We start from the raw sequence: 51,826 nt of genomic DNA, 5'->3' as shown, positions 1-51,826 counted from the left end.
ACCAGGCCCTCGATCACCAGCCGGGACAGCCCCGTCATCCGACGATTCATCATGATCGCAGCACCAACCATGACAGGAACAACGATCATCGATACCTAAAGATCCGCAACCGTGCACGAGGTCGTTAGACCCCACCGGGTGGCGGGTCATCCTGGACGAGGCGGTGGCGCGTGTCGCTGACCGGTTCGTGCGGCCGGAACCGCGTGCGACGGCGGCGCAGTTCGTGGAAGGGCTGCTGTCGGGCGTGGAACGTAAGACCTGCTGGTCCCTCGCGGAGCGGGCTGGTCATGCTGATCCGCAGGCGATGCAGCGGCTGCTGCGTACAGCGGTGTGGGACGCCGACGCCATCCGCGATGACGTGCGTTCCTGGTTGGTCGAGCAGCTCGGCCACCCCGACGCCGTGCTGGTCATTGACGAGACCGGCTTCCTGAAAAGGGCGTGTGCTCGGTCGGGGTGCAGCGGCAGTACACCGGCACCGCCGGTCGTGTCGAGAACAGCCAGGTCGGGGTGTTCCTGGCCTACGTGTCACCTGCGGGGCGGGCGATGATCGACAGGCGGCTCTACCTGCCCGAGACGTCCTGGTGCGACCAGCCCGACCGTCTCGCTGCCGCCGGTGTCCCGGAGCAGGTCGGGTTCGCCACGAAACCGGCCCTGGCCCGGCAGATGATCGCCGCCGCGTTGAACGCCGCCGTCCCCGCCGCATTCGTGACCGGCGACGAGGTCTACGGCGCCGACCCCGGCCTACGCGCTGACCTGGAACACCGCGGCATCGGCTACGTCCTCGCGGTCGGCTGTGACCGACGCGTATACGTCAACGACGGCCGCACCCTGATCCGCGTTGACGACCTCGCCGACCGGATCCCCACCCGTGAGTGGCAGCTGCACAGTTGCGGTCCGGGCGCGAAAGGACCCCGCGACTACCTGTGGGCGTGGATCACCATCGCCACCCGGCAGGATGAGCATCGGTGGCTGCTCATCCGCCGCAACCGCACCACCGGCGAGCTGGCCCCACCGACAGAAGACCGTCAACCGGCACCACGCCAAGATCCGCGCCGTCGGCGAGCGTGCCGTCGCCACCCTCAAGGGCTGGAGGATCCTGGCCAAGCTCCGCTGCTGCCCCCGACGGGCCACCGCGATCATCAAGGCCATCCTCGCCCTACATCACGGCCCGACCAGCCAAAACCCACGATGAAAAGCGCTCGTTGAATGAGCCTTTTCCAACCTGATCTTGCAGCAGGAGCGGTGTGCGTAGCCCCGAGATCGATGAGGGCGAGGCTCCAGGTAAGACAGCAAATCGACCGAAACCCGATGCCTTAACACGGGAGCCTCGCCTGTGCTGTCCTACCCCTCCACGATCTCGTTGTCCAGCCGGACCCTGAACCACCTCGCTGACCGTATCCGCAGCCACCGCAACCAGCGTCGATCCAGGTGGCGGCGCCTCGACGCGGGACAGCAGGCACTGCTCGCCCTGGCTCACCTGCGCAACGGCGATACCTACACCCGGCTGGCCGCCGGGTTCGCCGTCGGCGTGAGCACCGCATGGCGGTACGTGCAGGAAGCGATAGCCCTGCTCGCGACAGCCGCCGACGACCTGGCACCGCCATGAACCGGATCCGCCAGCTGGCGTACGCAATCCTGGACGGCACCCTGATCCCGATCGACCGGGTCGCCGATCAGAAGCCGTACTACTCCGGAAAACATAACCGCCACGGCGTGAACGTGCAGGTCATCGCCGACGCGGCTGGCGCGCCTCGTCTGGGCTTCGCCGGCACTGCCCGGCTCGATCCACGACCTGACCGCAGCCCGGAACCACGGCATCATCGAGGCGCTGACCAGCGTCGACGTGATGACCTTCGCTGATAAGAGTTCCTAACAAAATGATCTCCGGGTCTGACATCCCTTGTAGAGGATGATTACGATGTCGGGCCGTGAGGCGTGGCGAGCAGCCGCCGTGGATCGTGCCGGACGGGCTGTGGCAGCGCATCGAGCCGCTGCTGCCCAAACCTGAGCGCAACCCGCGGCACCCGGGACGCAAGCGGATCCCGGACCGGCAGGTGTTGTGCGGGATCCTGTTCGTGCTGCACACCGGCATCCAGTGGGAGTTCCTGCCCCAGCAGCTGGGGTTCGGCTCGGGGATGACCTGCTGGCGGCGGCTGGAGGAGTGGAACCGGGCCGGGGTGTGGCAGCGGCTGCACGAGCTGCTGCTGGCCGAACTCCAGGCCGCCGGCAAGCTGGACTGGTCCCGCGCCGTGATCGACTCCTCGCATGTGCGGGCCGCCCGACGTGGCCCAAAAGCGGCCCGAGCCCGGTCGACCGCGCCCGCCCGGGCTCGAAGCACCACGTCCTGACCGAGGGCGCCGGCATCCCCCTCGCCGTGTCGCTGACCGGCGGCAACCGCAACGACGTCACCGAACTACTCCCGCTGATCGACAAGATCCCGCCGATACGCGGGCGGCGCGGACGGCCACGACGGCGCCCCGATCAGCTGTTCGCCGACCGCGCCTACGACCACGACAAGTACCGCAAGGCCGTCCGCGCCAAGGGCATCCGCCCGCGGATCGCTCGCCGAGGTCAGCCTCACGGCTCCGGCCTGGGCGTGTTCCGGTGGGTCGTCGAGCGCACGATCGCCTGGTACCACGGCATGAGACGGCTACGCATCCGGTGGGAACGCCGCGACGACATCCACGAAGCCTTCCTCGGCCTGGCCACCTGCATCATCACGTACCGACACGTCGTACGACTTTGTTAGGACCTATAAGGGCTATCAAGGTGCCCGCGGCAGCGTGCGCACTCCGTTCAAGCGGCGCGGCTTCCGGCCGAAGCTGTCACGCCGGCAGAAGGCCGTGAACCGGGCCCACGCGAAGATCCGCGCCCGCGGTGAACGCGCGATCACCACTCTCAAGACCTGGAAGATCCTGGTCAAGCTGCGCTGCTGCCCACGCCGCGCGACCACGATCGTGCAGGCCATCCTCGTCCTGCACCACGTCGAAGCCAACCACTACGCAGGATGAAAAAGGCTGTGAAGGTGGGTGTTGGCTGGCCTGGGGCTGGCTGGCAGGGTCAGCGTCATGATCGCGGCTGGGTGTGGCTCATGAAAATGGTGGCCCACGAGGTGCTCTCAGTGAGATCTGCCCATCCGGTCCGTGGTCGGGCGCCGGCCCTGCCCCTCTCGGTGGCTTGATCAGAAGCTTGCCCGGTCCGTTGCAGCGGATCGTGGCTCATCACAGTCCTGCCTCGAGAGCACACATCTCCCGGGCCGACGCCGTCACGACGTCTCCCCGGGAAGGCAGTACGCCGCAATGGCCATCGTCGCAGACCAGTACGACTTCGTCATCGGCGTGGACACCCACGCCGCCTCCCACACGCTCGCCCTGATCACCGCTGGCACTGGCGCACTCGGGCAGCAGGCTCAGTTCCCGACCAGCCCGTCAGGGCTGCGCCGTGCCGTCGACTGGATTCAACGCCACACCCACCAGGCGCCGACGCTGATCGTCATCGACGGCGCCGGTTCCTACGGCGCCACCTTCACCGAGCAGCTTTCTGCAGCCGGCTTGACCGTCGCCGAGGCCCCCGACGTTGCGGCCACCACCCGGCGTCGCCGTGGCAAGAGCGACGTCGTGGACGCCGTCGCGATGGCCCAAGCAGCTCGCAGCCTCGACATCAACGAACTGTGCTGGCCACGGGCCGGCGGCGATCGCACAGCCCTGCGCGTCCTGACAGCGGCTCGCGAACAGATGAGCGGCGAACGCACCCGCGCGGTCAACGCGCTGACCGCGCTGCTGCGCACTGTCGACCTCGGCATCGACGCCCGCCGCGCCCTGACCACCACGACGATCGCCGCCGTCGCGGCCTGGCGCACCCGCAGCGACAACGCCACCCTGGCCGTCTGCCGCGCCGAGGCGATCCGGTTGGCGCGTCGCATCCGTGCCCTCGACGCAGAACTCGCCGCCAACCACACCGCGCTGCACGAAGCTGTCACCGCGCAAGCGCCACAACTGCTCGCCCTGCCAGGTGTCGGCGCCGTCGTCGCCGCCACCGTTCTGCTGGCCTGGTCCCACCCTGGCCGCGTCCGCTCCGAAGCCGCGTTCGCTGCCCTGGCCGGCGCGTCACCGCTACCGGCCTCATCAGGCAATACCACCCGCTACCGGCTCAACCGCGGCGGCGACCGACGCCTCAACCGAGCGCTCTACACCGTCGCGCTGGTCCGCATGGGCCACGACCCTCGCACCCGCGACTACGTGACCCGCCGCACCCGCGAAGGACGCACCAAACGCGAGATCATGCGCAGCCTCAAGCGCTACATCAGCCGGCAACTCTTCCGGACCCTGAACGGCGCCCACTCAGCCACCAGCACCACTTGACAGCTATAGAAGCATCTCAATGACATGAGTCGAGACGGTGATGAACGGCGCCATGCTGTAGTGCTGGGCCCGCGAACGTTCTACGCGAGCCACCAGAGTCCAAAATATATGGATTGCAGGGAAATATGCATGGAAGGCCACCGATCATTTGTGCATATCGTGAACATTGCAGAATTCGTCTTTGACCGAGCTCATCACGCATGGTTACTGTCCCGTGACGCGAGAGCCTCGGGCGGGCGGCGGTGGCTCTCGGATAGCCGAGCATCGCAGTCGCCCTGCGAAGGAGTGCGATTATGCGCAAACTCACGGCTGGCCTATTAATTTCCTCTGCCATTGCCGCAGGGGGCCTGACACTTGCTTCTCCAGCATGGGCGGCGTGCGGCCTCGGCGCGAACGAACCTACCGGCAATATTAGCGGAACCGGCTCGCGAACTGATTGCAGCGGCACGGTCACGCTCACGGTTCGAGTCAGGAAGGATGTCTTCGGGCCGGACATCACGGTGGCTGAGGCCTCGCAGACGGGCTTCGGCAACGGCAGTCTCACGGCCAACGGCTCGTGCGCCGGTGGCGGCACCTATTTCACCGAGACGATCAGTTCCAGCGGCAACAGCATCATGTCGGGTCGCGTCGACATGTGCTGAGATAGGCGATCATCCTGAGTGCTCGGCTGCGAGGTCTCGGCTCCTTGCGGCCGAGCACTCGGTCGAATGCCCTCGCCGGTAACCGGTTTGATCCGCGCGAGATGGCGTGGGCTCTGATAAGGTGCAGTTCGCACAAGGTAGACGTTGGTTGGGGGAGTCGTCCATGCCGATCATCCTCAAGAGTGTCGAGTTCGCGTATGGGCGGACCGTCGTCCTCAAAGACGTGAACTGGGCGGTGGATCTCGGCGTCAGTGGGCTTCTCGGCCCGAATGGTTCGGGTAAGACCACCCTGTTGAATCTGCTTGTTGGTCTGACCCGACCCCGCTCTGGCGAAATTATCTATGGATCAGCTTCGCCACCTGACGGGCCGCCGAACGGACGCGCCAGGATCGGGTACGTGCCGCAGCGATTCTCGGTCGCCGGGGAAATGACTGTCCTAGATACAATCTCCTACGCGGCTTGGACGAACGGCGTGCCAGCCAAGGGTTGTGCGACCGCAGCGAGTAAGGCGCTGGCGACGGTACAGTTGGATGATCATGGTCGGCGGCGAGTACGCCAGTTGTCCGGCGGTCAGCGGCAGCGGATGGGTATCGCGGCGGCTCTGGCACATGAGCCGGACGTCGTGGTTCTTGACGAGCCGACGGTCGGACTTGATCCGGGCCAGCGCTTACGGGTCAGAGAAGTCATCGCTGACATCGGGCGCACGAAGACGGTAGTGCTCTCAACGCACCTCATCGAGGATATCGCTCATCTGTGCAATCACGTCGGTGTCCTTGCCCAAGGACGGATGGCCTTTGACGGCACCGAGGACGAGCTGTCGGCACTGATCGATGACGCCCAGCACGAGGGTGTCCTCGGATCAGACTTCGAGCGCTCGTACTACGCGCTGATCGAGCGCCTGGGTGCGGCCAATGAGTGAGGCGCACATGCGGCGATTGTGGCCGCTCGGACCCATCCCCCTTCTTATTCCTGGGGTGCTCATCTTCGGCGTTGTCCTGAGCGGCACGTACGATATGTTCTCGTGGCCGTATCAGGAATGGACACGCACATCGTCAGAATTCATGTGGCAGTTAGCCATCACCGGCCCGATAGCCGCCGCAGCCGCCACCTATTACGCCGGACGGCTGACACCACCCTCGCGCATCTTCGCGCAACGTTCGAGCGCCCGGCCGGTCTCCGCCATCCTGAACCGGCATCTCTGTCTGCTGCTGTCCAGTCACCTCATCGGCTACGTACTCGCCTTCGTCCCACTACTCGTGCTGACCGCCGGCAAAGCGCAACATGGCGGCCCCGACATCCTGGTCATCCTTACCGGTCTGGTGGGGCTCGCGACCGCCACGGTCCTGGGCTACCTGACCGGAATCTGGTCGCGGACCGCGGTGATGAGTTCGCTGTCTTTCGTGCTGCTCCTCGGCGTGACCGTTATCGGCACCACGGGAATGAGTGCGCTATCACCTGTTCCCACCCATGTGCTCACGTTGGGGGAACAAGCCTCTCGGCCCCTGCTGATCTACCGGCTGATATTTCTCGCCATCGTCAGCCTCGCGGCAGCGCAAATCAGCCTCGCACTGCTGCGGTCGACCTCGCGTAAGCCGCCGCTCGCTGCCCTCGTAGCAGTGCCCATGGTGATGCTGTTCGCTCTCGGCCCGAGCCTGCGACAACCCACCGTGTCGGTCTACCGAGCCGACGCCCCGCGCGCCTGCACCGCGAAGGCGGGTGTCGAGTACTGCGTTCACGAGGGGCACCGCCGTCAACTGGTGGCCTTCGTGACCGGGGGCAGCGAGGTCGTCGCCGCGTACGGATTTGCTCCCGAGCGTGCGCGTCGCATCTACGACCGGGCGCTGCTCGGTACGGCAGCGCCCAACGAGCTGGTGATCTGGCCGAGCCTGAGCCCCGCAAACCGGGTCGAAGGAGCGGTTGCGTCAGAGGTCGCCCACAGCCTGGCGGGCACCGACGCATGCATAAAGCGCTACGGCTTCCGGTTCCCGCCTGACATCGCCAACTTCAACGCGTACTTCTTCAATTGGCTGCGAGGCGCAGGCACAGCACCGCTGCACTCCGACTACAACCCCTTCAAGGACGTGCCATTGGCAGCCGTTCAGAGGTGGATCGAGACGCATGATCGACAAGTCGAGACGTGCACCGTCGATTTGAATACGCTGCCGACGTGATCCTTCGTGTCATACTTACCAGTCGCCGCGTAGTCATCTATCTCGCGACGATCGTTCTCCTGTCGGCAGTCAGTTGGCTACTCGGTAAGACCGGCATTTTGATTAACCTCGCGTTCCCGCGGCCACAGATAAGACTGCCGTATCCGGAGATATGCGCCGTGCTGGGGGGAGCTCTCGGCGCGGTGATTCTTCGCCCACGGTTCTGGGAATGGGATCGAGTCGCAAGTGGGCGTGCCTCGATAGTCGCCGCCGCCTTCGCTCTATTCGGAAGCGTCGCCCCGGCAGTAATCGTGACGGCGGGCGCATTGGCGTTGCCAGCAGGCTCTCCGGTTGCATGGCGCATCTGCAACGCCGTGGTCATGTGTGCGGTCATCTTCTTGTGTTCGCCGTACCTCGGCGGCGCGGTCACAGGCGCCGCAGCCATCGTGCTCTACTTCGCGCACGGACTCGTCAACAATCTCTGGCATAACCTGAGTTTCGTGCCTATCACCAGACTGCCTAACCACAACACGCATTGGATCACGGCATCCGCGCTCATCGCTCTGGCCGGTATTGCCCACTATCGCACCCGCGGAGCGACCGCCTGGTCCCAGCGGATGTTTGCCCGCGACGAGTGAGACGAGATCACCAAACCGTGGTGTCGAAGCCGAAAGATCATCCGAGGACCGCGCCCGTTGGGAACATCATCGCTGATCGGTGTGCTGCGCGGATCATGTTGGAGTGTCGCTGCCTGCCTCGTGCCGGCCGAGTCTGGTCGAGGCGTTGATGGCCGTGCCGGACCGGCGGGACCCGCGGGGCGTGGTGCATCCCCTCGCGGGAGTCCTGGCTACCGCGGTCGCGGCGGTGCTGGCCGGGGCCAGGTCGGCGGCGGCGGTCGCCGAGTGGGCGAACGACGCCCCGCAGCAGGTCCTCGCCGGGCTCGGCGCATGGCGGGACCCGTTCACCGGGGTGCACCGGGCGCCGGACGAGTCCACCTTCCGCAGAATCCTGGCCGGTGTCGACGCCGACGCCCTGGACGACACGGTCGGCCGGTGGATCCTCGCCTCCCGGCCGGCGATGACCACGGGCCGGCGGGTGTACAGCGTGGACGGCAAAACGCTGCGGGGCAGCGGCCCGGCCGGTGAACAGGTACATCTGCTCGCAGTGCTGGACCAACACAACGGGACCGTCCTGCGCCAGATCGACGTCGACGGCAAGACCAATGAGCTGACCCGCTTCCAGCCGCTGCTGGACCCCCTCGATCTGACCGCGGTGGTCGTCACCGCCGACGCGTTACACACCCAGCGCGAGCACGCCCGCTGGCTGACCGAGGACAAGCAGGCCGGTTACGTGCTCACCGTCAAGAAGAACCAGCCGCGTCTGTATCGACAGCTCAAGACCCTGCCCTGGGCAAAGATCCCGATCCAGGACGAGACCAGCAGTCGCGGGCACGGCCGCTACGACATCCGCCGCCTGCAAGCAGTCACCTGCACCGGAGCACTCGCCTTGGACTTCCCGCACGCCGTGCAAGCGCTACGGATCCGGCGTCGCCGGCTGAATCTGGCCACCGGCCGCTGGTCCACCGTCACCGTCCACGCGATCACCAACCTGAGCGCCACCCAGGCCAGCCCGGCCGACCTGGCCGACGCTCTCCGCGGGCACTGGGCCATCGAAATCCTGCACCACATCCGCGACACCACCTACGCCGAAGACGCCAGTCGCCTGCGCACCGGCAACGCACCCCGCGTCATGGCCACCCTGCGCAACACCGCGATCAGCCTGCTACGCCTGGCCGGCATCTGCCCGCACCACAAACGGACCTGCGGACACTGCGTACGCGGGCTGCTCTGCGCCGGCTGCAATGGGTGGCTCGGCCGGGCTGAGCTGTGCGATATCTGGCCGGACGAGCGGTGGAAAGCGGCAGCACTGGCGTACCTGGCCGGGTACGGCTGTGACCCCGCACAGCCGCGTCGCCTATCGGCACTGCACATCGAACACGAGCGACGCCGTCGGTCATGGCACCCGGAACATGCCTGTCCTCGGCCGGCGGCCGGATCGCCGCACGCATCGTTGCCACTGCCGGCCCGCACGGCCGGAGTGCGCTAAGCGCTGCAATGATCAATAGGCGGCCACTCGACTCGCCCCAACGCCGTTATTGTTACGGCAGGGGAAGTCCTTAAGGTATGGGCCATGCCTGCCCGACGCGCATCCGTGAGACGTGCCCCCTCCGTACGTAGGCTCAGGGAGCCTCGCAGCCCAGTGCCGCCTGCTGAGGTGCGGCTGTTCGAGTTCTCTGAACTTGAATCCGAGACCGAGTTGGAGAGCTTGGCTTTCTACAACTCGAATCTGGCTGGCCAGGATGCCTTGTCGGTCACGTTCGCACAATGCCGGTTCCGTGCGGCTGACCTGTCTGACTGCCGGTTGGATCAGCTGACAATGACCGATTGCTTGGTGACGGACTCCAGCTGGGCCAACCTGCGCGCCGATGGTGGCATGATGACTCGGCTTCGGCTAACGCAGTGCAGGATGACGGGGGTGGCCTGGGCTGATGGTCTGGTCCGGGACGTCATCGTTGAGGCGTGCCGCGCGGACCTGTCGGCGTGGCGGATGACGACGTTCGACGCGGTAACCTTCGTGGACTGCAATCTTACGAGTGCTGACTTCACGAATGCGGATCTGCGCGGAGTGACGTTCCGGAATTGCGACCTGACTGGCGCGGTGTTTCACCACGCTTCGATGGACGGGACGCGGTTTCGTGGCTGCACCCTGGCTGGTGTCGGCGACCTCTCTAGTTGGAAGGGCGCTGTCGTTCACCACACGGATCTGATCAGCCTATCCTACGGTCTCGCGCAGGCAGCCGGCATCCGTATCGATGACGTGGATTGATATGTGGCGTGACCGGCGGGCAACTGCGGCGCAGCAGGTGGTCACCACTGCCGACTGGCCGTCACCGGACGCGGATTCGAACGAGCCGGCGCCGTTTCTGGGCGTTCGGTACGAGCGAGCCGCAATCCAGGAGATCGACCTGTGCGAGGCGACGTTGGAGGGATGCGTCTTCGAGGCGTGCACCTTCACCGCAGTCCGCTTCAACTGCGCGACGCTCACGGGCTCCACCTTCAAGGACTGCCGGTTCGCGGGCTGCAACTGGTGGGACGCGGTGGTGACGAACTGCACGATGACCGGGTCTGCCTTTGAGCGATGCGACTTGTCCGGGTTGCAGGTCGAGGCTGGGGACTGGTCGGATGTCGAGCTGTTGGGCGCGGACCTCGGCACCGCCGAGTTCACTCGGGTGCGGATGCGCGGAGTGAACCTCAGCGGTGCGCGGTGTCAGGGGGTGGTACTGCGTGACGCCGACCTGTCCGGTGCGACGCTACGGGAGGCGGACTTCGCTCGGGCCGACCTACGGGGCAGTGTCCTGACTGCGTTCGACCCTCGCGAGGTGGAGCTGCGCGACGCGATTATCACGGCCGATCAAGCCGTCGACATCGCTCTGAGCCTCAACTTGTCCGTGCGTGCTTCGTGACCAGGTACGGGCCGAGCTGGAGGTAGACCAGGTCGGAGTGCAGGAGCACGTTGACAGCGTCGGCGTCGGCGTCGGTGCGGGCGATGGGAACTCCTGCGGACCACCCTCGCCGCTGGACTGACTGCTACCCCGCTCAACCACCTTGCTGACGTGCTGGCCAAAGCCGATCACGCCCTGGCCGTCGCTGGCCGGCCGACCTCGGCCGCCCGGAAGCGGCGACCGAACAGCACAGCTACGGATACGGAGGCCGAGCACCCACCGATGTCCTGGCCGACCCTGATTGCCGACTTCGCCGATGTGGTCTTCCTGCTACAACGTCCGCAGCCGGCCGCGACCCGGATTGCCCTGACCCGGATCATGGGGCAGCTCGGCGGCATGGCCGCTGTCGTGCTCCAGGACCTCGGCAACCGGCGCGAAGCTGACAGCTGGTTCGCCACGGCGGCACGCTCCGCCGAGGGGGCCGGTGACCGTCGCTGCAAACCTGGATTCTTGCGCGCAAGGCGATGGTGCCTCTCAACTTCGGCGCTCCCCAAGCAGCCGCTGACCTCAGCGCGTCCGACATGCAACTGGCCACCACTCCCGCGCGTAGCGTGAGCATGCTGGAGGCCTCTTGGCAGGATCGGCCCTTCCCTGATCGGTACGAACTGCTGTCCGGTCGGTGGCCGACCCGACCAGGCGAGGTAGTGGTCACCGAGCCGCAGGACGCCCCGGCGACTGCCGGCGGCACCCTACCCCTGCTGGGCGGCAAGGTGACGTTCACCGTCGTCGGCACCGCTGAGGACCAGTTTGCGCGTACAACGAACCTGCTGGTCGCCCCGGGCACCTGGGCATCGCTGGATCCCCGCCCCAACCACCGCCCCAGTCGCTGTGCCAACCTAACTCCGGCGTCACCCGTCGGACGCCCCGCTGCCCTGCCGGAAATCTGCCCCCTCGCGATTCGGCGCGCAGAGCAGATGGCCGAGAGAGCAGTCACCTGCCGAAGCCGCGCGTGATGCACGCAAGGGGCCGACGCGCCGGCACTCGTCGATATACAAGCCAGCTGTATATAGAGGCGGTCTACAGTGTTGGCCATGACGATGCAGGAACCGACGTTCTTCATCTTGACCGCGCTGGTGCGCGCCACCCCGCTGCACGGCTACGGGATCATCCAGGCCGTCGAGCAACTGTCAGGCGGGCGGGTCAAGCTCAAGGCCGGGACGCTGTACGCGGCGCTGGAGCGGCTCAGCACGGAGGGTCTGATCGTCGTCGACCGGGAAGAGGCCGTGGGGGGCCGGCTTCGCCGCTACTACGTGCTGTCCGACGACGGCCGGGCGGCGCTCGAAGCCGCGGTAGAGCGGCTCCAGTCGAACGCCCAGGTGGCCGGCTCCCGGCTGCGCGAGGCGTTCGGATTCATCGGGGGAGTTCAGCATGCCTGACCTGGAGCGCTCCTACCGCCGTCTGCTCTGGGCGTACCCCGGTTTCTACCGGCGGGAACGCGGGCTGGAAATCCTCACCACCCTGCTCGACGCGGCCGAGCCGGGGCAAGTCCGGCCGTCGCGTGGCGAGGCGGCCCACCTGCTGGTGAACGGTCTCCGGTACCGGTTCGTGCCACCCACCTGGACCGGCAGGATCGCGGCCGGCCTCGTGGCAATCTGGGCGGCCGTGGTGCTCAGCGGGGCCGGCGCCCTGGCCGTCTGGGGGTTCGCCAGCCCCGAAGAACCCGATCTTGCGGCCTTCAGCGACGAGTTGGTCGGCCGGCCGGCCTCGTCCGTCGATGAACTTCCGGGCGACAACCTTCTCGACATGGCCTACGCCTACCGGACCTACGGCGAGTTCCAGGATTTCGCTGAGGAGGGCTGGGACGGCGGGCGGCCGGCGCCGATGGGCCAGAGCCGGGTCTACGAGCAGGTCGCCGACACACCGACCGTCCTGGCCGATGCCCACCAGCACGTGACGAGTGCGGGCTGGCGCACCGGCGCCCTCAGCCAGGGCGGTGCCAACAGTCGCGCCGGCGTGAACAGCGCGCACGGGGTGTTCTGGGCCTACCGGGACGGGGTGCTGTTGCGCGTGTCCGGTTACGACAACCAGACCGGCGTCACGGTCGGCGCCTATCCGATCGAGCCGAGCGGCGTGCTCGCCGGCGCGGTCGCCGGGTTCGTCATCGGGCTGTTCGTGGTGTGGCAGGGGATGACCTGGATGGCTCATCGGGTCGCCCGGACCCCACTGCCGACCCGGCGGCTGATCCTGCTGCTCGGCCTACCGGCTCTCATCGCCTGCGGGGTGAGCACCCTGGACAACGTGCTGAGCATGGTCCCGGACCCGAACACCGCCAGCGTGCTGTTCGCCGCCGACTACATGTATCCGCTGGCCAACCAGATCGCCAACCCGCTGGCGGTCAGCGTCATCGCGCTCGCGCTGATCGGCAGCCTGAGCCTGATCGCCGGGGCAGCCAGGATGGGTCGGCTTCGACCCGTGAAGCTGGCAGCGTCGACCGGTGAAGTCGCCGAAAGCTGAGCCGGAATTCCCGCTGCCCAGCTGCCGGGAACCTGGTTTGGGTTTGGCCAGGATCTGGCGGGCGACGAGTCGTCTGAGCTTGGCGCGTAGCCCTCCGGTGTCCTTGGCGGTGATGCCGGCGCCGAGGGCGTGGCAGATGCCCTTGGCGCGCATCCCGTCGGTGGTGGCGTGGAAGACGGCGAGATTCTGCTGGTAGGCGGGGCTGGCGACCTTCGCGTCAGCGGGTGTCGCCGGATCGGTGTGGCCGGCCAGGCTGAGCAACGTCTTGCGGCCGTCTCGCGTTCGGCGATCAGCGCGAGGATCGACGGCTTGGTCACGCCTGATGTCCTGGGTCTAGCCAGGACACGGTGGTAGCGCCGGTCAGCCGGCAGAGCCGCGGCCACCGCCGTGCCCGCATAGGATCCTCACGCGGTCACTTCTCGCAGCAGCTCCCGGGTGAACCGTACGTACTCCGGGCTGCACGCCCCGTCGATGCCGGCGGCATCGGCACGCCGACTCAGTTCGGCGAGGAAGTCATCGACCGAGGCGAACCCGGGCGGTGGCTTCAGCAGCCACAGCCGCCCCCGAGGCCGACCGGTGACGCCCGCGTCGGCCAGCAGGGCATCGTTGTCGTTCTCGACCTCGTTGCGGGACTCCCAGCTTGACCGCACGGTCTGCTCCCGCAGCACCTCGTACGTCTTCGGGTCCAGCTCGGACCAGGTCTCGTAGCGGGTTGCCCGGTCCGGCACCCAGGTACGAAGCTGCGGAGGCCACACCGCGGGCAGGAAGAGCAGCATGGGAGCGTCCGGGGCCAACTGCCAGCCCCGCGCGGCTAGCTCGCGGACCTCCGGCAGTTGCTCCGGTGTCAGGCCATCCGCGTCCGTGTCGGCGGCCCTGGCCGCAGCCGGATCGGGCGGCTGGTCGGTGCCCCAGGCATACCCGGTGTCCATCTTGGCAGCGTACGGCCCGCGCCTGCGCCGTTACCGTCGACACCCGATCTGACCAGGCCCGCAACGGCGACGGGCTGCGTCCGTGCGGCGGCGAGAACCTTGGCGGTCAACTCCTGGCGGCCCAGACGCCGTGGTGGCGCAGGTGGGCCACACAGTCAGCGTCTCGGACGGTAGCGGCGGCCAGCCGAGGCGCGGGATCCGCGGTGCAGGTACGAGGCGGCACCGAGGGCGAAGATCGTGACGGCGGTGAGCCAGGATGCTGAGGTGGTGGAGGGCTGGGTCGGCCAGGCCCATGCCGCCACGATGGCGCCGGTGTGGCGCGGAGCGGCGGCGTAGACGGCGCACACGTAGAGGAAGGCTGGCAGCCACGCCAGCCGCACGCCGAGCAGCACTGCGCCGCCAGCGACCAGTCCGATACAACCGAGAGCATTGCGAACCAGTGCATGGGCACCGTACGTGTCGGGCTCCCGCAGCCCGGCCAGGCTGAGCGCCATGGCGGTGACGAGGGCGGCGACGAGAAGGTGACTGGCTCGCCAGGTCCGCCACGGTAGTGGTGTGCTGCGTTCGAGGTTTTCGTCGGCGGCGGCGAGGGTTGGTCCGAGTAGTAGTGCGGCCAGCAGCGGTGCGAGTGCGACCACGGGGATGCGGGCGGCGGCTCCGCTGAAGTAGGGCCTGCTGGCGAGCCAGGTTCCGCTGGCCCAGGCCAGCAGCGTGGTGACGCTGACGGCGGCCACGAAGGTCGACGCGCCTCGGGCGGACAGGTGCAGCGCGAGAAGCCGCCGGTTCACGGTTGCTGGCCGAGCCGGATCAGTGACTGGATGTCGCACCGATCGGCGGCGTCGAGGTAGGCGGCGAACCAGTCACGCTGCGCCGGTTCTGGTAATGCGCGGAGCCTGGTGAGGGGCTCGTCGTCGGGGGTCGCCGCCTCGTCGAGCATCCAGTCGGTGGCCAGGGTGTCGGTGCGGTAGACCCGCTGGTCGACTCCGCGTGCCCCAGAAGCGTCCTCGCATTTGACGCGGGTCACCTGCCGAAAGTCCGCACGCAGGTGCTCGGGGCTGGCCAAGCCGCCGAGCGCAGTCGACTGGTAGTCGAGGTTGAGCCAGACCGTGTCGCCGTCCTGCTCGATGGACTGGCCGGCCGGCCGCGCGGCGTGGTCGACCGCCTGTCGTGGCGCTCCGGGTATCCCGTCGAGACGTCCGAGGATCGGCTGTACGACCGTGGTGACATCGTCAATCAGGAAGGCGTTGATCCTGGACAGGCAGACCTGCGGGCCGCTGCTCGTACAGACCGGCTCCACCGCGGCCGGGTCGGCTGGGAGGCGTCGTGTGTTCGGCCCGATAGTGATGGGCACCGCGACGGCAATTGCGATTCCGCCGGCCATCAAGGCGGCCCGCCGCTGCCGTGCGGCGGCGGCGAGCAGCAGGGCCGTCAGGGCCACCAGCCAGGCAGCCTGCAATACGGTGACCCGGCCGGGGACGAGTGAATACACCGCCCAGCCGCCAAATACGGGCGACAGCCACGCGGCGGCCGTGCCGTCCCAGTAGACGACGATGCCCAAGCCCAGGTAGGTGGCCAGACCAGCGATCGGCGCCGCCACCCGCAGCGGCACGAGCCGCCCGACGAGGACGCCGACCGCGCCGGCGGCGCCCAGGGCGAGGACACCGACGGTCAGCGTCCACCACCAGCCTCCGCCGGTGTAGGTCGCGACCCGGGCGACCAGCACCGCCGCCCCGGCGAACGCGACCAACAGCCCGGCGGCCCCGGCCAGTGTCACGGCGAGCCAGGCAACCACCAGCGGCTGCCAGCCTGGGCGCGGGGTGGAGGCCATCAGCTCGTCGATGTCGCGCCGCCGTTCCCGGCCGGACTGCCATGCCCCAGCGGCGATCATGAGGGCGCACAGGATCAGCATCGACACCCGCAGGTAGTTGGCCAGGCCCGCCCACCGGCCGCCCCAGTCGTCCGGGTGCACGGCCAGCAGCCACACTCCAGCTCCGAACATCGCCACAGCGGCGAAGGGCGCCGTACCCCGGCGTAGCTCCACCGCCAGCGCGCGCCTCACCGCGGTGCCGTCCGCGCGCCGCGCAGGACCGCCGTGTAGCCCCGTTCGATCGGGGAGTCGCCGCTGTCAGCGTCCCCGCCGGCTGCGATCAGCTCGTCGGGGAAGCCGGTGAAGACCAGCCGCCCGCCGTCGACCAGGTTCACCCGTGTGCACGCCGCCACAACGTCCTCCACCAGGTGAGTGCTGACCAGCACGACAGCATCCAGGCCCACCTCCCGCAGCAACGCCCGGAACTGCACCCGCTGCTCCGGGTCCAGACCCGCGGTCGGCTCGTCCAACAACAGCAGCCGAGGGTCGTTCACGATGGCCTGGGCGATGCCGGCGCGGCGCAGCATCCCGCCAGAGAGGTGCTTCATCCGGTCATCGGCGCGGTCGAGCAGGCCGACCCGCTCGATCGCCCGATCCACCGCGAGCGGAATCCGCGCCGCTGGCATCTCCTTCAGCCAGGCGAAGTACTCGACGAACTCCCGAACCGTGAAGCGCGGGTAGAACCCGAACGCCTGCGGCAGGTAGCCCAACCGGCGGCGCGCCTGCCGCAACGCCGAGGGGTCACCGATGCGATGGCCCAGCAACTGGACGTCACCCCGGTCGGGGCGCAGCACCGTGGCCAGCACCCGCATCAGGGTGGTCTTGCCCGCGCCGTTCGGGCCGAGCAACCCGTGCACGCCCACCCCCAGCTCGAGGTCCAGGTCATCGAAGACGACTCGCTTGCCGTAGCTGACCCGCAGGCCGTCCACGCTCACCGTCGTCATGCCGGTTGCCTCCCCACCCGTTCCCGACGCACATACACCACAACAGCGGCCACCGCGGTAACTCCCAACCACACCGGGCCGCTGGACACCACGACCGACAGACCGCCGACCGGCGGCGCCAGCACCACCACCGCCCACGCCCCCGCCACCACCGCCGCGGCGTACGCGGGCTCGATCAGCGAGCCGAGCGCCAACGTCAGCACGGTCAACGCGACACAGGGAAGCAGCCACAACACCGGCGTACCGATACCCGCCACCGCGCCGGCCAGGACCGCGACGGGCGCGGCGACCGCGAGCACCGCCAGCGTGCGCCACAGAACGATCCGCAGGCCACCCTGCGGTGCCCCCGCGATCAGGTCGTGCAACGGATCGGTCCGCGGTCCGTATGACAGGGCTGTACCCGCAATGGGCAGCGCTGGCGCGATCAGCAGGAGCAGCCACGGCGGGAGCACCGTCGGGCTGACCGCCAACCCCGCGGTGAGCAACCCGGTGACGGCCACCGACAGCAACCACGCCCCCCGCGCCGCAGGTCCCGCACCCACCAACACCCTGACCCGCCGCCACCCCGTTGCCCGCCGCACCCGCCCCTGCGCCGGCAACCGGTTGCCCAGCGTTACCGCGACCGCCTCGACCATCAAGGCCGTGGACGCGTCGGGCGCGCTGCTGGTCCGGCAGGCCCCACAACGGTCGAGGTGCGCCTCCACCGACCACGCGTCAACGTCAGCGAGGCGGCCTTCGATGTACGCCGCCAGCACCCCGGCGTCTACGTGGAACCCGGTCACGACAGCGCCTCCTTCAACTCGCGGCGCGCTCGCATCGCCCGGGTCTTCACCGTGCCCTCCGGCACTCCCAGCAACACTGCCGCCTCGCGTACGGTCAGGCCGTCCAGCACTGTCGCCTGCAGCACCGCCCGCAACTCGGGCGACAACCGATGCAGCGCACGTTCCAAATCGGCGTCGTAGGCGCCGGCCAGGACCTCGTCCTCCGCCGACGGCGACCACGCCAGCACGTGCTCGTCAGGCGACCCCGCACTCTGCGGACGGACCAACGCGCGACGCCGCGCGTCGATCAACCGACCGGCGGCGACCGCCCACAGCCAGCCCACCGCCGCACCGTCGCCGCGGTAGCTGGCCGCAGCCCGCCACACCGTCAGGAACGTCTCCTGCAACACCTCCCGGACCAACTCCGGATCCCGGCACCGGCGGCGCAGACGCAGCACCAGCCACGGCGCGTTGCGCGCATACAGCACGTCGAACGCCCCGCGGTCACCCTCACCGACGAGGCGCAACAACTCCTCATCGTCGACGTCCATCACGCAAGGTTAGGACGCATCACTCCACGAAACGGTTCTCCACCGCGCCACGCGCATCACGGACACCAATGACGGCCTCAGCTCATTACGCTGCCCCCATGGCAGCGTGTCCCGAGCTGACCAGGCCGCTCCCCCACGCGGGGTCCGGTCACGGTCTCTCCAGGGCAACCCCGGGGACGCCACACTCACCTCGGCACCACACCACAGGTGCGTCGGCACGCTCCGCGAGCCTGTGCACCCACACGACCGGGCATCGTCGGGACACGCTGCCACCACTCCCGGCCCGCCCGTGACCACCCTCCACGCCCTGGCCACCGCGCTCGCCGACGACGGCTGGCACCGCACCGATCTCGTCGAGCAGGGTGGACTCGTCCTCGGGGTCCGGCGCCGATGGCTGTGGCCAGTCGCCGACGCCGTGCTGGTCGCCTACCCGCACCCACCCACCGACCGGCCACGCGAGCTGGCTACGTTCCTGACCACCCTCGATCCGCTACGCGCAGCAGTCGTCGCCGCCCGCCAGCACAACCAGCCGATCATCATCCGCACCCGGCCCGTGGCACCGACCCGGACCGTCGGCCGCCCCTGGCACACCCCGGTCATCGACGACGTCGGCGCCCTGGCCGCGATGCTCGACCTGGGCATCGAGCACCTCGACTGGCACGCCGACCGACGCGCCATGAACCCGCCGGCTGCACCACTACCGCTACCGGTGGCCCGACCGGGGACGGCTGATCGAGGCGCCCAAGTCCCGGCTCCGCCCCCTGCAACGCCGGCTTCTCGCCGAGGTCCTGGGATATTCGAAGGTGCTTACTGAGGAAGTAGTTACTTGGTAAGTTCCACGTTGTGCAGAGAAACGCGGTGCGTTGGGGGCTGTTGGCGTTGTTCGCTGACGGCCCGAAGTACGGCTATCAGCTGAGGACCGAGTTCGACGTGCGGACCGGGGGGACGTGGGCGCTCAACGTGGGGCAGGTCTACACCACGTTGGAGCGGCTTGTCCGGGACGGTTACGTGGCGTCGGTCGGCAGTAACGACGTCGGGCGTGAGGTCTACGCGATCACGTCTGAGGGGCGGGAGGCGCTGGCGGGCTGGTTCGCCGCTCCGGTCACGGACACGGACCGTCCACGCAGCGAGTTGGCGATCAAACTCGCGATGGCAGCGGCGGATCCTGATGTGGATGTCGCCTCCGTTGTGCAGGCGCAGCGGACGGAGTCGATGCGGCAGCTGCGTGACTACACACAGTTGCGACGCCGGGCCGATCCGGACGGCGATGTCGGTTGGCTGCTTCTTCTCGACCATCTGATCTTCGGTTTGGAGGGTGAGATGCGCTGGCTGGACCACGTGGAGGCGACGGTCCTACGGCGACGCACCCGGCAATCCGGGGGGTCGTTCTCCGGGTCGGCTGGTCTGGACAGTGAGCAGGCCGGGACGGTGGCCCAGTGAGCCGGGCGGTGTTGTGCTTTACCGGGGTCAGCCGGGTCTACCCGGCTGGGGAGGGCGTGGTCCGTGCCCTCGACGGGGTCAGTTTCGAGGTGAGCCGGGGTGAGCTCGTCGCGGTGATGGGCCCGTCGGGTTCTGGTAAGTCGACTCTGCTGGCACTTGCCGGCGGGCTCGACGCGCCGACCTCCGGGTCGGTGCAGGTCGAGGGGGTCGAGCTTGGCGGCCTCGACGCGACCGCGTTGGCGCGGTTGCGGCGGGACCGGATCGGCTACGTCTTTCAGGACTACAACCTGGTCACGGACCTCACCGCGGCGGAGAACGTGGCGCTGCCGCGGGAGTTGGCGGGCATCGGCGCCGGCACGGCGCGGCGGGAGGCTGTCGCGGCGCTGGCGGAGGTGGGCCTGAGCGACGTGGCGGACCGTTTCCCTGACCAGTTGTCCGGCGGGCAGCAGCAGCGGATCGCGATTGCCCGGGCGTTGGTGGGACAACGGCAACTGGTGCTGGCCGATGAGCCGACCGGGGCGTTGGACTCGCGGACCAGTCTGGCGGTGCTCGAGGTGCTGCGGGCCAGGATCGACGCGGGAGCGGCCGGGGTTCTGGTCACGCACGAGCCGCGGTACGCCGGCTGGGCCGACCGGACGACTTTTCTGCGTGACGGCCGGCTGGTCGACGCCACGACTCGGGAAACCCCGGAGCAGTTGCTGGGACGTTCCTCGTGAACCCGGCCGTCGGCGAGTTCGTGGGTTCCTGGCGTACCGCGCTGCGGATCGCCCGCCGGTCGGCGTGGCGCCACCGTGGGCGTAGTGCACTGATCCTGCTCATGCTCTTCCTGCCCGCCTTCGCCGCCACCGTCCTGGTGGTGAGCTGGGCCAATCTGAGCGGCAACTCCGCTCAGGAGATCACCTTCGGAATGGGGCGGGCGGACCTGATCGTCAAGGCCGACGACCGGGAGGCGGTGCGAGCCACGCTGCCTGCGGGCAGCCGGATCGCGCCCCTGGTCCAGGGCCGCACCGTGGTCCGCAGCCCTGCCGGGTTGCGGGCGCGCGAGTACGAGGCGACCGACCTCACCGACCCGCTCAACCAGGGCCGGTACGTGCTGCGGGCTGGACGCCCGCCACGCGGGACGGCGGAGGTGGCGGTGACCCGGTCACTGGCCGAGGAACTCGGCGTCGGTCTGGGGAGCCGGATCGAGGCGGGGATGCCGCAGCGCCGGCTCACCGTGGTCGGATTGGTGGACTGGAGCCGGTCACTGCGGCAGGCCGGGCTGCTCGTGCCGGCTGAGGCGCCGTTGTCGCCGGCTGCGCGGCCCGCGCTGATGGTGGAGCTTCCCCCCGGGCAGAGCTGGTCACCGCCGAACCCGGGCACCGGCTTGGGTTGGCGGGATCGTCGGGGGATGGAACCGACTGCCGCCGAACGGGCGGTCGAGGCCGCCGCCGTCCTGCTGGTGGCCAGCTTCGCCGGAACGCAGGTGGTGCTCCTGGCCGGGGCGGCGTTCATGGTGGGTGCCCGCCGGCAGCGGCGGGAACTGGCTCTGGCCGCCGCGGCGGGTGCCACCGCCCGGCAGGTGGGCCGGATCGTCCTCGCCGCAGGGCTGCTTCTCGGTGGGGGCGCGGCGGCTGCGGGAGCGGGCCTGGGACTGGTGACCTTCGCGTCAGCCAGGCCGGCGATCGAGCGGGTCGCCGACCATCCGCTGATTGACGTGTCGGTACCGGTGTGGTCGGTGGTGGGGGTTGCGGCATTGACGGTAGCGGTCGGCGTGCTGGCAGCATGGTTGCCGGCTCGTACGGCCGGACGTCGGCCCGTCCGCGCTGATCTCGGCGGCCAGCGGGCCCGTTCCCGGACCGACCTTCTCGGCCTGGGCGGTGGCGTGGTTCTCCTGGCCGTCGGCACCGGTTTACTCCTGTGGTCTGGGAACCCGGAGGGCCGAGCGGAGATGCTGGCCCTGGGCGCGGTCGCCCAACTGCTCGGTGTGGTGGCCTGCACGCCAGCGCTCGTCCGGGCCGTCGGGAAGCTCGCCGCCGCGCTGCCACTGTCGGGCCGGCTGGCGTTGCGGCACGCCGCGCGGCACCGCCTGCGCACTGCGGCGGCGATGGCCGCCGTCACCGCGGCGATCGCCGGCAGCGTCGCCCTGGCCCTGGTCGGAGCAGCCCGCGGCGACACCACCCCTACGCGGCTCGAGGCCCGTCCCGGCCAAGTGCTGCTACCCGCCGAAACGGCCGACCTGCTCGGCCAGGACGGCCTCCACCGCTTCGCCGCAGCCCTCCCGTCGCGGGACATCGTCGTGCTGGGCATCGCTACCAACGTCGGTGTGCCGGTCGGGAACCTGTCCGGCGGAGGCAGGGATGCCGCCGCGCTCGCCGGCCTTGAGCAGCGGGACGTCGCGGTCGGCGGGGCTGAGACAATCCGACTGGTCACCGGACGGGCCGCCACCAGCGCGGAACTGGCAACTCTGGCCAACGGCGGCGCGGTCGTCTTCAACGACACCCTGATAGCCGGCGACCACGTCACGCTGGCGGTCAACACCCAACCTGCGGCACCGCTGCCCGCCGTGCTGGCAGCCCACGGGGAGTACTTCGTCAACCTACCCGGACTGGTCGTCACAGCGGCAACGGCGCAGCGGCTCGGGCTGACCGTCGCGCCCCGGGCGGTGGTCGTCGACACCCACCGCACCCCGAACGCAGCAGAACTCGCCGCCGCCAACGACGTCCTACTCCGCGCCCAACTGACCGCCACTCACCCGCCAGCTGAACCGATCACCGCCACCACAGCGGCAGTCAAGGCAGACACCGGTAAGACCACCACCATGTTTTACCTGCTCGCCGGGGTCAGCGCGATGGTGGCCCTCGTCGCCAGCACCGCCGCAGCCGGGCTGGCCGCCACCGAACTACACGGCGACCTCGCCACCATCGCTGCGGTCGGCGCCACCCCCCGGATCCGCCGCAGGATCACCACGGCCCAAGCCCTGCTCATCGTCGGAGCAGGAGCGCTCCTCGGCCTGCTCGCCGGCATCGGCCCCGCGGCCAGCTTCATCGGCTACAGCACCGAAACCCACTGGCAAACCCCATGGCCCGCCCTACTACTCATCACAACCGCTCCACCGGCACTCGCCACACTCAGCGCCGGGATCCTCGCCCGCAGCGGACTTCCACTCACCCGGCGCACCACCTGACCGCCACGGGGAAGGTGCCAGCCGACGTGGCCGCCACTCGCGCGGCGGCATCGGCGAACACCGGCGAAATCAACGAACGCCCGACCTGGCCGGCCGTGCGGTCCTGGCACCTCGAACGACCAACTCCAGCGAGGTTGTTTGGACGAGGCCCCGAAGATAAGTACGGGTGGGCGGCGGGCGACATCTGGAGCAGAGTCGTGGCCGCTCCGCCCATCGGCATGATCCAACCAGAACCCGTGCCGACCATTCAGCCGGCGCCAGGTCGACCGGAGGGCGAAACCAGAACTGCGGGGTAGCCCGGAGGGAATCGATGTAGTTAGCATCGACCGCATCGCTTGTTCCAGGTCGAGTACGCCGCGTTACCTACGCTCGGATGTCGCTCTCGTCGTCCGACGGACTGGGGGTTCGATCGGGTGACTGAGACGAAGCGACAGCAGGTAGAGCCTGCTTTCGAGTTGCTGACGAAGGTCGCCGAGGTCGAGAGTGACCCAACCGGGCTGGACACCTTCGCTCGTTACGTGTGGCAGGCGAAGCAGGTTGTTCGGCAGTGGTTGACGTGCCTGTCGGAGCAGGACGGTCCTCTGTTCGCGGTGTGCGAGCAGGTCGAGGATCTCGCGCTGGTCTACCCCGACAAGGTTCGGTTTTGCCAGCTGAAGACCCGAGACAAGGGCTCTTGGAGCGTCGCGGCGATGTGCGATCGCGGTCTCGACGCGCTGGTTCGCTCGTACAAGGCGGCAAGAAAAGCACGGATACACGAAGTTTGCAAGTTTGAGTTGTGGGTCGAGGGTGCGATTGCCGATAAGGCGGACACCATCGGCTTCGTCGAGGATCCCCGTTCCGCTGAAAAGGACATTCGTGCCAAGCTCATCGCGAGTGGGCTCATCCGATCGTGGGTTGACGACTTCCTCCAGCGCCTGGTGGTTCGGTCCGATCAGCCAACGCGGGCGCATATCGACGCGAAGGCGATGTGGGAACTCTGGGCGTTGTGGCCGGCCCTCTCTCGGCCGGAGGTGGAGCACCTCTACGAGCGGTTGCTGATCGCTGCGACGGCAGCGCAGACCGGTGGGTCCGGGCAGCCGGGATTGATTCAGGCGCACCTGGCGGCGGCGTTGCCGCACGTAGGGCGCGACCTGCCGGGCCCGGATGAGCTGGGCGGCGCGGCGATCGACGCGATCCGCGACCAAGTACTCAGCCGAGGAATGCTCACTGCCCTGACCCCGCCGCTGCCCGGCGAGTCCGTAGCGCAGTTGCTGGCACGTATCTCGGCTGGCTCCACGGCATCGCTGATGGAACTGAAGATGATGACAGCGGGCGCAGGCCGTCAGCTCATCGAGCGGGTGCAGGAGATGCGCGCCGACATGGAGGTGCGTAGGCAGCTCCTGCTAGCCAGTCGAGACAACGCGGAGTCGGATCTTGAGCGGCTGGCGACTCGGGTGTTGAGCATGGCGGAGGCGACGGCCACCCGTGTTGGCCTGTCGGCGGTAAGCAATCCGGCCGCCGCAGGCCGCCCCGCCGAGGCGATCGCGGCCGATCTTCTAGCCAGGCCCGCCGACTTGGCGCAGTGTGATCGTCATCCGCTGTTTGACCGGGATGAGTACCTGGTCCTCGGGTACCTCGGTCACCTGTCGGACCTGTGCCGATTCTCCTGGCGGCCGTCATGACCGCCCACCCAGGCATTCCCGCCCCCGCCACCGGTGGAAACGGCGGGCCGTCAACTGCGCAGCCCCGGCCGTCGGCTCGGGCTAGGTTCCGCCCGTCTCGGGAGGCAGAAGCAAGACTTCTCCTCCTGATAGACGCTTTCAGCCGCAAGGGGAGGGACCAGGTCCGCTACCTAGAAGGCAGGGTGAAGCTGGCCAAGCTCGACTTCCTCCTGCGCTATCCGCGCCACCTACGACGAGTCCTGCTAGCCCAGGGCGCCCGCCCCGATCAGGTTGAAGGAATCGATCCGGACGAGGCGCCCTTGGATGCCCGGATGATGCGCTACCGCTACGGTCCGTGGGACCCGTCCTACTATGCGGTGCTGGGTTCACTCATCGGTCGTGGGCTGGTCGAGGTGGCACCCCTGCCCGGCAAAGGCTTCGGCTACCGGACCTCCGCATCCGGTGCCCGACTCGCCTCGGATCTTCGCGCGGACGAGAGCTTCACCCACATCACCCTTCGGCTGCGACTGCTGCGCCGGCACCTCGACAAGTCCGGCAACACGCTGAAGAACTACCTCTACGAACTGCCCGAGATCGCCGACGCCACCTGGCACGAGGACCTGACGTGACCCGACTGACACCGGCACCGCCGGAGCCCGACGCGACCGCCGCGCCGACGTCGCACCCACACCGGCTCGAACTGATCAAAGTCGACCTGGTCGGCGGCGGGCGCGAGGTGTCGTTCAACCCCGGACTCAACTTGATCATCGGCGACATCACCACCGGCAAGACCACGCTCGTCCGCCTCATCCGGGCAATGCTCGGCACCATGCCAGACGGCCTGCCACCCGAGGTCGACTACGTCCAGGCCGTCCGAGGGCACGTCATGCTGGGTAGCCGCGCCTGGCAAATCTACCGCCCCCGGACCACGACCAGTGACGCGCTGGTCGAAGTCAGCGAAGTACACCCCGATCCGGACCGCGAAGTCATCGCCCTCCGCCTGCCCGTAGCCAGATCCGACCGCACCTACAGCACCTTCCTGCTCGACCAACTCCACATTCCGGCCATCAGCGTGCCGCAGGCACGGACCGAACCCACCGGCACGCTGACACCGGTCACCATGACCGACTGGCTCGGCTACTGCATCATCACCGGCGATGAACTCGACACCGAGGTGTTCGGCCACAAGCGGCAATGGCGCAACGTCAAGCGCCGCTGGGTGTTCGAGCTGGCATACGGCTACTACGAGCCAGAACTTGCACGGCTGAACGCCGAGCTGCGGCGCGTGGAGCTGCAACTGGCTTCCCTCGACCACGACGCCACCATCCGGGCGAAGTTCCTCGCCGACACTCCGTTCGCCGACGCGGACGCCCTGGACTTCCAAATCACCGCCCGAACCGCCGATCTCGAACAGATCGTCGCCCAACGGCGCGCCCTCGGCACCGCCGCCGGCGAGGTGCCCGGCGTCCAGGAACTACGTCAGACCCTCCTGGCCACCAGGACACGGCGCGCCGATGTCACCGACCGGCTTGCCCGGCTGGAGGCACAGATCGCCGACCTGAACGACCTGCGCCGGCAGCTATCCAGCCAATCCGCCAGGCTCACTCGCGCCATCGTCGCCGACGAGTGGCTGGTGGACTTCGACTTCATCGTGTGCCCCCGCTGCGGCAACGACATTGACGCGGCACGGACGGCCCCTCACCTGTGCTATCTCTGCCTTCAAGAACCACGACCAGCACCATCACAGTCCCAGCTACTCACCGAGCAAGACCGCATCGCGAGCCAGATCAGCGAAACCGACGAAGTGATCAAGGGCCGCCAACAGGCCCAGAAGAGCCTTCAGCGGGAAGCCGCCCACCTGGACGAGCTCATCATCGAATTGACCACCGGCCTCGATCAGCACACCCAGGCATTCATTTCTGACCGAGTGACCCAGATCGAACATTACGCCGCGCGGCAGGCCCAGCTCGAAGCGGAAATTCAGCGGCTCCGCGAGTACGCCGCCCTGCTGCACCGCCACCAGGAACAACTCGCTGGTCGCGAAGCGCTCGAAGCCCGACAGGCAGATCTCAGAGCACTCATCCACAGCCAGGAGCTATCCCAGCTCGACGCCGAAGACAACGTCCTCGCTCTCGAACGACGAATACTCGAATACCTCCAGGAACTACACATTCCCGACCTCGGGCAAGAGCTCACCGTAAAGATCAACCGAAAGACCTACGAACCCGAGGTTGCCGGCCGCAGCTTCGACGAGCTATCCAGCCAAGGCCTGAAAACCCTGGTCAACATCGCGCACGCGCTCGCGCACCACACCGTGGCGATCGACCGCAACCTCCCCCTCCCCGGCCTGCTCATCCTTGACGGCCTATCAGCCAACAGCGGCCACGAAGGCTTCGACCTGGACCGCGTTCGCGATGTCTACCGGCTGCTAAGCCGGGTTACCGACCAGTATCGCGGCGTTCTTCAGGTGATCGCCGTCGACAACGAACTCGCCCGAAACATCCTGCTCGAGTTCGCTAACCGTGTCGTCCTCACCCTGACCCAAGACGACCGCCTCATCCGGATCCCGCAGGCGCCTCCCGACGACCTGCCCACCGACGCGGAAGAGTGACGCCGACGTAAGGTTGTTGTGGGCAGCCGATGAACTGAGCCGTGAATTATTGAAGGACCGCGGACGGCCTAATGCCTCAGCCTCACTTACGGCTGGCATGCGTGGACGCTGACTGCGAGCCCCGTCCTCTATGCCAAAGAGTGGCGCGACAACATCTGGATGAAGGGTAGAGCGTGATCGAATCATCCGGCGATGCAACTTCCACCGGCGGGTTGGAGGTCGCGGCAAGCCGCCACCGGGCGGTCTTGCGGAGGTTCACAGTGCGCGCTCGCCGGATAGAGAAACACTCGCTCGTCGCCGACAAGCAGAGGCTTTAGCTAATTAAGTTACCCTTGCGGGGCCACCTTCGGGTGGCCCCGTCCGCATGAAAGGCCAGGCTGTGCTCGCCGCCAACCGACTCTCGCAAGGATACGGACTCCAATTCGTATTCAGACGCCTTGACCTCGAACTCCGGCCGGGGGTGACCGCGCTGCTTGGGCCCAACGGGGCAGGCAAGACTACGCTGCTGCGCACCCTCGCCACTGTTCAGCCGCCGCGTGAGGGGCGGCTGGCTATCGATGGCCGCGAGGTTGCGTCCGAGGCCGAGGCCCGGTTGGCTCGACGACAGATCGGCTATCTGCCGCAGCGTTTCGGATTCGACCCGGGTATGCGCGTGCGGGACTTCGTGCAGTACGGCGGCTGGCTGCGGGGCTTGGCCGCGCGCGACCTGGCAGACACTGCGGAGGAAGCACTCGCACATGTGGGGCTCGCCGATCGTGCCAGACAGAAGATGGGCAGCCTTTCAGGCGGTATGCGACAGCGGGCCGCGATCGCCTGGGCCATCGTGGGGAGCCCGCGCGTTGTGCTGCTAGACGAGCCCACCGTCGGGCTCGACCCGCAACAGCGTCTCCGGTTCCGCGACGTCATCGCCAGCCTGATCGACACCACTGTGCTGCTAAGCACGCACCTCATCGACGACGTCGATGCGATTTGCGACCGGGTGCTGGTCATGCACGACGGAAAGATCCATTTTGATGGCTCAACTGATGAGCTGAAGGCTCTCGATGATCCGTCGATGCCCGGCCATGCTCCTCTGGAGCGGGCCTACATGGCTCTGCTACCTGAACAGGAGCGAGACCGATGAACGCGGTCTGGCTGCATTTGCGGTCCAGTACGGGCCGCTGGGCCTTCTTCCCGCTCAGCGTCCTGGGCATTGCGATCTTGTTTGGTCGCAGCAGGTTCTGGATCGGGATCTGGCCCGAGACCGGTGCGGCGGCGCAGGTCAGCGGCCTTTTCCTGAGCTATTTCGCTGCGGGGATGGCGGCATGGACGGCAGCTCAAGGCCAGTTGAGGGGCCTGCACGAGCAGTTCGCCGCCGCCGCGCGCAAGCCCTTCAGGATTGAGGTGGCCCGCTTCGCAACCACGCTACTGTGGCTGCTTGCCCCGTACGTCGTGGTCGCCGGAGTCGCTTTCGGAGCCACGGCGTCAACCCTCCCGCCCGGCATCGGCATGTACTTCCCCTACATGTTGCTTGGCATCGTCATCCTCGTGCTCGCAGCGGCGTGGGGCTGGCTGGTCGGCAGACTACTGACGCCCCGACTCGCGGCGGTCTGCGCGCTGCTCAGTTGGTTCATCCTCGCCTCAGTGATCGCCGAATCAACCAACGCAGTGCGGATGGCCGGCCCACCGTGGCTCGAGGTCAGCCTCACCTCGGTCGGGCTACGGATGGCGGCCACGCTCGCATTCGCTGCAGCAGTCTGCGCCCTACCGTGGCGCTCGGTCGGCCACCGCCTACGCCTCTCACAGGCCGTGTTCGGGCTCGCGGCCGTACTCGGACTGATAGCGGCGCATGCCACCAATGTGGTCAGCTACCGCGAGCCGGTGTCGAAGCCGTTGTGCGTGCGAGGTGCGATCAAGTACTGCCTGTGGCCCGAGCACGCGAAGTACGTTCCCCTCGTCAAAGCGGTGGATGCCCGCGTCGCCGCGCTCCCTGCCGGGCTGACCCTGCCAGATCGGGTGGTGGACTACGCGTTGTCCGGCTCAACACGATGGCTCGATTTGGACACCTCGATCGAATTGGAGGGCGATTTCCCCCCAGAGTTCGACATCTCCGAAGGCAGTCCATGGGCCCTGGCACGGGGCGTAGCACGGGCCATCGAAGAAAACGTCTTCGCCGAGTGCAAGCCCAACACCGTGGCCGATGCCCGAGGTCACGAACAGCGCCGCGATCCCGAACGCCGCCGCGATCAGTTTTTCGCCTGGCTCGAATGGCGGCTCGCGGGTGGCGGCACACCCGATTACACCACCAACGCGGGCGGCGCGTTGCAGCAGGCCTGGGCGACTGGCCATACGATCGCGGCAGAACGGTCCGAACACGATCAGGCGGAATGGGCGACTACTCTCATCGGTGAGACGAAGGCGCGTTTTTGCCGTGCTGGATGATCGCACCCTGCGGCTTGGTCTTGTCCGGACGTATCTCTCCGCACGCAAGTCGCTCTGGCTGCTCGCCACCGTGATCGTGCTCGCGGTGGTTGCTGCGGTCTGGGGCTCCTTCGAAGCGTCCACCCCTGCTGCGAGCGACAGCCGAGGATCGACGGTGCCGCTATGGCGACTGCTTGCTGTCGGCGCGGCACTGGTTCCGGCGCTCACTTTGGCCAGCCCGATGGAGGCGCTCGAAGCAGCAGCCGGAAGGTCCTACCACCGGCTACGAAACGCCGTACTGGCCGGCGCCACCGTCACCTCCAGCGTGTGTTTTCTGACAGGCGCTGCGCTAGGCGCGAACCTTGAGGCAATACCGCTCATCGCGAGAGCCCTGCCCGCATGGCTCGGGCTGGCACTGATCTCAGGACGGATATTGGGCTGGAACTACACCTGGGTCGCGCCCTGTGGCGTTGTCTGCGTCCTGCTCTACTGGGGGCCGAGCAGCGGTGAAGGCTTCCGCTGGTGGGAGTTCACGGCGCAGGAGGCCGGGGACCTGCCAAGTCTGCTGCTAAGCGTTGGACTGTTCGCATCCGGACTGGCTGCCTATTCCTTGACGCCATGGCGGGTGCGTAACATCTTGCGTCCACGCCCCGAGCACGTGAACCGATCTGATCCCGGACCATTCGGGGTGCCGGGCGAACGTGACATCAGACCGTCGTCCAAGACCAGGCCTCGGTGACATTCTTGGTGATTGAGCGCTTTCCATCTGGGGTAGCGCGACCGGGGTCAGGCGTTGGGTGTCACTCGCGGGTCAGTCCCGGTGGCAGCGCGTCTTCGTCGGTTCGTACCCGGCGGGCGTTGGCCAGGGGGTCGCGTTGGAGGGTGTTGATCAGCGGTTCCGGGCCGCCGACGCAGGTCCAGGTGTCGTCCCAGAGTGCGGAGACCAGCCATGATCGGTCTGCGGGGAAGAACAGGTCGGGTAGCGATCCGCGGGGGTGGCGTATGTGACCACCGGTGCGCCAGGTGAGGGCTTGCTCGGGTCCGGCCTCGACCAGCACGTACGGCCAGTGCCAGTAGAGCGACACCCTGGGGGCGTGGGGAAAGACGATGTCGTGGGCGCCGGTGTCGAGGTATGCCAGCCACCAGGGCTGTTCGGGGGTATGCGTGACGAGGTTCTCGACCAGGGCGTGCTCGTAGGCGGCGGCGGTGACGTCGTCGGCCTGGTGCGTGGTGGCGTAGGCGTCGAAGACTGGCGGGATGGCGGTGGTGATCGAGATGCCGGCAGTGGTGTGACCGGCGATCCACTCCACGTCGATGGCGGTGCCGATCCGCCAACTCCGCCCGTCCTTGATGACCTGCATACCGCTATTCAAGTCGCTGCGGTGACGGTTGGCGTGGGAAATGGGGCTGTCCTCGGCGTGGCCGGCGGGACAGGCGGCCGCCTCCGGGACAGCCGCGAAGTGCCGGTTGAGGTTAGAGATCCGCGATGACAGCTGATGTCCTGGCGACGGAGTCGGCGAAACGTTGAGCGTTGTTCAACCGGGGTAGGTCGGGTTCTCGACGTGTGCAGGACGAGGATGGCCTGCACGACTGGGGGTGGCCCGGCGTGGGCAGCAGCGCAGCTTGGCGAGGAGCTTCCAGGTCTTGAGCGTGGCGATGGGGCGTTCACTGCGGGCGCGGATACGGGCGTGGGAGCGGTTGATGGCCTTCTGCCGTCGTGACAGTCCTGGCCGGTACCGGCGGCGTTTGGACGGCGTGCGGACGCTGCCACCGGCGCCTTGATACCCGCGATCGGCGAAGGTCATCACGTCGTGGCTGGTCAGGGCGTCGATGATGCCGTGGGTGCGGGCAGCAGTCAGGTCGTGAACGGCACCGGGCAGTGCCGCGGACGCCCAGACCAGGCGGCCAGCAACGTCGCCGATAGGCGGTGCCCTTCTGCGCGATTTCCTGAGCCGGCCTGTAACGCCTGACGGGTTGGCGCCATGAGTAGTAGTGAAAGGGATGCCGGAGGGGGTCGGGTGAGCGTTGAGCAGGATGATCATGCCCCGTTTGAGCGGCTGTTCTCGTCGAGCGCTTGGACCTGGGCGGGATCGGCGCTGCCCTGGCGTAGTCGGGTGGCGTAGGTGTGGCGGAGTCGGTGGGGGCGCAAACCGGCTGCCCGGCGTCGGCACCGGCGGCGAGGACGATCTGGGTGATGCCGGAGGTGGTGAGCCGGCCGCGTTGACCGGTCCACAGCGGCCCCGGCTCGCTGCCGCGCTAGCGGATCCAGGCGGTGAGCCGGTCGCGGGCCGCAGCTGGCACGGAGACTTGGCGGACTTCGTCGCCCTTGCCATGCAGGCGGTTTGCCGGCAAGGGCCTCGGCGGGGCGGTGGTTGTCGCCCTTGGTGAGGACCAGGTGGGCGTGGGTTATGCCCGCAATGCCGACAGGAGTAGATCCGTGACCATCGCGGGCTGCGTGACCATCGCCAGGTGATCGGCGTCCAGGCACCGGACCCGGTACCCACATTCTTCCGCCTGCTCTGCCGTGGACTGGTACGCAGCGCTCAGCTGGAGGTATATGTGCCTGGCGGAGTTCCATGCCCCGCCCGGCGTGGGCAGCACCTCGGAGACGACCTTCCACGACAGTTCGGGTAGGCCGTGCAGCACTTGGCGCCGCTGGCTGGGGTCGGGCAGGAGGCCGTCGAGGGAGCCGGCGGGGAACCAGGTGTCCCACGTCGGCAGCCGGCCCGACACCGCCATCTTCCGCAGCCACGTGGCCCGCTCCGGCGGCAGTGATCCAACCCAGCTGCTGCCCGGGTGCGGCAGGCGGGCGTCCAGGAAGACGACGTCTAGCCTGTCGCTGCCGACCGCGTCGGCGATGCCCGGCAAGTAAGCACCCGCGCGGCTGTGGCCGACGACGACGGTGGGCGCACCCGGGGCGACGCTGGCAGCCGCTGCCGCGCAGACCGCCGCATGGAAGGACGGTGCCTCGACCAAAGGGCGAAGGTCCGGGACCGCCACGCGCCACCCCGCCGCTTCGAGATGCGGCCGCAGGGCGTCCCACGTCGCCCGGGTGAGAAGCGGACTGTGGACGAGCAGCATCGTCGGTTCGGCGACCACAATCCCATCCTGGTACATCCGGTTGGTCTCGCCATCAGACGGATGACTAGGGCACCGGGCGTCAGACCTGGGAGTTTTGGCGGCTGCCGGCCGGGCGGAGGGCGGTGACCGTCTCGGTGCGTTGGTGTCGGCTACGGCTCATCGGTTGCATGTTCACACCGTCGGTCGGGCCCACGATCGGTTGGTCGGTTTCGTATCCGAACTGGGCGAGGAGGTGTTCTCCGGCCGGGAGTGTGACAGTCCATGACGGTAGTTCGATGTGGTCGAGCCGGCTGCGGAGGTGGGCCATCAGCGCCCGGCCCCGGCCGGCCCTCTGGTGGGTGGGGTGCACGGCAAGGTACGCGAGATGGTAGTGGGCGTCGGTCGGCTGCCGGCTGGCGATGATGTCGTCCAGGGCGAGGAAGCGGTCGGCGTGCGGGCCGGCGGCGGTGGCGAGGCGGGTGGTGTAGCTGGCCGGTGGTGGGAGGGGCCGGTACCGGTGGAAGCAGACAGTGGCGGCGGCGAGGTCGGTGGTGACGTGGACGTCGCCGTAGAACATGGCGTGTTCGACCCAGATGCCGGCGACATCGGTCAGGACACGGCCGCGCTGCTCCTCGTTGGGGACCAGCCAGGCGGCGATGGGAGTGGGTTGGAGGGCCTCGGCGATCACCGCGGCGACATGGTCCTTCTCCACCCATCGGGCGGCCCGGATTCGGTGCGTCACGTCGTGCTCCTTGCTGCTTGTCGTCTCGCTGGTTGGGTGGCCGGCGGCAGGGGGCGGGGGGCCCGCTGCCGCCGGCCACGGAGGACCGGTAGCCGCCCTACCCCCAGAGCTCGGCGACCGGTCGGCTTGTCACCGCGGGTATGTCACGGCCGCGGCGGTAGTGGGTGACGTGGGGCTGTCGGTGCCAGCACGGTCGCGATCCAGCAGGAGGATGTAGGAGAACAGGCCGGGCCGGCGCCCGCCGTCGATCCACTCCTTCGCAGCAAGCAACTCGCCGGTGGCCGGGTCGATGACCAACGTCGAGGTTGATCCGTCGGCGGCAACCTGGAAGGACAGGCCGGACCGTCCGGCGAGGTCGGTCGTCGTACCCCGGTACGTGATGTTGGGGACCATCGCCAGGACGCGTAGGGCTGTCGCTCGCTGCTGCTGGTTGAGGTAGTGGCTGGTGGCAACTCCGACGACGCCGCCGGTCAGTAGCCTTGGGTAGGCGGGTTCGTTGACCAGCTTGGGCGGTGCCAGCAGGTTGGCCAGTTTGCCGGGGTCGGCCGGGACGCCCCCAGGAAGGTAGGGGTGTAGCTGTCCGGCCAGGTACCGGAGCGAACGCTGCGGGGCTCGGCTGAAGGCGCGGTGTTCCTCGGGCGTGGGCTGGTGGTCCACGCCTCGCAGGTCTGGTGCCCGGCGGATGATTTCTCGGCCGGAACCGTCCGCGTCATGCCGCCAGCGCCGTACGTCGGTGCGGACGATCGTGTTGGTCAGGCGTGCCCACGTCTGGAGATGCAGGTAGGTGTAGGGCAACTCTCCGGTGGTGTCAGCGGGTGCGGCGCTGATGGTGCTCGCGAGCAGTTCCAGGCGCTGCCGAGCGGTGAGCCCGGCGGCGGTGGCCGCCGTAGCTGGTGAGCTGGCCGGCCGCTGTGCGGCTGGCGGGGCGGCATCCGGTCGTGAGGTGGCAGTGCCGTCGTTCTGGCATGCGGTGAGCAGGACGAGACTGCCGAGTAGTGCGGTCAGCAGGCGGCGCGCGGGGAGGGTCAGGTGCGTCATGGTGCTGGCGCCCTCAGTTGCCCTTGCGGGCGTGGATGACCCGACGCTCGTAGGAGCCCAGGAGTACGCAGGGGTCGGTCATGAGGTCGCCGAATCGGTCGGCGTCTGCGCGCGTGATGCTCAGGGTGGAGCGCAGGTGGGCGACGACGTCTGCGAGGAGGCGGCATCCGGGGCCGCCTCCGGTCCAGGTTTCGGTGGCGGCGTGGATGCAGTGCTGCACCATGCCGTGGCTCAGAAGCAGGGTTTCGGGGTCGGCGGTCCAGGTTCCGCCGTCCGGGCCGGTGATGGCGCGGTGGACCTGCTGCATGACGGTGTAGATCAGGGTGCCGGTCTCGTCGTCGGGGGCCCGGTAGATCCGGGGTGGGGTGGGTGTGATGTCGGCGAGGACGAGCCAGCCGCCCGGACGCAGCCGCGCGATCAACTGCTCCACCACGTCTGCCGGGTCGCGCAGGGTGCCGTTGGGCCAGCGGGCGACGATGTGGTCGTAGCTGTCGGCCTGGCCGGGCAGGAGGTCTCGGTTCGGGTCGCGCTGGTGGACGTCGATGACGGCAGTACCGGTGAGCTGGCTGGTGTCGGCGTCGACGGCGGTGACGGACCCGTAGCGGCCGACGAGCTGGGCCAGACGGGCGGTGATCTCGCCGGTGCCGGCGCCGATCTCCAGCACCCGCTGGTTGGTTCTGATGTCGAGTCGGTCCAGGTCCGTGTGGATGCTCGGGTTGAGCAGCTGGTGTATCGGCCCGGGATGGGCCGGCAGCGTGATCGTCATAGTGTTCCTCCAGGTGACGGCGTGGCGGGTGATGCCGGCGGCATCAGATGCTGGGGGGTGGTCATCGCGGGACCGGGTACGTGAGGGTGCCAGCGCAGCTCGACGCGGTGTGGTGTGTGGACCAGGGCGTGGTCGACCAGGCGGAGCAGGTGCTGGCGCAGGTCTGCCCGGGTGGACTGGTGCCACCGGTGGTAGGTGATGAGGGGTCGTTCGGTGGCGGTGCGCCGGTCGTGTGCGGCGGCGTGTCCGACGACGAGGGCCTCCAGATGTCCGGCGTCGTAGAGGGTGAAGCAGAAGCAGGCATAGAAGCGCCGACGCGCGCAGGTGTAGGGCTGGAGGCGCTGCCAGCAGGTGGTGCAGCTGGCCAGGTCGGTGAGGAGCCACAGGCTGGTGTCGTCGTCGCTCACAGCGTCACCGGCCGGACGTTGGCGGGGGGTGGGGTGGTTGGCGACGGTGTTCGGGTCAGCGTCGCCAACCACCCGCCGCCGCCCGCTGCGGGGTGTGCCGTGCGGGTGGCGGTGCCCACCGGGCGCGGCCGGGCCGCCGCGCCGGGTGGACGGCGGCGAGGCACGGGGGTGGCCTCGCCGGTTCGGTGATGATCGCGGTTCGCAGTCATGACGGTGTCGGTGTGGTGGTCGGGACGGTGAGCAGGTCGTGGAGCTCGGTGGGGTACTCGCGGATGTCGGCCGTGGCGACGTGGCGGATGATGCGGGCGCGGTCGAGCACGGCGATGTCGTGCGCGACCTGGCAGGCTAGGGCGAGGTTCTGCTCGGCGAGCAGAACGGCGGTGCCGGAGGCGGCGAGGCCGGTGATGATCGTCGCGAGCTGGCCGACGACGGCGGGGGCGAGTCCTTCGGACGGTTCGTCGAGCAGCAGCACGTCGGGGGCGGCGACCAACGCGCGGGCGAGGGCGAGCATCTGCTGCTCGCCGCCGGAGAGCTGGTGGGGTCGGTGATGGCGCCGCTGCGCGAGCGCGGGGAACAGGTCGAGCACCTGACGGGAGTCGACGGCCCTGGATCGGCTGGGGTGCGGTCGGGGCAGCGTGAGGTGTTCATCGACGGTCAGTCCGGCGAACAGGCGTCGGCCCTGGGGGACGAGACCGATACCGGCACCGGCGCGACGCCGTGCCGGGATCCCGGTGACGAGGTGCCCGTTCAGGTGTATCTCGGTGCCAGGCCCGTTGGGGTGCAGGCCGGCGATGGTGTTGATCAGGGTGGTCTTGCCGGCGCCGTTGCGGCCGACGACCGCGGTCACCCGCCCGGCTCGCACGTCGAGGGTGATGTCGGTGAGCACGGACGCGCCGCTGTAGCCGGCGCGCAGGTTGCGCACGCGCAGGACAGGCGTCCCGTCTGCGGCGGCGGTGGTGGTCGGGCTGTCGGGGGCGTTGCCCGATGCAGGGCTGGTGGAGGCGTCGACGCCGAGGTAGACACGGCGCACGTCGGGGTGTTCGCGGATCGCTGCGGGGGTGCCGGTGGCGATGTGCTGGCCGTGGTGCAGCACGGTTACGGTGTCGGCGACGGCGGCGACGAAGTCGAGGTTGTGGTCGACCAGCAGCACGGTGATGTCGGCGGGCAGCGCGCGGATCAGCTCGGCGAGGCGGGTGATCTCGCTGGTGGCGAGGCCGGCGGAGGGTTCGTCGAGCAGCAGCAGCCGGGGCCGGGCGGCCAGCGCGACGGCGATCTCCAGGCGGCGTTGGTCGCCGTAGGCGAGCTGGCCGGCGGGCCGGTCGGCGTGCGCGGTTAGGCCGACTTGGGCCAGCACCGTGTGGGCGGCGGTCACGGCGCGCGGCTTGGGCCGTAGGGCGGTGAGGCGCTGTCCGGGGACGGCGAGCAGTACGTTCTGCGCGGCGGTGAGCGGGCGGGCGAGGGCGGGGTGTTGCCAGGTGCGGGCGATGCCGGCGCGGGCGCGGCGGTGCGCCGGCCAACGACCGATGTCGTGTCCGGCGTAGTGGATGCGGCCGGAGGTGGGGCGCAGGGTGCCGGCGACGAGGTGCAGCAGCGTGCTCTTTCCGGCGCCGTTGGGGCCGATGATCGCGTGCCGGGCCCCGAGGCGCAGGTCGACGCTGACGTCGTCGACAGCGCGGCGGGCACCGTAGGAGCGGCTGACGGCCTCCAGGCGTAGCAGCGCGCTGGTCATGTCCGCCTCCTCGGGAATCGGATGGTGAGGCCGGCCAGGCGGTGCCGTGGCAGATAGGCCAGCAGCAGGAAACACAGGCCGAGCAGGGTGGGCCCGTGACCGCCGAGCAGGCCGCTAGCCCAATCCCGGGCGGCGACAAGGAGGACGGCTCCGGCGCAGGCGCCGGTCATGCTGCCGGATCCGATGAGCGCGGCGGCCAGGGCGAGGGCGGAGATGCCCATGGCGGCGTCGGCCGGTGAGACATATCGGGTGACCGCGATGGCCAGCGCGCCGGCCGCGCCGGCGATGCCACCGGCGATCGTGTACGCGGCGAGCAGCAGCCGGCCGGTGTGCTGCCCGGCCGCCTGCACCCGAGGTTCGTGGGCGGCGACGCCGCGCAGCAGCAGAGCGAAGCGGGTCCGGACGAGGACCGCCACGGCGGCGCCGACGAGCAGGGTGCAGGCCAGCACGTACAGGTACACCCAGCCGGGCCGGACCATCGCCGGCAGGCCGGGCAGCGCGACGACGGGCGGGGTGTGGACACCTTCGCTGCCGCCTGGTGCCCACTGGTTCGCGGCAGCGTGGACGAGCTCGCCCAGGCCGAAGGTCACCATGAGGAAAGTGGTGCCCCGGGCCCGCGCCGCGAGGCAACCGGTGACAGCGGCGGCAACCGCCCCAGCGGCGGTGGCCGCGAGCAGTTGGACCGGGCCGAGGCTGGTCAGCGTCGCGATGCTCGCGGCGGTGTACGCGCCGACGACCAGGTAGGCGGCCTGTCCCAGCGGCGCAAGCCCGGCAAGCCCGGCCAGGAGTTGGGCGCTCATCGCGAGCACAGCCATGACCAGGGCGGTGGCGGCAAGCGAGACGAGGTAGGCGTTGACCAGCCACGGCAACGCCACCGCCGCCGCCAGGCCCAGGGCCCCGAGTGTGGGCGCGCTCCAGGGCGGCAGCCGAAGCGGTCGGCGGGTCGGGGTGCCCGTGGGGGTGAGGGTGGTGGTCATGCGGGCCGTCCCGGGGGTGCGGTGCGCTGCCGGATGGTGAGCGCGGCGAGCATCGCGGCGGCGAGCAGGAACGCGGCAGCGCCAGGAGCGAGGGCGACGCCGAGGGTGAGGATCTGCCCGACGCCGAGCGCGGCGAGCAGAGCACCCCGGATGCTGCCGAGGCCGCCGACGACGCAGACGATCAGCGAGTAGACCAGGATGGTGGTGTCCACCCCGGGCGCCGGGCCGATGACCGGTGCGCCGAGCACTCCGGCGGTCACGGCGAGGACTCCCCCACCGACCAACACGCCTGTCCGGACGATGCCGGTGCGCAGGCCGGTGGCGGCGGCCATGCCCGGGTCGGCGACCACCGCGCGCACGACCGCCCCGGCGCGTGAGCGTTCGACGAACCAGAACAGTCCCACCACCACGGCGAGGCCGACGGCGATGAACAGCAGCCGGTAGATCGGGTACTGGTAGTCGCCGAGGTTGACCGAGTCGGCGACCGCCCGGGGCGGGTCGACCGAGCGCGGTTCCGCGCCGAACACGGTGCTGAACTGGTCGGCGGCGATGTAGGCGATGCCGAGGGTGGCCAGCACCTGGTCCAGGGGCCGATCGGTGAGAGGGCGCACCGCGGTGGCCAGACCTGCGCCCCCGAGGGCTCCCACCACCATCGCGGCGGCCAGGGCGAGGGCGAGGCCGGTCCAGCCGCCGTCGGCGAGGTGCCAGGCGAGGTAGGCGCCGGCGAGGTAGAGGGTGCCGTGGGCCATCGAGAACACTCCGGCCACGCCGACGATCAGCGTGAGGCCGGCGGCGATGGTGAACAGCAGCAGCCCGTACGCGACACCGTCCAGCGCAGTGATCGTGTAGGGGTTGACGAGCCCGTCCAGGCCCACGGCACTCCTCCTCTCTCGCGTGCGGTGTTGGTCAGGCCTTGGTGGGGCGGCGGCCGACGGTGGTGTGCATCAGGTAGCCCGACAGCAGCAGCTCCGGGTCCATCAGCACCTCCCGCAGCTCGGCCAGGTCCTCGCGGGTCATGCCGGCGTCGAGCAGCTGCGCCTCGCGCTGGATGGAGTTGCTGCGGTGCAGCAGGCAGATGCCGGTGCCGCCGCGCCACGACCGGGACTCGATGTGGCTGTCGACGTCAACCAGGCCGGCGCGCAGCATCGCCTCCGGTGCCCGTTTGGCCCAGCCCATGTCCGCCCCACGGGACTCCCCGAAGGCGAGCAGGGCGTCGTGGAAGCGTTCGATCAGCTCGGTGGCGCGGCGGCTGGGGCTGCGGCGGATCATGTCCAGCCACGTGCAGTCCCAGTCCGCTACCACGAGCACCCCACCCGGAGCGAGGGCTCCCATGAGCTCAGCGAGAACCTGCTCCCGTTCGGGCAGGTGCATCAACACCAGCCGCGCCACGATCGCCTGCTGCGACCCCTCCAGCTCCATCTGACGGATGTCGCCGGCCCGCACGGTGACGTTGGGGCCGGCCGGAATGTAGCGGGGGTCGAGGTCCACGGCGGTGACGTGCCCGCCCGGGGCGACTTGGTCGGACAGCCAAGCGGTCAGCGTGCCCGCCCCGGCGCCGACGTCGGTGACCCTCCAACCCGGCGCCAAGCCGATCTCGGTCAGGATCCGGCGGGTGCCGGGGTCGAGGATCTCCCCGAGGTGGCGCAGCTGGTTCTTGGCTTCGTCGGTGGCGTTGTCGAACATGTACCCGGCGGTCTGCCCGCCGGCGGTGGTCGTCGTCATCGTGTCTGTCCTTCGTTCTCAGGAGCCGAGGGTGGTCAGGGTCTGCACGGTGCGGTTGACCCACACCTGCCCGTCCTGGGCGACCTCGCGCAGGTAGTACGCCTGCACCGGCGTGTGGTTCTGCAACCCGAACTGCCAGGCGCCCCGGGGCGAGTCGATCGACCCGACCCGCGACAGCGCCGCCGTCAGCGACCGCCCGGTCAGCTCACCGCTCGCCCCACCCACGGCAGCGGACGAGGTGACTGGGCTGGCTGGCGTGGAGCTGCTGGGTGCCGGCGACGCCGTGGTGGCGGGTGTGGCCGCCGGGGCGTCGGGGCGGGCGAGCGCTTCCGCGATGGCCTTGTCCAGCACGAGCGCCGCGTCCCACCCGCACACGTGGTACAGGTTCGGCAGCTTCCCGTCGTTGGCCGCGGTGTAGCGGCGCACGAAGTCCCGGTTGGCCGCGTTGTCCAGGGTGGTGGAGTAGTTCAGGGCGGTGTAGATGCCCTTGGCCTGCTCCCCCAGCGCGGTCAGCGACGGGCCTTCGGTGAGGAATCCCGAGGCGTATAGCGGCGTGGTGATGCCGTACTGCCGGTACTGCTTGACGAACTCGACCGCGCTGGCACCGGCGTAGAAGGTGTAGACCGCCGCTGCCCCGGATTCCTTGATTTTCGTCAGGTACGGGGAGAACTCGGTGGTCGGGGCGGGAGCCCACGGCGTCCACGTCGGCTCGCCGCCCGGGTTGGCCAGCTTCCCGCCGGCCTTGCGGAACGCGTCGACGAACCCGTTGATCTGGTCGCGTCCGCCGATGTAGTCGGGGCCGATCACCCACACCCGGCCCTCGCCCACCTTCTGGCGCAGGTAGCCGGCGATCGACGCGCCGGTCTCCTGGCTCAACCACGACGTCGACCACAGATAGGTCGGGTCGGCGACCGTGGACGGGCGTCCGCCGGTGCCGATCAGCGGCACCCCGGACTCCTTCAGCAGCGGGTACAGGGTCTGCACCGTGTCCGCGGTCCCCCCGCCGACCAGGGCGAGGACCTTGTCCTGCTCGATCAGCTTGCGCGCCGACGCGAGCGCGGTGGCCTTGCCGTCGCCCTCGTCGGCCTCGATCACCTTGACCGGTCGCCCGCCGAGCTTGCCGCCCAGCTTCGCCAGGGCCAGCCGCCACCCGGCGGCCTGGTCGTCGCCGATCGCCTTGTAGGGGCCGGACTTCGGCACGATCAGGCCGATGCGGATCTCCTCGCCGCTGGTGTCCGAGCCGCCGAGGCTGGACCCGGAGCATCCGGTGACGGCGAGGACTAGGACGGCGATGGCGGTGGCGATCGCCAGTCGCCACCGAGACCTGCCGGTGGTCTGTTGAGGGGTCACAGGATTCCTTTCGTCGATGGGTTCGCTTGAGGGATGCGCCGGTGCTGGCCGGCGTGGTCGGGGGCGATGAGGTCGCTCCTCGCGCTCAGGGGTGATGCCGGCGGCATCACGTGTGGGCGGCGGCCGGCGTGCTCGGCGGTGATGAGGTGGTGCAGGACGGCCAGGACGGAGGCGGGCTCGGTGGCGTCGCAGGTCAGGACCGGGACCTGCGACGCCACCCGCAGGGCCTCGCGGATCTCGTGACGGTTGCGTGCTCCGCCGAGCGGCCGGTTGATCGCGACCAGGTACGGCAGGCGGCGGGCGTCGAGGTAGTCCAGCGCCGGATACGAGGCGGGTAGGCGGGTGGTGTCGACCAGCACCACGGCACCGCACGCGCCTGCGCTGAGTTGGTCCCACATCCACCACCAGCGCCGCTGGTCGGGGGTGGTGCGCAGGGCGACGGTGACACCGCTGGGCAGCTTGGCGTAACCGATCTCCCACACGCTGCCCGGCTGGCCGGCCAGCACCGCGTGGCCGTGGCTGGCGGCCCGCAGGAAGCAGGTCTTGCCTGCTCCCGGGCCGCCGGCCACCAGGACCGTGACCACGGAGGCCCGGCCGTCGGTCACGCTGGTGTCCCTGTCCATGCTCCTCACCGCCCGCACGCGACTCAGCCGGCTGTGCGCGGTCCCGGCTTGACCTGCTCACCGATGCGTGCTGCGAGCGCCGCCAGCTCGTAGGCGACCAGGGACGGGTCGCAGTCGGCGCGGGCCAGGGCCGCCAGTGAGGTCCCATCGGGCACCTGCTGCACGACGAGGATCCCGTCGTTCATCATCAGCAACTGGAACTGCACGCCGCCGGTCTCCAGCAGGTCGGTAGCACCTCGGGCCAGACTGACCAGACCGGACACGATCGCGGCGAGCTGATCGCCCCGGTTCACGTCCAGGCCGGCGGTGCTGGCCAGCAGCAGACCGTCACCGGAGACCGCGACGACGTGCGCCACGGCCGGGATCTGCGCGGCCAGACCGTTCAGCACTGTCGACAGCTGAGGATTGCGGGGTGTCGCAGTGGTGACGCTCATCAGCGTTCTCCTGTCGAAAGGGGAGGGGTGAGAGACGCGGCCCGCAGACCGCGCAATGTGCCGGCGACCTGCGCCCGGATCGCCGCAGGATCGATCGGCGCGGAAGACTCTGAGCTGGTGCGCTGCGTCGGCAACCCACCCGGCACCACGTGCGCCTGCGGACGGCGGCGAGGCAGCCCGGACGCGGTACGCCCGTCAGTGGCCGGCTCAGCGGTGGACGCCGCAGCCTGCCAGCCCGCGTCGGCCGCCGTCCGGAACCCACCGTGGCTGTCGTCCCTCTGCGGCCACAGCCACGGTGACCGGGCCGCGACCTCCCGGAACACCGGCGTGTCCGCCGGCCGGGCGCTGCCCGCCGGCAACAAAAGCGGCCCTCGCTCGCGGCGCACAAGCGGCAACTCCATCGTCGCGTCCGGCGGCGGCACCGCCGGCGACGGACGGGTCGGGCCAGTCCAACCGGTGCCGGTCCGAGGCAACGGCGGGACCGCGGGCGGCGCCGGGGCCGGAGCCGGGTTGGCTGTCGGCGCAGGAGTCGGCGGGATCCGTCGCTGGACCTGGCTGGGCACGACAACTTCGCGCACGTGCACCCGGGTCACGTACTCGGCCGGCACGGTCACCTCGGCCGTGATGCCGGTCGGCCTCGTCCTATTCAGGCGCACGCGTACCCCGAACTCGCGCGCGAGGCGGGAGATCACGACCAAGCCCATCTGGTGGGTGACCGCGACATCCACCTCCGGGCTCGCCAGCAAACGGTTGGCACGCTCCAACTGCTCGGAGGGCAACCCGAGACCGGAATCCGCCACGAAGACCTGCACGTCGCGCCCGGACCACACCGCGAACACCCGCACCTGATCCGCCGAGAACCGGGTCGCGTTGTCCAGCAGCTCCGCGACAATGGACTTGACCGCATCGACCGCGCGGGCGTCGATCTCGACCTCGACCAGCCGCTCCACACTGATCCGCGCGAAACCCTCGGTCTCCGACAACGCCGCGTTCACCAGGTCACCGAGCTCCACCGGCTGACGCTGCACCTGGCCCGGGCCCCCACCGGCCACGATCAACAAGTTCGCGCCGTACCGCCGCAGCCGAGTCGCCTGCTGGTCAGCGGCGAACACCCTGGCCAGCCGATCCGGGTCCTCCTCGTCGCGTTCAAGATTGTCAATACTGCCCAGCAGCTGCTCAGTCAACGCCTGGACTCGTCGTCCGATCGACGTGATCATGGCGCTCACCAGGGCACGGCCTCGCGCCTGATCCACCGTCGCGTCCACCGCCGACCGCAACACCAGGTTGAACGCGTCCGCGACCCGGCCCACCTCATCCCGGCCGACCACCGGCACCGCTACCCCACCAGCACCCTCGGCCAACCGCTGCGCCGCCGCGGGATCCGAAGTCGCCCGCAGCCGCCCAACCAGCGCCGGCAGCTCGACGTCCGCGACCCGCCCCGCCCCCTGCTCCAACATCGACAGCTGACCGACCAGCGACCGCGCCACCCGCAACGCGGTGAGCACGGCGACGGCCAGCATCACCGTCAGCACACCGGCCTGTAGCACGGCTGCGCGGACCTGCTCCATCCACAGGTCATCGGCGGCAGCCCCAATGTCACCGTTGACGGTCGCCTGCACCTGGGCCAGCAGGTCCGCCCGGGTGGTCATCACCCGGCTCCACTGCTCAGCACCGCCCGCCAGCCGCACCGGCTCATACACGCCCGTGCCAGACACCGCCCCGTCCAACCGCACGCCGGCCAGCACGTCCGGACCGGTCAACGTCCGACCCAACAGCGCCTGCCACGACGGCCGCGCCAACGCGTCGAACTCACGCAGCGCCTCGTCCTGCCCGGACCGGGCGGCCACAATCTCGGCATGCAGCGCCGGGGTCAACCGCCGCGCCGCCACCGCCTGCAACACCGCCACCTGCTGCTGACCCACCGACTCCCGGGCCCGCGACAACGCCGCCGACGCTCGCATCTCATCCGCAAGCTGAGGGGTCACCCCGCTCTGCGCCACCGCGGGCAGCAGGCTATCCAGGTCCGCGATCACGATCCGGTAGCCGAACGCGACTGCCGACAGCGACACGAGCCCGTCGCCTCGCACCCGCTGCCGCTGCGCGCCCACATCCGCCAAACTGGCGTCCACCCTGGCCAACACCACCCGCACGGACTCCGGGACGTCATCAAGCCGGTCGCGCTGCTCGTGAAACCGCGATACCGCGCGATCCGTGTCCTGGACCGCACGCTCGAAGGCGGCTGGAGTGACCGCCGAGCCAGGCAGCAGCAGGCCCACCGCAGCGTTCCGCTCAACCTGAAGCCGCTGCGTCACCTCCGCAGCGGCCCCACCCACGATGAACATGTCACCAGCGCGCTGCGCAGCTCCGGCCTCCCGAACAGAAGCCCAGAGGCCGAACCCTGTCGAGAGCACGGCGGCCAATACCGTCGGCACGACAATCAGTGCCGCCTTGAGCCGAACAGGAAGGTCCGCCAACGGACGCGTCCTCGCGGCGATGCCTCGTCTCGCAGCGCTTTCCAACCCCGTCACCTCTGCCCTGGTTCTGCTGGTGATCCAACTTGCTGCTGAACTTCATGAATTAGCTAGCCGCCGCCAGATGCCGGTTCGCAGGCGGCGCAGCGAAGAAAACCACCGCACCGGCCACACCACCGTCGGGAAGCCCGATAAGTGACCATCCCCGCCAACCAGCCGATAGCCAGACTGGCCAGGACGGCAATCGCCGATAGCAACACAGCGGCACCGCCCGGCTGAGTGACCGTCAATTCCGATCGGCAGTGGAACGCTCAAGCCGAACCATTAGTCATTCACGGAGATCATGCCCAGCAGAGGTCAGCGCTGGGAATACCTACCTTCGGTCCGACTTGGCATACCGACTTGCGGTCCGACCAGCACCTGGCCTGCACAAACAGTGGCGGACCTGCCGCCGCCCCAGAGCCCACCAAGGGATTGGTGGGGTTACAGTGACCGCACCCGGCCGACTGCACCGTCGACCGGGCTGGCGTAGTCCCTGGAGGCTGCCGGTGAATCGCCCTAGTCCGTATGTCCGCCGACAATGGCTCGGACGTGAAATCCGCCGACTGCGAGAGGAGCATGACGTAACGGGCGAGTCGATCGCCCGTGCGCTGGGATTTCCACGGCAACAGATCAGCGCGTTGGAGAACGGGCATCTCGGCCCTGACATCGATCTCGTCAGCGGAATCTGTGACTACCTCACGGTAGGTATGAATCGGCGGACCGCGATTATGGACGCCGCAGCCGACGGTTGGGCGCGCGGATGGTGGGCGGCCGACGCCGAACGGATGGGGGCCCGGCAGGCCATCTACGCGGATTTGGAAAGCGGCACCAAGACGATCACCGAGTTCGCCATTGCACTGATCCCCGGCCTGCTCCAGACGCCTGCCTACGCCGATGCTCGGCTACGCAGCGAACCGGCCCGCCACGGCGACAGGTTCGACCCCGCTACTGCGGTCGCTGCCCGCGCTCGCCGCCAGAGCCTGGTGCTCGCCGAAGGCGGGCCGCGTTACGAAGCCGTCATCGACGAGAGCGCAATCCGGCGACGCGCCGCTGACCCCGTGGTGGTCGCGGAGCAACTTCGACACGTCGTTGCCGTGTGCGTGAACCATTCATCGGTGGTCGTCCAGGTGCTGCCGGCCGACACGTCGATCAGGGGGCACAGCGCGCCCCGGTCGGCATACTCGATCTACCGCTATCGCGACCCGCAGGGCTCACGGGCTGTCGCGGTCGACACCCTGACCCGCGACATGATTCACACCGATCCGGATGAGCTGGACCCCTATGTGAGCCTGCACAGCCGGCTCAAGGCCGCAGCGCTCTCTCCCGACTCAAGTATCCGTCTCCTCCGCGCCGCGGCGGAGAGTCTGGCACCCACCGAAGGAGCCTCGATATGACCAGCCGGCCCAGCACCCAGCTCATCTGGCGCAAGTCCAGCCACAGCGACGACGGCAACTGCGTCGAAGTCGCCGACACCCACGAACCGATCCTGGTACGCGATTCGAAGAACAGCGCCGGACCGGTACTGCGATTCGCCACCGAGCAATGGCACACCTTCACGCAGGCCGTCCGTGATGGCGGATTCCCGTCTCCGACCGCAAGGGAGCAGTAGCAGAAACTGAGCATCTCGCGACACTGCCTCAGGCGCCCAGGCGGCCGAGACCGGGCCTTCCGGTCTCGGCGACGCCACTCAGGACCGCCTTGACTCTGCGTGATCCTGCCGCCACGATGGCAGCAGCGGGCCGCGCGGTGTCTATACGGCCTCAACTGAGGACGCCCGGCGAGTTCGCACATCTGATTGAGTCCGGTTTGGTCCACGGGGAGGGTGTGTCGGTGCCTCGTCATCCGGACACGCTGATCACACCGAACGCGCAGCTCGCCGAGAGACGTGCGGGCTTACCGTCGCCGCGGCGCCCCGGACAGCGCATGTCCCGGACTGAGCTGGCCGATGCCGTCAACACAGCCCTGGATCAGCTCTACCCAGACCGCGACCTCACCGCCCAATGTGTCGACCACCGTTGGATCGGCAAGCTGGAACGCGGAGAGCACCGATGGCCCAGCGAAGAGCGGCGTGCCGCGCTACGACTCGTTCTTGGCGCCGCAAGTGACACCGATCTTGGCCTCTACAGTCCTCGGCGCTCCAACAGTGGAAGACCGGATGCCGTAGACCGCCAGCAGGTCACTCGGTCCGGGTTGCGGCCCGGCCTGCTTCCCGCAGGCAATCTGCTGCAACTCGGACACTCCGCGCCTGTGCTGCCCGGTGGTGACGTGCACCGAACAATCTCAGCCCCGGCAGGACAGCACTTTCCTGGAGCGTCGATCGACGTCGAGGTTTACCCGGCGGTTGACGACGGCCGCGTCCTCGCAACCATCCCCCCGTGCGGCACAGAGCGACGGTGGCGCCGGTCGATTCAGCGGCGGCTGATCCTTGGATATGTCGACACACCGGATCGTGCCGGTGTCTTCGCGCTCGACTCTCGGCAGGCGGATCGGCACCTGATCGAAGCCGGTCGGGAAGCCCACCTGCTCATCCCTCGCGCGTACCAGCTCGACGCGATCACTACCGGGGTCGTATGGGCGGTAACGAACCTCGACCTGTCGCTGTTGCTGGACGACGCCCGTTTGGACGCTGCCCGGGCCGCGGCGTCGCCGTACAGAGACCTGACCCGGTCCGCCGCCAGCCACGACATCGCAGAGGACCTGGATTCAGTGTCGCGGTTGTGGATGGGATCGGCGTTCTGTGCCGACCACATCCGCCGCCACAGCCATGTCCTGTCCGACGTGCCCGTCTACTGGACCCGGGAGCAACGCGGGGAGGAAGCCAGCACGTGGCTGCTGTTCCGCCACAAGCTGCGGTACCTGCGCGACACCGCCGAACGGTTCCGGAGCAACTCCCAACCGATGACCAGAATGTTCTGTCTACCACCGCAGGCGGTGGCCGCGTCATCGATGTCTGAACGGATCCTGCTGCTGCTCGCCATGGCATTGATGGAATCCGTCGGAATCCACACCGCGGTCACCGATGACCCGGAGTACACCGCGCTGCCCGGGCTTGTCATGGACAACAGACGCGCGATCATGGCCACCTGGATTCGCGGCGACGACGTCTGGCACGTCGATGTCACCGACCATCCCCGCACCGTCGCCGCCTACCGTGATGCTCTCGGCGACGTGCTAGCTCACTCCGTGACCGCTAGCGACACCCCGGGCGGGCGGCTCCGTCACCTGGCCGACCATCTGAGCCTCGACTGGCACTGGCTGCAAGGCCGCTGCGCGGACCTCGGTCAGTACGGCTTCGTCGGACTCGCCGAGCCCCGCAGCCGCCTACTCTCCCTCGACGGCGTCGACCAGGCATGCCGCTTCATCGGCACCATGCCGTAATAGGCTTCCCGCACCCGCCGCGACCGCCGGAAGGAACGATCGTGTCCCCGACCCCGCCAGAACCCGTGCCGAACGTCGTCGTGTTCGGTCTTGGCGGCACGATCGCCATGACCAGCGGCACCGGCGACGGCGTCAGCCCCACTCTGTCCGCTCGCGACCTGGTCGACGCCGTACCCGGACTGGCCTCGACCGGAATCGGCATCAAGGTGGTGGACTTCCGCCGCCGCCCCGGCGCCTCCCTCACCTTCGCTGACATCGCCGCGCTCGCTGCAGCGGCGACCCGCGAACTCGCCGCCGGCTCCACCGGCGTCGTCGTCACCCAGGGCACCGACACGATCGAGGAAACCGCCTACCTGCTCGACCTGCTGCACCACCGCCCCGAACCCCTGGTCGTCACCGGTGCGATGCGCAACCCCACCCTCGCCAGCGCGGACGGACCCGCCAACCTCCTCGCCGCGATTCAGACCGCTGCCTCCCCCGCCACCCGCGACCAGGGCTGCCTCGTCGTCCTCGCCGACGAGATTCACGCCGCCCTCCGGGTCGCCAAAACCCACTCCACCCACGGCGGCTCCTTTCGCTCGCCGGACACCGGCCCCATCGGCTACGTGGTGGAAGGCGCCGTGCAGCTGCTGACCCACGTGCCGAACCGACTCACCATCCCTACCCCGGACCAGGACGAGCGTCCCCGCGTCGGCCTCTACACGGTCAGCCTCGACGACGACCCGGCCCTCCTCAACGCCATCGGCGAACGCTGTGACGGCCTCGTCATCGCAGGCTTCGGAGTCGGCCACGTACCCGAACCCCTCGTCGACCCTCTCACCACCCTCGCCGCGCACATCCCGGTCGTCCTCGCGTCCCGAACCCCGGCCGGTCCGACACTCACCCGCACCTACGGCTTCCCCGGCTCCGAACGCGACCTCCTCACCCGCGGACTCATCCCCGCCGGCTGGCTGCACCCCTACAAAGCCCGCATCCTGCTGCACGCCCTCCTCGCCGCGCAGACCAAACCGCAGGACATCGCCACCGCATTCGCCGTTGCCGGCAACCGCGCTGATCCATCCTTGTGGCCCTGGCCGACCCCATCCCAGACCGGCGATCGAGCGGAGGCCCCCGCAGCGCATGCGTAGCCACGACCTGACCCCAGGACGGATGATCGGCGTAGTCTTCGACCACGGCGACGACTTCTTCACCGCCCTCGCCGACGCCTGCCGCACCCACAACATCAAGCAGGGCTACATCCCGATGTTCATCGCCGGCCTGTCAACCGCCAAGATCGTCGGCACCTGTCAACGCCTCGACAACCCCGACGCCCCCGTCTGGACCCACGTCGACCTCACCAACGTCGAAGCACTCGGCGGCGGCACCATCGCCTGGGACAACACCAACCAGAAGATCCTCCCGCACATCCACATCACCGCCGGACTCAAGGAACACAGCGCTACCGCTCACACCAGCCACCTACTGGACGCCACCGTCCAATTCCTCACAGAAATGCTGATCATCGAGGTGGCCTCACCCACCATGCGTCGACTACCAAACAGCACCCTCTACGACGTCCCACAACTACAACTCGACTAGCGCCCCCGGACCGGGCTTCGGAGGGAGGTACAAGATGGCCCGCCACCCCGACACCATCATCACGCCCAACACGCTGCTCACTGAGGCCCGCGAACGGCTTCCGTCACCGCGGCGGCCCGAGCAGCCCATGTCTCGGGCCGAGCTGGCTGACCTCATCAACTCCGCCCTCACGCAGCTCTACCCCGAACGAGACCTCAGCGCCCACTACGTCGACCGCCGCTGGGTAGGCAAGCTGGAACGCGGAGAACATCGCTGGCCCAGCCCCGAGCGCCGCGCCGCCCTGCGGCATGTCTTGGGCGCCGCCGATGACATCGACCTCGGTTTGTACATTCCACGACGCACGACTTGGAGTGCAGTCTTCCGTGAGCCGCAGCTGGCCGCGCCCCAGAACAGGATCAACGGCGCTGGCGCCGCGACCTTCCTCGGCAACGGTTCGATAACCGTGATTACCCCTCTGAAGCAAGAGGTCGTCCGTGCCCGGCCAGTTATAGCGCTAGAAGACGTCGTCGGCGCCCGGCGTCTCGGTGAGCTCGCCAAGATGCTCGCGCTCGACGCGCGATTCGAAACCGTTCCGATCGGCGGCGAGATTGACCTCAATCGGCCGAACCTGGTCGTCATCTGCGGACCCAGGCTCTCTCGACGGATCGCCGCCATCCTCGATCAAGACTCACGCATACGATTCGAACCAACACCGAGCGGAATCTGGACCCTTCGTGACAACGAGACCGGTCTTGTGCACCGTTCCGGCCTGGACGAGACACCCACTCGGCATTGGGACGTCGCTTACCTGGGTCGCCTTCCCCGCCTCGACGGCAAAGGCACACTCATAATCTTCACCGGCGTACATCCACAAGGCTCTCTCGGCGTCGTCCAACTTATAGCTACCACAGTCCAGGAGCTGCATCGGGAGACAGCGGACCGCTGCTTCTCAATGCTTGTCGGCACTCAATTCGACCCAGAAACAGGAGAACCGGTGCAAGTGGACCGGTTGACTCCCGTGTACTGGCATGAGGGAGCCCCAGCATCATGCGCGTAACGATCGCAACCGAGCCCGCCCCCGGCCACGAAAACGAGGACTTTGCCGCAGCGACCGCAAACGCCGTCGTCTTGCTCGACGGCGCTGGACTGTCCGGGGTCGACGATGGCGGCTGCATCCACGGCGTTGCCTGGTATGTACGCCGCCTTGGCGCCGAACTCATCGCAGGATTGGCGCACCAACCCCCGTCCAGCCTCGCGCAGATCCTGGCCGACGCTATAGACCACGTCGCCGCGTCTCACAACAAGACTTGCGACCTCAATCACCCAGGCACCCCATCATCGACCGTTGTCATGGTCGACATTGATGGGCCCCGCCTGCGATACCTCGTGCTTGCCGACTCGGTGCTTGTCATCAACGAACTGGGCAAGCAGCATGTCATCAGTGATGGGCGGGAAGCAGACACAGGACGTCGCCACCGCCACGCTATGGATGCGATTCCCGCTGACACAGCCGCCCATGATGACGCCCGTCGCGCATATGTCGAGACCCTCCGTGCATACCGGAACCATCCAGGCGGATTCTGGGTCGCTGCCGCAGATCCACAGGCAGCATCTGAAGCACTAACAGGAGAAGTGGACAAAAGTCGAGTCGAATCACTTCTGCTCCTCAGCGACGGCGCCAGCCGCCCCGCAGACAGATTCGGGCTAATGACTTGGGACGAGATAGCCGACCTGGTAAATACCGCCGGCTGCGCAGCTTTGCTGCGGCGGGTTCGTGATGCTGAAAATAGCGACCCTCATGGTCGCCGATGGCCAAGAGGAAAAATCCATGACGACGCCACGGTCGTCTACTGCGAACTCCATTAAGGCACGCGGATCAGTGGGCCGGCTACGGATGTTCGGGTGCGCAGCCGCTTGAACCATGGCGGCAACCCGAGGGTTACTGGTGGTGGGCTAGACACAACGCCGTTCAGTTAGGCGGTGTGGTGGGCTGTCAAGCGTGTCGTAGAGACGAAGCAGCGGAGCTCCGGTATAGAGGGTGGTCACTCTAAGA

The 51,826-nt window shown here is 68.6% G+C and carries 46 protein-coding genes and 8 pseudogenes; 33 read left to right on the top strand and 21 right to left on the bottom strand.

What is annotated here, in order from left to right; genetic code table 11:
* Nucleotides 1-163: 163 nt before the first annotated feature.
* From ACGF5C_RS31230 to ACGF5C_RS31155, 16 genes and pseudogenes are all read left to right on the top strand, one after another.
* Nucleotides 164-936, top strand: a pseudogene (locus ACGF5C_RS31230) (IS701 family transposase); the annotation flags it as partial.
* A 79-nt stretch (nt 937-1,015) separates the two neighbouring features.
* Nucleotides 1,016-1,192: pseudogene (locus tag ACGF5C_RS31225) on the top strand (transposase family protein); the annotation flags it as partial.
* 141 nt (nt 1,193-1,333) lie between these two features.
* Nucleotides 1,334-1,864 (top strand): annotated as a pseudogene (locus ACGF5C_RS31220) (transposase family protein); the annotation flags it as partial.
* Between the two features lie 64 nt (nt 1,865-1,928).
* Nucleotides 1,929-2,749, top strand: a pseudogene (locus tag ACGF5C_RS31215) (IS5 family transposase).
* A gap of 10 nt (nt 2,750-2,759) precedes the next feature.
* A pseudogene (locus ACGF5C_RS31210) lies at nt 2,760-3,011 on the top strand (transposase family protein); the annotation flags it as partial.
* Nucleotides 3,012-3,299: 288 nt separating this feature from the next.
* A pseudogene (locus tag ACGF5C_RS31205) lies at nt 3,300-4,389 on the top strand (IS110 family transposase).
* Nucleotides 4,390-4,654: 265 nt separating this feature from the next.
* On the top strand, nt 4,655-5,002 hold the full coding sequence (locus tag ACGF5C_RS31200; RefSeq protein WP_393307437.1) for a hypothetical protein: 348 nt from the start codon (nt 4,655-4,657) through the stop codon (nt 5,000-5,002).
* A gap of 163 nt (nt 5,003-5,165) precedes the next feature.
* Nucleotides 5,166-5,921: an ABC transporter ATP-binding protein gene (locus ACGF5C_RS31195; protein ID WP_393307435.1), complete on the top strand. Its 756-nt coding sequence runs from the start codon at nt 5,166-5,168 to the stop codon at nt 5,919-5,921.
* A gap of 55 nt (nt 5,922-5,976) precedes the next feature.
* Nucleotides 5,977-7,173: a hypothetical protein gene (locus ACGF5C_RS31190; RefSeq protein ID WP_393307433.1), complete on the top strand. Its 1,197-nt coding sequence runs from the start codon at nt 5,977-5,979 to the stop codon at nt 7,171-7,173.
* Complete coding sequence (locus ACGF5C_RS31185) at nt 7,170-7,790, top strand: hypothetical protein (protein WP_393307431.1); 621 nt, start codon at nt 7,170-7,172, stop codon at nt 7,788-7,790. The genes ACGF5C_RS31190 and ACGF5C_RS31185 overlap by 4 nt, the downstream gene beginning before the upstream one ends.
* Before the next feature lie 148 nt (nt 7,791-7,938).
* Nucleotides 7,939-8,892: pseudogene (locus ACGF5C_RS31180) on the top strand (ISAs1 family transposase); the annotation flags it as partial.
* A 450-nt stretch (nt 8,893-9,342) separates the two neighbouring features.
* The gene (locus ACGF5C_RS31175) at nt 9,343-10,038 is read left to right on the top strand and encodes a pentapeptide repeat-containing protein (protein ID WP_393307429.1); all 696 of its coding nucleotides are present in this window, start codon (nt 9,343-9,345) and stop codon (nt 10,036-10,038) included.
* Nucleotides 10,025-10,675 carry a pentapeptide repeat-containing protein gene (locus tag ACGF5C_RS31170; RefSeq protein ID WP_393307427.1) on the top strand — a complete coding sequence of 217 codons (651 nt, stop codon included), beginning with the start codon at nt 10,025-10,027 and terminating at the stop codon, nt 10,673-10,675. The genes ACGF5C_RS31175 and ACGF5C_RS31170 overlap by 14 nt, the downstream gene beginning before the upstream one ends.
* A 150-nt stretch (nt 10,676-10,825) precedes the next feature.
* Nucleotides 10,826-11,269 (top strand): hypothetical protein, encoded by a 444-nt coding sequence (locus tag ACGF5C_RS31165; RefSeq protein ID WP_393307426.1) that lies wholly within the window; start codon nt 10,826-10,828, stop codon nt 11,267-11,269.
* 476 nt (nt 11,270-11,745) lie between these two features.
* The gene (locus ACGF5C_RS31160; protein WP_393307424.1) at nt 11,746-12,090 is read left to right on the top strand and encodes a PadR family transcriptional regulator; all 345 of its coding nucleotides are present in this window, start codon (nt 11,746-11,748) and stop codon (nt 12,088-12,090) included.
* Nucleotides 12,083-13,168: a hypothetical protein gene (locus tag ACGF5C_RS31155; RefSeq protein WP_393307422.1), complete on the top strand. Its 1,086-nt coding sequence runs from the start codon at nt 12,083-12,085 to the stop codon at nt 13,166-13,168. The genes ACGF5C_RS31160 and ACGF5C_RS31155 overlap by 8 nt, the downstream gene beginning before the upstream one ends.
* A 404-nt stretch (nt 13,169-13,572) precedes the next feature.
* On the opposite strand, the gene ACGF5C_RS31150 is transcribed toward ACGF5C_RS31155, so the two are convergent.
* From ACGF5C_RS31150 to ACGF5C_RS31125, 6 genes are all read right to left on the bottom strand, one after another.
* Entirely contained in the window at nt 13,573-14,097 is a 525-nt protein-coding gene (locus tag ACGF5C_RS31150) for a DUF5956 family protein (RefSeq protein WP_393307420.1), read from the bottom strand.
* Nucleotides 14,098-14,252: 155 nt separating this feature from the next.
* The gene (locus ACGF5C_RS31145; protein WP_393307418.1) at nt 14,253-14,885 is read right to left on the bottom strand and encodes a hypothetical protein; all 633 of its coding nucleotides are present in this window, start codon (nt 14,883-14,885) and stop codon (nt 14,253-14,255) included.
* Complete coding sequence (locus ACGF5C_RS31140; protein ID WP_393307416.1) at nt 14,882-16,156, bottom strand: hypothetical protein; 1,275 nt, start codon at nt 16,154-16,156, stop codon at nt 14,882-14,884. The genes ACGF5C_RS31145 and ACGF5C_RS31140 overlap by 4 nt, the downstream gene beginning before the upstream one ends.
* Nucleotides 16,153-16,908, bottom strand: a complete 756-nt coding sequence (locus ACGF5C_RS31135; RefSeq protein ID WP_393307414.1) for an ABC transporter ATP-binding protein — start codon at nt 16,906-16,908, stop codon at nt 16,153-16,155. The genes ACGF5C_RS31140 and ACGF5C_RS31135 overlap by 4 nt, the downstream gene beginning before the upstream one ends.
* On the bottom strand, nt 16,905-17,690 hold the full coding sequence (locus ACGF5C_RS31130) for a zf-HC2 domain-containing protein (RefSeq protein ID WP_393307412.1): 786 nt from the start codon (nt 17,688-17,690) through the stop codon (nt 16,905-16,907). The genes ACGF5C_RS31135 and ACGF5C_RS31130 overlap by 4 nt, the downstream gene beginning before the upstream one ends.
* Complete coding sequence (locus ACGF5C_RS31125) at nt 17,687-18,223, bottom strand: RNA polymerase sigma factor (protein WP_393307410.1); 537 nt, start codon at nt 18,221-18,223, stop codon at nt 17,687-17,689. The genes ACGF5C_RS31130 and ACGF5C_RS31125 overlap by 4 nt, the downstream gene beginning before the upstream one ends.
* Before the next feature lie 286 nt (nt 18,224-18,509).
* Here ACGF5C_RS31125 and ACGF5C_RS31120 point away from each other — a divergent pair, with 286 nt between their 5' ends.
* From ACGF5C_RS31120 to ACGF5C_RS31075, 10 genes are all read left to right on the top strand, one after another.
* A complete protein-coding gene (locus ACGF5C_RS31120) occupies nt 18,510-19,034 on the top strand; it encodes a hypothetical protein (RefSeq protein WP_393307408.1) in 525 nt (174 codons plus the stop codon).
* A 29-nt stretch (nt 19,035-19,063) separates the two neighbouring features.
* A complete protein-coding gene (locus ACGF5C_RS31115; RefSeq protein WP_393307406.1) occupies nt 19,064-19,660 on the top strand; it encodes a PadR family transcriptional regulator in 597 nt (198 codons plus the stop codon).
* Nucleotides 19,657-20,376, top strand: coding sequence for an ABC transporter ATP-binding protein (locus ACGF5C_RS31110; protein WP_393307404.1), 720 nt, complete (start codon nt 19,657-19,659; stop codon nt 20,374-20,376). The genes ACGF5C_RS31115 and ACGF5C_RS31110 overlap by 4 nt, the downstream gene beginning before the upstream one ends.
* Nucleotides 20,373-22,826, top strand: a complete 2,454-nt coding sequence (locus ACGF5C_RS31105; protein WP_393307402.1) for an FtsX-like permease family protein — start codon at nt 20,373-20,375, stop codon at nt 22,824-22,826. The genes ACGF5C_RS31110 and ACGF5C_RS31105 overlap by 4 nt, the downstream gene beginning before the upstream one ends.
* A gap of 413 nt (nt 22,827-23,239) precedes the next feature.
* On the top strand, nt 23,240-24,487 hold the full coding sequence (locus ACGF5C_RS31100; RefSeq protein WP_393307400.1) for a DUF4297 domain-containing protein: 1,248 nt from the start codon (nt 23,240-23,242) through the stop codon (nt 24,485-24,487).
* Between the two features lie 182 nt (nt 24,488-24,669).
* Nucleotides 24,670-25,095, top strand: a complete 426-nt coding sequence (locus tag ACGF5C_RS31095) for a hypothetical protein (RefSeq protein ID WP_393307398.1) — start codon at nt 24,670-24,672, stop codon at nt 25,093-25,095.
* On the top strand, nt 25,092-27,077 hold the full coding sequence (locus tag ACGF5C_RS31090) for a hypothetical protein (RefSeq protein WP_393307396.1): 1,986 nt from the start codon (nt 25,092-25,094) through the stop codon (nt 27,075-27,077). The genes ACGF5C_RS31095 and ACGF5C_RS31090 overlap by 4 nt, the downstream gene beginning before the upstream one ends.
* Nucleotides 27,078-27,441: 364 nt before the next feature.
* Nucleotides 27,442-28,200, top strand: a complete 759-nt coding sequence (locus ACGF5C_RS31085) for an ABC transporter ATP-binding protein (RefSeq protein WP_393307394.1) — start codon at nt 27,442-27,444, stop codon at nt 28,198-28,200.
* Nucleotides 28,197-29,498: a hypothetical protein gene (locus ACGF5C_RS31080; protein ID WP_393307392.1), complete on the top strand. Its 1,302-nt coding sequence runs from the start codon at nt 28,197-28,199 to the stop codon at nt 29,496-29,498. Before ACGF5C_RS31085 ends, ACGF5C_RS31080 begins: the two co-directional genes overlap by 4 nt.
* On the top strand, nt 29,488-30,216 hold the full coding sequence (locus ACGF5C_RS31075) for a hypothetical protein (RefSeq protein ID WP_393307390.1): 729 nt from the start codon (nt 29,488-29,490) through the stop codon (nt 30,214-30,216). Before ACGF5C_RS31080 ends, ACGF5C_RS31075 begins: the two co-directional genes overlap by 11 nt.
* A 61-nt stretch (nt 30,217-30,277) precedes the next feature.
* Here ACGF5C_RS31075 and ACGF5C_RS31070 read toward each other — a convergent pair whose 3' ends face one another.
* From ACGF5C_RS31070 to ACGF5C_RS31000, 15 genes and pseudogenes are all read right to left on the bottom strand, one after another.
* Nucleotides 30,278-30,838: a hypothetical protein gene (locus ACGF5C_RS31070; RefSeq protein ID WP_393307388.1), complete on the bottom strand. Its 561-nt coding sequence runs from the start codon at nt 30,836-30,838 to the stop codon at nt 30,278-30,280.
* 203 nt (nt 30,839-31,041) lie between these two features.
* Nucleotides 31,042-31,399, bottom strand: a pseudogene (locus tag ACGF5C_RS31065) (transposase family protein); the annotation flags it as partial.
* Between the two features lie 484 nt (nt 31,400-31,883).
* Nucleotides 31,884-32,345, bottom strand: a complete 462-nt coding sequence (locus ACGF5C_RS31060; RefSeq protein ID WP_393307387.1) for a hypothetical protein — start codon at nt 32,343-32,345, stop codon at nt 31,884-31,886.
* A 292-nt stretch (nt 32,346-32,637) separates the two neighbouring features.
* Complete coding sequence (locus ACGF5C_RS31055; protein WP_393307385.1) at nt 32,638-33,279, bottom strand: GNAT family N-acetyltransferase; 642 nt, start codon at nt 33,277-33,279, stop codon at nt 32,638-32,640.
* Nucleotides 33,280-33,408: 129 nt separating this feature from the next.
* A complete protein-coding gene (locus ACGF5C_RS31050) occupies nt 33,409-34,317 on the bottom strand; it encodes a hypothetical protein (RefSeq protein WP_393307383.1) in 909 nt (302 codons plus the stop codon).
* Nucleotides 34,318-34,330: 13 nt separating this feature from the next.
* Complete coding sequence (locus tag ACGF5C_RS31045) at nt 34,331-35,083, bottom strand: class I SAM-dependent methyltransferase (RefSeq protein ID WP_393307381.1); 753 nt, start codon at nt 35,081-35,083, stop codon at nt 34,331-34,333.
* Nucleotides 35,080-35,490 (bottom strand): hypothetical protein, encoded by a 411-nt coding sequence (locus ACGF5C_RS31040; RefSeq protein WP_393307379.1) that lies wholly within the window; start codon nt 35,488-35,490, stop codon nt 35,080-35,082. The genes ACGF5C_RS31045 and ACGF5C_RS31040 overlap by 4 nt, the downstream gene beginning before the upstream one ends.
* 205 nt (nt 35,491-35,695) lie before the next feature.
* Entirely contained in the window at nt 35,696-37,219 is a 1,524-nt protein-coding gene (locus ACGF5C_RS31035; RefSeq protein ID WP_393307377.1) for an ATP-binding cassette domain-containing protein, read from the bottom strand.
* Nucleotides 37,216-38,196, bottom strand: a complete 981-nt coding sequence (locus ACGF5C_RS31030; protein ID WP_393307375.1) for a branched-chain amino acid ABC transporter permease — start codon at nt 38,194-38,196, stop codon at nt 37,216-37,218. The genes ACGF5C_RS31035 and ACGF5C_RS31030 overlap by 4 nt, the downstream gene beginning before the upstream one ends.
* Complete coding sequence (locus ACGF5C_RS31025) at nt 38,193-39,071, bottom strand: branched-chain amino acid ABC transporter permease (RefSeq protein WP_393307373.1); 879 nt, start codon at nt 39,069-39,071, stop codon at nt 38,193-38,195. The genes ACGF5C_RS31030 and ACGF5C_RS31025 overlap by 4 nt, the downstream gene beginning before the upstream one ends.
* Nucleotides 39,072-39,102: 31 nt before the next feature.
* Nucleotides 39,103-39,918, bottom strand: a complete 816-nt coding sequence (locus ACGF5C_RS31020) for a class I SAM-dependent methyltransferase (RefSeq protein ID WP_393307371.1) — start codon at nt 39,916-39,918, stop codon at nt 39,103-39,105.
* An 18-nt stretch (nt 39,919-39,936) separates the two neighbouring features.
* A complete protein-coding gene (locus ACGF5C_RS31015) occupies nt 39,937-41,268 on the bottom strand; it encodes an ABC transporter substrate-binding protein (RefSeq protein ID WP_393307369.1) in 1,332 nt (443 codons plus the stop codon).
* Nucleotides 41,265-41,891 carry a hypothetical protein gene (locus ACGF5C_RS31010; RefSeq protein ID WP_393307367.1) on the bottom strand — a complete coding sequence of 209 codons (627 nt, stop codon included), beginning with the start codon at nt 41,889-41,891 and terminating at the stop codon, nt 41,265-41,267. The genes ACGF5C_RS31015 and ACGF5C_RS31010 overlap by 4 nt, the downstream gene beginning before the upstream one ends.
* Before the next feature lie 23 nt (nt 41,892-41,914).
* A complete protein-coding gene (locus tag ACGF5C_RS31005) occupies nt 41,915-42,325 on the bottom strand; it encodes a roadblock/LC7 domain-containing protein (RefSeq protein WP_393307365.1) in 411 nt (136 codons plus the stop codon).
* A complete protein-coding gene (locus tag ACGF5C_RS31000; protein WP_393307439.1) occupies nt 42,325-44,844 on the bottom strand; it encodes a nitrate- and nitrite sensing domain-containing protein in 2,520 nt (839 codons plus the stop codon). The genes ACGF5C_RS31005 and ACGF5C_RS31000 overlap by 1 nt, the downstream gene beginning before the upstream one ends.
* Before the next feature lie 500 nt (nt 44,845-45,344).
* Between ACGF5C_RS31000 and ACGF5C_RS30995 the strand changes: the two genes are divergently transcribed.
* The 7 genes from ACGF5C_RS30995 to ACGF5C_RS30965 all read left to right on the top strand — a co-directional run bounded on the left by ACGF5C_RS30995 (nt 45,345) and on the right by ACGF5C_RS30965 (nt 51,639).
* Nucleotides 45,345-46,232 carry a Scr1 family TA system antitoxin-like transcriptional regulator gene (locus ACGF5C_RS30995; protein WP_393307363.1) on the top strand — a complete coding sequence of 296 codons (888 nt, stop codon included), beginning with the start codon at nt 45,345-45,347 and terminating at the stop codon, nt 46,230-46,232.
* Complete coding sequence (locus ACGF5C_RS30990) at nt 46,229-46,447, top strand: DUF397 domain-containing protein (RefSeq protein ID WP_393307361.1); 219 nt, start codon at nt 46,229-46,231, stop codon at nt 46,445-46,447. The genes ACGF5C_RS30995 and ACGF5C_RS30990 overlap by 4 nt, the downstream gene beginning before the upstream one ends.
* A 314-nt stretch (nt 46,448-46,761) precedes the next feature.
* Entirely contained in the window at nt 46,762-48,216 is a 1,455-nt protein-coding gene (locus tag ACGF5C_RS30985) for an XRE family transcriptional regulator (RefSeq protein ID WP_393307359.1), read from the top strand.
* 41 nt (nt 48,217-48,257) lie between these two features.
* Nucleotides 48,258-49,343 (top strand): asparaginase, encoded by a 1,086-nt coding sequence (locus tag ACGF5C_RS30980; protein WP_393307357.1) that lies wholly within the window; start codon nt 48,258-48,260, stop codon nt 49,341-49,343.
* Nucleotides 49,336-49,794, top strand: a complete 459-nt coding sequence (locus tag ACGF5C_RS30975; protein WP_393307355.1) for a PPC domain-containing DNA-binding protein — start codon at nt 49,336-49,338, stop codon at nt 49,792-49,794. The genes ACGF5C_RS30980 and ACGF5C_RS30975 overlap by 8 nt, the downstream gene beginning before the upstream one ends.
* 34 nt (nt 49,795-49,828) lie before the next feature.
* Nucleotides 49,829-50,830 (top strand): multiprotein-bridging factor 1 family protein, encoded by a 1,002-nt coding sequence (locus ACGF5C_RS30970; protein ID WP_393307353.1) that lies wholly within the window; start codon nt 49,829-49,831, stop codon nt 50,828-50,830.
* Nucleotides 50,821-51,639, top strand: coding sequence for a hypothetical protein (locus ACGF5C_RS30965; RefSeq protein ID WP_393307351.1), 819 nt, complete (start codon nt 50,821-50,823; stop codon nt 51,637-51,639). Before ACGF5C_RS30970 ends, ACGF5C_RS30965 begins: the two co-directional genes overlap by 10 nt.
* The last annotated feature ends 187 nt before the right edge of the window (nt 51,640-51,826 follow it).

This window comes from Micromonospora sp. NPDC047620 (genome assembly GCF_043205005.1).
Taxonomy (GTDB): Bacteria; Actinomycetota; Actinomycetes; order Mycobacteriales; family Micromonosporaceae; genus Micromonospora.
Note: the sequence above shows the minus strand (reverse complement) of the source record. Positions and strands in the feature narration are given on the sequence as shown.

Excerpts from the sequence above, each read along its gene's own strand:
- ACGF5C_RS31080 (WP_393307392.1), top strand. The coding sequence starts at position 28,197 with ATGAACGCGGTCTGGCTGCATTTGCGGTCCAGTACGGGCCGCTGGGCC.
- ACGF5C_RS31050 (WP_393307383.1), bottom strand. The coding sequence starts at position 34,317 with ATGACGCACCTGACCCTCCCCGCGCGCCGCCTGCTGACCGCACTACTC.
- ACGF5C_RS31045 (WP_393307381.1), bottom strand. The coding sequence starts at position 35,083 with ATGACGATCACGCTGCCGGCCCATCCCGGGCCGATACACCAGCTGCTC.
- ACGF5C_RS31150 (WP_393307420.1), bottom strand. The coding sequence starts at position 14,097 with ATGGACACCGGGTATGCCTGGGGCACCGACCAGCCGCCCGATCCGGCT.
- ACGF5C_RS31175 (WP_393307429.1), top strand. The coding sequence starts at position 9,343 with ATGCCTGCCCGACGCGCATCCGTGAGACGTGCCCCCTCCGTACGTAGG.
- ACGF5C_RS31020 (WP_393307371.1), bottom strand. The coding sequence starts at position 39,918 with ATGACGACGACCACCGCCGGCGGGCAGACCGCCGGGTACATGTTCGAC.
- ACGF5C_RS30990 (WP_393307361.1), top strand. The coding sequence starts at position 46,229 with ATGACCAGCCGGCCCAGCACCCAGCTCATCTGGCGCAAGTCCAGCCAC.
- ACGF5C_RS30975 (WP_393307355.1), top strand. The coding sequence starts at position 49,336 with ATGCGTAGCCACGACCTGACCCCAGGACGGATGATCGGCGTAGTCTTC.
- ACGF5C_RS31155 (WP_393307422.1), top strand. The coding sequence starts at position 12,083 with ATGCCTGACCTGGAGCGCTCCTACCGCCGTCTGCTCTGGGCGTACCCC.
- ACGF5C_RS31200 (WP_393307437.1), top strand. The coding sequence starts at position 4,655 with ATGCGCAAACTCACGGCTGGCCTATTAATTTCCTCTGCCATTGCCGCA.
- ACGF5C_RS31030 (WP_393307375.1), bottom strand. The coding sequence starts at position 38,196 with ATGACCACCACCCTCACCCCCACGGGCACCCCGACCCGCCGACCGCTT.
- ACGF5C_RS30985 (WP_393307359.1), top strand. The coding sequence starts at position 46,762 with ATGTCCCGGACTGAGCTGGCCGATGCCGTCAACACAGCCCTGGATCAG.
- ACGF5C_RS30970 (WP_393307353.1), top strand. The coding sequence starts at position 49,829 with ATGGCCCGCCACCCCGACACCATCATCACGCCCAACACGCTGCTCACT.
- ACGF5C_RS30965 (WP_393307351.1), top strand. The coding sequence starts at position 50,821 with ATGCGCGTAACGATCGCAACCGAGCCCGCCCCCGGCCACGAAAACGAG.
- ACGF5C_RS31135 (WP_393307414.1), bottom strand. The coding sequence starts at position 16,908 with ATGACGACGGTGAGCGTGGACGGCCTGCGGGTCAGCTACGGCAAGCGA.
- ACGF5C_RS31170 (WP_393307427.1), top strand. The coding sequence starts at position 10,025 with ATGACGTGGATTGATATGTGGCGTGACCGGCGGGCAACTGCGGCGCAG.
- ACGF5C_RS31070 (WP_393307388.1), bottom strand. The coding sequence starts at position 30,838 with ATGCAGGTCATCAAGGACGGGCGGAGTTGGCGGATCGGCACCGCCATC.
- ACGF5C_RS31085 (WP_393307394.1), top strand. The coding sequence starts at position 27,442 with ATGAAAGGCCAGGCTGTGCTCGCCGCCAACCGACTCTCGCAAGGATAC.
- ACGF5C_RS31010 (WP_393307367.1), bottom strand. The coding sequence starts at position 41,891 with ATGGACAGGGACACCAGCGTGACCGACGGCCGGGCCTCCGTGGTCACG.
- ACGF5C_RS31195 (WP_393307435.1), top strand. The coding sequence starts at position 5,166 with ATGCCGATCATCCTCAAGAGTGTCGAGTTCGCGTATGGGCGGACCGTC.
- ACGF5C_RS31160 (WP_393307424.1), top strand. The coding sequence starts at position 11,746 with ATGACGATGCAGGAACCGACGTTCTTCATCTTGACCGCGCTGGTGCGC.
- ACGF5C_RS31005 (WP_393307365.1), bottom strand. The coding sequence starts at position 42,325 with ATGAGCGTCACCACTGCGACACCCCGCAATCCTCAGCTGTCGACAGTG.
- ACGF5C_RS31035 (WP_393307377.1), bottom strand. The coding sequence starts at position 37,219 with ATGACCAGCGCGCTGCTACGCCTGGAGGCCGTCAGCCGCTCCTACGGT.